Annotated in this window: 49 protein-coding genes, 1 tRNA gene and 1 riboswitch (2 of these 51 cut by a window edge); of the genes, 32 read left to right on the plus strand and 18 right to left on the minus strand. The window is 67.1% G+C overall.

The features are described 5' to 3' along the window. Positions 1-368: the 5' portion of a Cd(II)/Pb(II)-responsive transcriptional regulator gene (cadR, locus tag FBY20_RS00495; RefSeq protein ID WP_056316368.1), read on the minus strand. It extends 67 nt beyond the left edge of the window; only the first 368 of its 435 coding nucleotides appear in the window; its start codon is at positions 366-368; the stop codon falls past the left edge of the window. Between the two features lie 97 nt (positions 369-465). Between cadR and FBY20_RS00500 the strand changes: the two genes are divergently transcribed. The 5 genes from FBY20_RS00500 to FBY20_RS00520 all read left to right on the plus strand — a co-directional run bounded on the left by FBY20_RS00500 (position 466) and on the right by FBY20_RS00520 (position 7,062). Further along, positions 466-2,868 (plus strand): cation-translocating P-type ATPase, encoded by a 2,403-nt coding sequence (locus tag FBY20_RS00500; RefSeq protein WP_174245377.1) that lies wholly within the window; start codon positions 466-468, stop codon positions 2,866-2,868. A gap of 79 nt (positions 2,869-2,947) precedes the next feature. Beyond that, complete coding sequence (locus FBY20_RS00505) at positions 2,948-3,847, plus strand: helix-turn-helix domain-containing protein (protein WP_056316364.1); 900 nt, start codon at positions 2,948-2,950, stop codon at positions 3,845-3,847. 139 nt (positions 3,848-3,986) lie between these two features. Beyond that, complete coding sequence (locus FBY20_RS00510; protein WP_142049277.1) at positions 3,987-5,672, plus strand: thiamine pyrophosphate-binding protein; 1,686 nt, start codon at positions 3,987-3,989, stop codon at positions 5,670-5,672. Positions 5,673-5,722: 50 nt separating this feature from the next. Then, positions 5,723-6,712, plus strand: coding sequence for a tripartite tricarboxylate transporter substrate binding protein (locus FBY20_RS00515; protein ID WP_142049280.1), 990 nt, complete (start codon positions 5,723-5,725; stop codon positions 6,710-6,712). A 32-nt stretch (positions 6,713-6,744) separates the two neighbouring features. Further along, complete coding sequence (locus FBY20_RS00520) at positions 6,745-7,062, plus strand: NIPSNAP family protein (RefSeq protein ID WP_056316357.1); 318 nt, start codon at positions 6,745-6,747, stop codon at positions 7,060-7,062. Between the two features lie 21 nt (positions 7,063-7,083). On the opposite strand, the gene speG is transcribed toward FBY20_RS00520, so the two are convergent. Then, the gene (speG, locus tag FBY20_RS00525; RefSeq protein WP_142049283.1) at positions 7,084-7,668 is read right to left on the minus strand and encodes a spermidine N1-acetyltransferase; all 585 of its coding nucleotides are present in this window, start codon (positions 7,666-7,668) and stop codon (positions 7,084-7,086) included. 183 nt (positions 7,669-7,851) lie between these two features. Here speG and FBY20_RS00530 point away from each other — a divergent pair, with 183 nt between their 5' ends. Next, positions 7,852-9,348 (plus strand): M81 family metallopeptidase, encoded by a 1,497-nt coding sequence (locus tag FBY20_RS00530; RefSeq protein ID WP_142049286.1) that lies wholly within the window; start codon positions 7,852-7,854, stop codon positions 9,346-9,348. A gap of 72 nt (positions 9,349-9,420) precedes the next feature. Here FBY20_RS00530 and FBY20_RS00535 read toward each other — a convergent pair whose 3' ends face one another. Both FBY20_RS00535 and FBY20_RS00540 read right to left on the minus strand, forming a co-directional pair. Next, positions 9,421-10,125 carry a riboflavin synthase gene (locus FBY20_RS00535; protein ID WP_062840838.1) on the minus strand — a complete coding sequence of 235 codons (705 nt, stop codon included), beginning with the start codon at positions 10,123-10,125 and terminating at the stop codon, positions 9,421-9,423. A 101-nt stretch (positions 10,126-10,226) separates the two neighbouring features. Next, the gene (locus FBY20_RS00540; protein WP_174245458.1) at positions 10,227-11,663 is read right to left on the minus strand and encodes an aldehyde dehydrogenase family protein; all 1,437 of its coding nucleotides are present in this window, start codon (positions 11,661-11,663) and stop codon (positions 10,227-10,229) included. A gap of 289 nt (positions 11,664-11,952) precedes the next feature. Between FBY20_RS00540 and FBY20_RS00545 the strand changes: the two genes are divergently transcribed. The 5 genes from FBY20_RS00545 to FBY20_RS00565 all read left to right on the plus strand — a co-directional run bounded on the left by FBY20_RS00545 (position 11,953) and on the right by FBY20_RS00565 (position 15,207). Further along, a complete protein-coding gene (locus FBY20_RS00545) occupies positions 11,953-12,756 on the plus strand; it encodes a FadR/GntR family transcriptional regulator (protein WP_062840836.1) in 804 nt (267 codons plus the stop codon). A gap of 17 nt (positions 12,757-12,773) precedes the next feature. Then, entirely contained in the window at positions 12,774-13,556 is a 783-nt protein-coding gene (locus FBY20_RS00550; protein WP_142049289.1) for a 3-oxoacyl-ACP reductase, read from the plus strand. A gap of 90 nt (positions 13,557-13,646) precedes the next feature. Continuing rightward, positions 13,647-13,868: a hypothetical protein gene (locus FBY20_RS00555; protein ID WP_056316340.1), complete on the plus strand. Its 222-nt coding sequence runs from the start codon at positions 13,647-13,649 to the stop codon at positions 13,866-13,868. 411 nt (positions 13,869-14,279) lie between these two features. Next, positions 14,280-15,062 (plus strand): exodeoxyribonuclease III, encoded by a 783-nt coding sequence (xth, locus tag FBY20_RS00560; protein ID WP_142049292.1) that lies wholly within the window; start codon positions 14,280-14,282, stop codon positions 15,060-15,062. Positions 15,063-15,131: 69 nt separating this feature from the next. Further along, positions 15,132-15,207, plus strand: a tRNA-Ala gene (locus FBY20_RS00565). A gap of 418 nt (positions 15,208-15,625) precedes the next feature. Here FBY20_RS00565 and FBY20_RS00575 read toward each other — a convergent pair. Continuing rightward, positions 15,626-17,077 (minus strand): sodium:solute symporter family protein, encoded by a 1,452-nt coding sequence (locus tag FBY20_RS00575; RefSeq protein WP_142049295.1) that lies wholly within the window; start codon positions 17,075-17,077, stop codon positions 15,626-15,628. 98 nt (positions 17,078-17,175) lie between these two features. After that, a riboswitch (TPP riboswitch) is annotated at positions 17,176-17,282 on the minus strand. 181 nt (positions 17,283-17,463) lie between these two features. Between FBY20_RS00575 and FBY20_RS00580 the strand changes: the two genes are divergently transcribed. Together FBY20_RS00580 and FBY20_RS00585 are read left to right on the plus strand one after the other, a co-directional pair. Further along, positions 17,464-18,762, plus strand: coding sequence for an LLM class flavin-dependent oxidoreductase (locus FBY20_RS00580; protein ID WP_174245459.1), 1,299 nt, complete (start codon positions 17,464-17,466; stop codon positions 18,760-18,762). A gap of 115 nt (positions 18,763-18,877) precedes the next feature. Beyond that, positions 18,878-21,403, plus strand: a complete 2,526-nt coding sequence (locus FBY20_RS00585; protein ID WP_142049298.1) for an arylsulfatase — start codon at positions 18,878-18,880, stop codon at positions 21,401-21,403. A 24-nt stretch (positions 21,404-21,427) separates the two neighbouring features. On the opposite strand, the gene FBY20_RS00590 is transcribed toward FBY20_RS00585, so the two are convergent. After that, a complete protein-coding gene (locus FBY20_RS00590) occupies positions 21,428-22,111 on the minus strand; it encodes a MarC family NAAT transporter (RefSeq protein ID WP_056316331.1) in 684 nt (227 codons plus the stop codon). Between the two features lie 251 nt (positions 22,112-22,362). Here FBY20_RS00590 and hutG point away from each other — a divergent pair, with 251 nt between their 5' ends. Next, complete coding sequence (gene hutG / locus FBY20_RS00595) at positions 22,363-23,166, plus strand: N-formylglutamate deformylase (protein WP_142049301.1); 804 nt, start codon at positions 22,363-22,365, stop codon at positions 23,164-23,166. A 32-nt stretch (positions 23,167-23,198) separates the two neighbouring features. Beyond that, positions 23,199-24,212, plus strand: coding sequence for a LysR family transcriptional regulator (locus FBY20_RS00600; RefSeq protein WP_056316326.1), 1,014 nt, complete (start codon positions 23,199-23,201; stop codon positions 24,210-24,212). A gap of 7 nt (positions 24,213-24,219) precedes the next feature. Here the strand turns inward: FBY20_RS00600 and FBY20_RS00605 are convergent, their stop codons facing one another. The 5 genes from FBY20_RS00605 to FBY20_RS00625 form a co-directional block, all read right to left on the minus strand. Further along, complete coding sequence (locus tag FBY20_RS00605) at positions 24,220-25,152, minus strand: electron transfer flavoprotein subunit alpha/FixB family protein (RefSeq protein ID WP_142049304.1); 933 nt, start codon at positions 25,150-25,152, stop codon at positions 24,220-24,222. Beyond that, positions 25,152-25,901 carry an electron transfer flavoprotein subunit beta/FixA family protein gene (locus FBY20_RS00610; protein ID WP_056316320.1) on the minus strand — a complete coding sequence of 250 codons (750 nt, stop codon included), beginning with the start codon at positions 25,899-25,901 and terminating at the stop codon, positions 25,152-25,154. Before FBY20_RS00610 ends, FBY20_RS00605 begins: the two co-directional genes overlap by 1 nt. A 68-nt stretch (positions 25,902-25,969) precedes the next feature. After that, positions 25,970-26,599 carry a HutD family protein gene (locus FBY20_RS00615; protein WP_142049307.1) on the minus strand — a complete coding sequence of 210 codons (630 nt, stop codon included), beginning with the start codon at positions 26,597-26,599 and terminating at the stop codon, positions 25,970-25,972. After that, complete coding sequence (locus FBY20_RS00620) at positions 26,583-27,770, minus strand: FAD-binding oxidoreductase (RefSeq protein WP_056316314.1); 1,188 nt, start codon at positions 27,768-27,770, stop codon at positions 26,583-26,585. The genes FBY20_RS00615 and FBY20_RS00620 overlap by 17 nt, the downstream gene beginning before the upstream one ends. A gap of 111 nt (positions 27,771-27,881) precedes the next feature. Beyond that, positions 27,882-28,775 carry an AraC family transcriptional regulator gene (locus tag FBY20_RS00625; RefSeq protein ID WP_142049310.1) on the minus strand — a complete coding sequence of 298 codons (894 nt, stop codon included), beginning with the start codon at positions 28,773-28,775 and terminating at the stop codon, positions 27,882-27,884. 164 nt (positions 28,776-28,939) lie between these two features. On the opposite strand from FBY20_RS00625, the gene FBY20_RS00630 reads away from it, so the two are divergent. The 4 genes from FBY20_RS00630 (at position 28,940) to FBY20_RS00645 (ending at position 32,472) form a co-directional block, all read left to right on the plus strand. After that, complete coding sequence (locus FBY20_RS00630; RefSeq protein WP_056316309.1) at positions 28,940-29,695, plus strand: SDR family NAD(P)-dependent oxidoreductase; 756 nt, start codon at positions 28,940-28,942, stop codon at positions 29,693-29,695. Between the two features lie 213 nt (positions 29,696-29,908). Beyond that, complete coding sequence (locus FBY20_RS00635) at positions 29,909-30,907, plus strand: aliphatic sulfonate ABC transporter substrate-binding protein (protein ID WP_174245378.1); 999 nt, start codon at positions 29,909-29,911, stop codon at positions 30,905-30,907. 18 nt (positions 30,908-30,925) lie between these two features. Further along, a complete protein-coding gene (locus FBY20_RS00640) occupies positions 30,926-31,696 on the plus strand; it encodes an ABC transporter permease (RefSeq protein WP_142049313.1) in 771 nt (256 codons plus the stop codon). Beyond that, complete coding sequence (locus tag FBY20_RS00645) at positions 31,684-32,472, plus strand: ABC transporter ATP-binding protein (RefSeq protein ID WP_174245379.1); 789 nt, start codon at positions 31,684-31,686, stop codon at positions 32,470-32,472. Before FBY20_RS00640 ends, FBY20_RS00645 begins: the two co-directional genes overlap by 13 nt. Before the next feature lie 43 nt (positions 32,473-32,515). On the opposite strand, the gene FBY20_RS00650 is transcribed toward FBY20_RS00645, so the two are convergent. Then, the gene (locus tag FBY20_RS00650) at positions 32,516-33,451 is read right to left on the minus strand and encodes a LysR substrate-binding domain-containing protein (RefSeq protein ID WP_142049316.1); all 936 of its coding nucleotides are present in this window, start codon (positions 33,449-33,451) and stop codon (positions 32,516-32,518) included. Positions 33,452-33,545: 94 nt separating this feature from the next. Here FBY20_RS00650 and FBY20_RS00655 point away from each other — a divergent pair, with 94 nt between their 5' ends. Continuing rightward, entirely contained in the window at positions 33,546-37,172 is a 3,627-nt protein-coding gene (locus FBY20_RS00655; RefSeq protein ID WP_142049319.1) for an ABC transporter ATP-binding protein, read from the plus strand. Between the two features lie 357 nt (positions 37,173-37,529). Next, positions 37,530-39,416, plus strand: a complete 1,887-nt coding sequence (locus FBY20_RS00660; protein WP_174245380.1) for an ABC transporter ATP-binding protein — start codon at positions 37,530-37,532, stop codon at positions 39,414-39,416. Positions 39,417-39,568: 152 nt separating this feature from the next. On the opposite strand, the gene FBY20_RS00665 is transcribed toward FBY20_RS00660, so the two are convergent. After that, positions 39,569-40,201 (minus strand): LysE family translocator, encoded by a 633-nt coding sequence (locus FBY20_RS00665; RefSeq protein ID WP_142049325.1) that lies wholly within the window; start codon positions 40,199-40,201, stop codon positions 39,569-39,571. A gap of 132 nt (positions 40,202-40,333) precedes the next feature. Here FBY20_RS00665 and FBY20_RS00670 point away from each other — a divergent pair, with 132 nt between their 5' ends. Next, positions 40,334-40,816: an Lrp/AsnC family transcriptional regulator gene (locus FBY20_RS00670; protein ID WP_056569934.1), complete on the plus strand. Its 483-nt coding sequence runs from the start codon at positions 40,334-40,336 to the stop codon at positions 40,814-40,816. An 11-nt stretch (positions 40,817-40,827) separates the two neighbouring features. Here FBY20_RS00670 and FBY20_RS00675 read toward each other — a convergent pair whose 3' ends face one another. Beyond that, the gene (locus FBY20_RS00675) at positions 40,828-41,502 is read right to left on the minus strand and encodes a DJ-1/PfpI family protein (RefSeq protein WP_108007520.1); all 675 of its coding nucleotides are present in this window, start codon (positions 41,500-41,502) and stop codon (positions 40,828-40,830) included. Between the two features lie 99 nt (positions 41,503-41,601). Here FBY20_RS00675 and FBY20_RS00680 point away from each other — a divergent pair, with 99 nt between their 5' ends. Continuing rightward, on the plus strand, positions 41,602-42,489 hold the full coding sequence (locus tag FBY20_RS00680) for a GlxA family transcriptional regulator (protein WP_142055750.1): 888 nt from the start codon (positions 41,602-41,604) through the stop codon (positions 42,487-42,489). Between the two features lie 570 nt (positions 42,490-43,059). On the opposite strand, the gene FBY20_RS00685 is transcribed toward FBY20_RS00680, so the two are convergent. Both FBY20_RS00685 and FBY20_RS00690 read right to left on the minus strand, forming a co-directional pair. Further along, positions 43,060-43,782 (minus strand): SDR family NAD(P)-dependent oxidoreductase, encoded by a 723-nt coding sequence (locus tag FBY20_RS00685; protein ID WP_142049327.1) that lies wholly within the window; start codon positions 43,780-43,782, stop codon positions 43,060-43,062. Further along, the gene (locus tag FBY20_RS00690) at positions 43,779-44,771 is read right to left on the minus strand and encodes a tripartite tricarboxylate transporter substrate binding protein (RefSeq protein WP_142049330.1); all 993 of its coding nucleotides are present in this window, start codon (positions 44,769-44,771) and stop codon (positions 43,779-43,781) included. Before FBY20_RS00690 ends, FBY20_RS00685 begins: the two co-directional genes overlap by 4 nt. Before the next feature lie 103 nt (positions 44,772-44,874). On the opposite strand from FBY20_RS00690, the gene FBY20_RS00695 reads away from it, so the two are divergent. The 7 genes from FBY20_RS00695 to FBY20_RS00725 all read left to right on the plus strand — a co-directional run bounded on the left by FBY20_RS00695 (position 44,875) and on the right by FBY20_RS00725 (position 52,977). Continuing rightward, the gene (locus FBY20_RS00695; protein ID WP_142049333.1) at positions 44,875-45,915 is read left to right on the plus strand and encodes a cyclase family protein; all 1,041 of its coding nucleotides are present in this window, start codon (positions 44,875-44,877) and stop codon (positions 45,913-45,915) included. Between the two features lie 3 nt (positions 45,916-45,918). Beyond that, the gene (locus FBY20_RS00700; protein ID WP_142049335.1) at positions 45,919-47,523 is read left to right on the plus strand and encodes an AMP-binding protein; all 1,605 of its coding nucleotides are present in this window, start codon (positions 45,919-45,921) and stop codon (positions 47,521-47,523) included. Positions 47,524-47,536: 13 nt separating this feature from the next. Continuing rightward, the gene (locus FBY20_RS00705; protein ID WP_056316273.1) at positions 47,537-48,280 is read left to right on the plus strand and encodes a GntR family transcriptional regulator; all 744 of its coding nucleotides are present in this window, start codon (positions 47,537-47,539) and stop codon (positions 48,278-48,280) included. 173 nt (positions 48,281-48,453) lie between these two features. Further along, positions 48,454-49,683 (plus strand): ABC transporter substrate-binding protein, encoded by a 1,230-nt coding sequence (locus tag FBY20_RS00710; protein WP_370458359.1) that lies wholly within the window; start codon positions 48,454-48,456, stop codon positions 49,681-49,683. Between the two features lie 131 nt (positions 49,684-49,814). Beyond that, positions 49,815-51,035 carry a hypothetical protein gene (locus FBY20_RS00715; protein WP_056318629.1) on the plus strand — a complete coding sequence of 407 codons (1,221 nt, stop codon included), beginning with the start codon at positions 49,815-49,817 and terminating at the stop codon, positions 51,033-51,035. Positions 51,036-51,084: 49 nt separating this feature from the next. Next, complete coding sequence (locus FBY20_RS00720; protein WP_056316267.1) at positions 51,085-51,522, plus strand: NUDIX hydrolase; 438 nt, start codon at positions 51,085-51,087, stop codon at positions 51,520-51,522. Positions 51,523-51,582: 60 nt separating this feature from the next. Further along, the gene (locus tag FBY20_RS00725) at positions 51,583-52,977 is read left to right on the plus strand and encodes a GntP family permease (protein WP_142049341.1); all 1,395 of its coding nucleotides are present in this window, start codon (positions 51,583-51,585) and stop codon (positions 52,975-52,977) included. On the opposite strand, the gene FBY20_RS00730 is transcribed toward FBY20_RS00725, so the two are convergent. Then, positions 52,956-53,867 (minus strand): LysR family transcriptional regulator, encoded by a 912-nt coding sequence (locus FBY20_RS00730; protein ID WP_142049344.1) that lies wholly within the window; start codon positions 53,865-53,867, stop codon positions 52,956-52,958. The two genes, FBY20_RS00725 and FBY20_RS00730, sit on opposite strands and share 22 nt — an antisense overlap. A gap of 125 nt (positions 53,868-53,992) precedes the next feature. Here FBY20_RS00730 and FBY20_RS00735 point away from each other — a divergent pair, with 125 nt between their 5' ends. Further along, positions 53,993-54,736, plus strand: a complete 744-nt coding sequence (locus tag FBY20_RS00735) for an SDR family oxidoreductase (protein ID WP_062840814.1) — start codon at positions 53,993-53,995, stop codon at positions 54,734-54,736. A gap of 322 nt (positions 54,737-55,058) precedes the next feature. Then, positions 55,059-55,943, plus strand: a complete 885-nt coding sequence (locus tag FBY20_RS00740) for a crotonase/enoyl-CoA hydratase family protein (RefSeq protein ID WP_056316258.1) — start codon at positions 55,059-55,061, stop codon at positions 55,941-55,943. Positions 55,944-55,967: 24 nt separating this feature from the next. Here the strand turns inward: FBY20_RS00740 and pdeR are convergent, their stop codons facing one another. Further along, a protein-coding gene (gene pdeR / locus FBY20_RS00745; protein WP_142049347.1) for a cyclic di-GMP phosphodiesterase crosses the window boundary here: on the minus strand, positions 55,968-57,099 show its 3' portion. Its footprint extends 866 nt past the window's final position; the window shows 1,132 of its 1,998 coding nt (coding positions 867-1,998); the start codon falls outside the window, past its right edge — the gene reads right to left on this strand; it ends in the stop codon at positions 55,968-55,970.

Raw genomic sequence — 57,099 nt, forward strand, 5'->3', positions numbered from 1 at the left:
CCGCAATCGTCCGTGTCCGGGCGCGCCGACACGCAGCGCTGGCGCAATTCGCTCAGTTGGGATTTCAGCTGCATCAGTTCGGCAATGCGCTCGTCCACGTGGGAGATGTGCTCGTCGAACAGCTGGTTGATCGGGCCGCAACCGGTGCGGTGGTTGTCGGCCACGGACAGGATGGCGCGGATCTCGTCCTGCGTCATGTCCAGCGCCCGGCAGTTGCGGATGAGGCGCAGGCGCTCCAGGTGCATCTGCCCATAGCTCCGGTAGTTGTTCAGACCCCGCTCCGGCGCGGGCAGCAGTCCTTCCTTTTCGTAATACCTGACGGTTTCGACCGTGGTGCCGGCCGCCGTGGCCAATTCGCCGATACGCATCGCTGCCTCCCGGATCCGATCCGATGATTAGGGGTTGACCCTATAGTAACTCCAAGGTGTGGAATTGCGTCACCAGCTTATTTGAAGGGTCAAGCGGATGTCTTTACCTCCGGTCAAACAACGCGAACATCAGTCGGGCGGGGCCTGCGGCTCCTGCTGCGGTCACGATGAGGGGAAGTCGCCGCATGCGAACGCCGGCCACGCGGATCAGGGCCACGAAGGCCACCATCACGATGGCCACGATCATGGCGCATCCGCCCACCAGCACGCCGACGCGGCCCCTGGCCACGCCCATGGCGCGGATGCCTGCTGCGGCCACGCGCACGGCGATGCGGTCCTGCAGCCGGCCGCCGCTGCCGCGACGCTCACTGCCGGCCCCGGCCAGTTGCTGGCGCGCCTGCGCATCGGGCAGATGGACTGCCCCACCGAGGAAACGCTAATCCGCAAAAAGCTGGACGGCGTGGATGGCGTGCATGCGCTGGACTTCAACCTGATGCAGCGCATCCTGACCGTCGTCCACGCGGAGGGCGCGCTGGATCGCATCGTCGCGGCCATCAAATCGCTGGACATGACGCCCGAGCCACTGGCCGACGGCGCGGCCGCCGCGCCCGCCCCCGCCGCCAAGGCGGTGAACTGGTGGCTGATCGGCGGCGCGGGCGTGCTGGCCGCCCTGTCGGAAGTCTCGCACTACCTGGACGCCCCGCTCTTGGTGACCGCCGCGCTGGCCGTGGCCGCCATCCTGGCTTGCGGCGTCAGCACCTATCGCAAGGGCTGGATCGCCGTGCGCAACGGCAACCTGAACATCAACGCCTTGATGAGCATCGCCGTCACCGGCGCGGTGCTGATCGGCCAGTGGCCCGAGGCGGCCATGGTGATGTTCCTGTTCAACGTGGCCGAACTGATCGAGGCCCGCTCGCTGGACCGCGCCCGCAACGCCGTGCGCGGCCTGCTGGACCTGGCGCCCGAGACGGCGACCCTGCGCCAGGCGGACGGCAGCTGGGTCGAAGTGCCCGCCGCGTCGCTGCAACCGGGCGGGATCGTGCGCGTGCGGCCGGGCGAGCGCATCGCGGCCGACGGCATCGTCGTGAACGGCACGTCGGCGGTGGACCAGTCGCCGATCACGGGTGAAAGCCTGCCCGTCGAAAAGACCCAGGACGATCCCGTCTTCGCGGCCACCATCAACACCTCCGGCTCCTTTGAATACCGCGTGACCGCCGCGGCAGGCAACACCACACTGGCGCGCATCATCCACGCGGTGGAACAGGCGCAGGGCGCGCGCGCCCCCACGCAGCGCTTCATCGACCGCTTCTCGCGCATCTACACGCCCGCGGTCGTGGCCATTGCGCTGGCCGTGGCGGTGCTGCCGCCGCTGCTGTGGGGCCAGCCGTGGTTCGATGCCCTGTACCGCGCGCTTGCGCTGCTGATCATCGCCTGCCCGTGCGCGCTGGTGATTTCCACGCCGGTCAGCATCGTCAGCGGCCTGACCGCCGCCTCGCGCCGCGGCATCCTCGTCAAGGGCGGGGTCTATCTGGAAGAAGGCCGCAACCTGAAATGGCTGGCGCTGGACAAGACCGGCACGCTGACGCACGGCAAGCCCGTTCAAACCGACCTGCAGGACTGGGACGCGGCGGCGCCGGGCCCTCACCCCGCCGCCCTGATCGCGGCAAGCCTGGCGGCCCGATCGGATCACCCGGTGTCATTGGCCGTGGCCAACGCCGCGCGCCAGGCCGGCAGCACGCTGCTGGAAGTCGAGGCCTTTACCGCCCTGCCCGGCCGCGGCGTCAGCGGCCAGGTGGGCGGGCAGACGTACCACCTGGGCAACCGCCGCCTGATGCGGGAATCGGGCGTCTCCAGCGCCGCGCTCGACACGCGCTTTGACGAGCTGGAAAGCCAGGGCAAGAGCGTCATCGCGCTGTCGGACGGCAGCCGCGTGCTGGCGGTGGCCGCCGTGGCCGACACAGTCAAGCCCACCAGCGCGCAGGCCATCGCCGACCTGCACGGCCTGGGCGTGCGCACGCTCATGCTGACGGGCGACAACACGCCGACCGCGCAGGCCATCGCGCGCCAGGTCGGCATCGACGAGGCGCGCGGCGACCAATTGCCCGAGGACAAGCTGGCCGCCATTGAAAGCAAGCTGGCGCCGGACGTCCGGGTCGGCATGGTGGGCGACGGCATCAACGACGCGCCCGCGCTGGCCCGGGCCGACATCGGGTTTGCCATGGGCGCGGCCGGCACCGGCACGGCGATCGAGACCGCCGACGTGGCCCTCATGGACGACGACCTGCGCAAGATCGGCACCTTCCTGCGCCTGTCGCGCGCCACGCATCGCATCCTCGTGCAGAACATCGCGCTGGCGCTGGGCATCAAGGTGGTGTTCCTGGCGCTGGCCGTGACGGGCCACGCGACGCTGTGGATGGCGGTGTTTGCCGACGTGGGCGCCAGCCTGCTGGTGGTGGCGAACGGTCTGCGCCTGCTGCGCGCCGCCCCGGCCAGCCGGTAAGCGCCGCGGTCCGCGCGGCGAATCCCCGTATGATGGCGAAAAACAGAGCCGCCCCGCGCGCCATCAAGGAGACTCCCGCTTGTCCGCAGGTACGATTTCGCCCGTCCCGGAGACCTTTCCCACCTTCGAATCCTCGGATTTCTCGGGAGAGGGATCCTTTTACTTCGACCTCGTGCGCCTGCAGGACCACGACGACATCCCGCGCGGTTTCCTGCACCGGCACCGCTATTACCACCTGTTGTGGATGACCGAGGCGCAAGGCACCCACCTGCTGGACTTCGAGCAGCACGCGGTGCGCGACCACTCGGTCTTTTTCCTGTCGCCCGGCCAGATCCACGCCTGGACGTCGTCGGTCAAGCCCAGCGGCTACGTCATGAACATCAGCACCGAGTTCTTCGCGCAGATGTTTCCGCGCGCCGACGACATTGCCAAGTTCCCGTTCTTTCACCTGGCCGGCGGATCGCCGGTCATCTACCTGACGCGCGAGCAGCACGACGCCATGCTGCCGCTGCTGGCGGAAATCGAACGCGAAACGCGCGACCGCCAGACGGGCCGGTTCGACGTGGTGCGCTCTTACCTGCTGATCCTCCTGACGCAGCTGCGCAGGCTGTATCCGGCCGACGAGCGTGAAACTGCGGCGGGTCCCAGCTATTCGCTGGCCAAGCGCTTCACCATGCTGATCGAAGAGCACTACCTGGATTTCTCGGCCATCCGCCAGTACGCCGACGCGCTATGCATCAGCGAACGCCAGTTGAACGAGGCGGTCAAGCGCAGCGTGGGACGCACGGCCAGCCAGCTCGTGCAGGAACGCATTGCGCTGGAGGCCAAGCGGCTCCTGTGCAACACGGATCTGGGCATCGCAGAGATCGGCTTTCAGTTGAACATCGAGGATCCGGCCTATTTCGCGCGCTTTTTCAAGAAGCACACCGGCTGCACCCCGGGCGACTTCCGCAAGAAGTACTACCGCCCCATCGAGTGACGGCTGGACGGCGGGCTGCGAGGGCCGGCCCGCAAAAAAGTGCAAAACAAGCTCTGATCTGTCCTAACGCGCCCTGACCAGGGCTGCGTAAAGTTCATCCGGACTCAACCCGCCGCGCTGCGGCCAGATTGAAACTGCGATGAACGACACTTCGACATTGATGACGGGCGGCCAGCACGTGGTGCAAGCCCTGCTGGACCACGGCGTGGATACCGTATTCGGCGTGCCCGGCGAGAGCTACCTGGACGTATTGGACGCGCTGTACGCGCACCGCGACCGCATCCGGCTGGTGTCCTGCCGCCACGAAGGCGCGGCGGCATTCATGGCCGAAGCGCACGGCAAGCTGACCGGCCGCCCCGGCATCTGCATGGTCACGCGCGGCCCCGGCGCCACCAACGCCAGCATCGGCGTGCAGACGGCCTTTCAGGACTCCACCCCGCTTATCGTGCTGGTGGGCCAGGTCGGCAACGACATGGTCGAGCGCGAGGCGTTCCAGGAGATCGACTACCGCCGCATGTTCGGCCAGTTCACGAAGTGGGTGGCGCAGATCGACAGCGCCGCGCGCGTCACCGAATACCTGAACCGTGCGTTCTCCGTCGCCACGTCCGGCCGCCCCGGCCCGGTCGTCCTGGCGCTGCCCGAGGACATGCTGACCGACGTGGCCCCGGCCCTGCCCTGCGGCACGATCCAGGTGCCCCAGGCCTATCCGGCGCCCGACGCCCTGGCCAGCATGCGCACGCTGCTGGCGGGCGCCCAGCGCCCCCTGATGATCGTCGGCGGTTCAGGCTGGACCGACGCGGGACTGGCAAGCCTGACCCGCTTTGCCGAACTGAACGGCCTGCCCGTGGCGTGTTCGTTCCGCCGCCAGGATCTGTTCGACAACCACCACGCGCAATACGTGGGTGAGGTCGGCATCGGCGTGAACCCCGAGCTGGCCGAGGCGGTACGCCAGGCCGACGTCATCCTGGCGGTGGGCGCGCGCCTGGGCGAGATGGTGACGGGCGGCTATTCGCTGCTGCAATCGCCGGTGCCCAGCCAGACCCTGATCCACGTGCTGGCCAGCCCCGAAGAGCTGGGCCGCGTGTACCAGCCGGCCGTGAAGATCCAGGCCGGCATGGACGCCTTCGCCAAGACGGCGGTGGAGCTGGAGCCCGTGGACGCATCGCCGTGGCGCGCGTGGGCGCAGCGCCTGCACGACAACTACCTGCGCTACACCGAGCTGCCTGCCCCGCGCACGGGCCTGGACCCGGCGCGCGTCATTGCCGCGCTGCGCGACCAGCTGGACCCCAGCGCCATCCTGACCAATGGCGCGGGCAACTACAGCGCCTGGGCGCATCGTTACTACCGTTTCACCCACCCGCGCACACAGCTGGCGCCGACCAGCGGCGCGATGGGTTACGGCGTGCCGGCGGCCATCGCGGCCAAGCTGCGCCACCCCGACCGCCAGGTGATCTGCCTGGCGGGCGACGGCTGCTTCCTGATGACGTCGCAGGAGCTGGCAACCGTGAAGCAGCACCAGCTTGGCATCGTCTTCATCGTGTTCAACAACGGCATGTACGGGACGATCCGCATGCACCAGGAGGTGCACTACCCCGGCCGCACCATCGGCACGGACCTGTGCAACCCGGATTTCGTGGCGTATGCGCAATCGTTCGGCGTGACGGCCGAACGCGTACAGACGCATGAAGCCTTCACGCCCGCGCTGGCACGCGCGCTGGACAGCGGAACCCCATATCTGATCGAACTCAGCCTGGACCCGGAGGTGATCACGCCCCGGGCCACCCTGACGAGCCTGCGCGAAAAGGCGCGCACCGCCGGCGCCTGAGAGACCAGGCCCGGCAACCCATAAAAAAACCCAAAACACTGGAGAGAGACATGACGAAAACCCTGACCCCCGTGCGGCGCCTGGCCGCCACCGTTCTGATGGCCGCCGCGTCGCTGGGCACGGCCGCGACGGCCGCCGCGGCCGATTTCCCCGAACGCCCCTTGCGCATCATCGTGCCCTTCGCCGCGGGCGGGGCCACCGACGTGATCGCGCGCACCGTGGCGCAGGCCATGTCGACGCGGCTTGGCCAGCCCGTGGTGGTGGAAAACAAGGCGGGCGCCAACGGCAACATCGGTGCCGTGATGGCCGCCCGCGCCGAGCCCGACGGCTACACGCTGCTGATGGCCACGTCCAGCCACGCCATCAACGCCACGCTCTATCACAAGCTCGACTACAGCCTGACGCGCGACTTTGCCGGCCTGTCCAACCTGGCGTCGGTGCCGCTGCTGCTGGTGGTGAACCCCTCGGTGCCGGCCAAGACCCCGCAGGAACTGGCGGCCTATGCCAAGGCCAACGGCAACCGCGTGAACTACGCCTCGGGCGGCACCGGCACGGCTTCGCACCTGGCCGGCGCGCAGTTCAATTCGCTGGCCGGCGCGCAGATGACGCACGTGCCGTACAAGGGCGGCGCGCAGGCGCTCAACGACCTCATGGGCGGACAGGTCCAGATCATGTTCGCCAACCTGCCCGAAGTGCTGTCGCAGGTGCAGGCCGGGCGCCTCACGCCCATCGCGGTCACCGGCACGCAGCGCCATGCGGCGCTGCCCAACGTGCCCGCGTTCTCCGAGGCGGCCTACCCGGCCATGAACGCGCGGTCGTGGTTCGGCCTGTTCGTGCCGGCCGCCACGCCCGCGCCCGTGGTCGAGAAGCTGTCCAAGGCCGTCACCGACAGCGTCGCCGACCCGGCCGTGCAGGACAAGTTGAAGGGCCTGGGCGCCGACCCCGTGGGCGACGGCCACACCGCCTTCCAGAAATATGTGAACACCGAAGTGGAACGCTGGAGCGAGCTGGTCAAGCAGTCCGGCGCCACGGCCGAATAACACGCTTTCCGCTACCCCTATCAAGGATCAACATGCTTTACGACGTCCGTACCTACACGTGCCGCGCCGGCACCATCAAGAAACACCTGGCGCTCTATGCCGAGCACGGCTACGAGGTGCAGAGCCGCCATCTGGGCAAGCCGCTCGCCTACATGCAGACCGAAACCGGCAACGTCAACACCTACATGCACATCTGGGTGTATGACAGCGCCGCCGACCGCGAGGCCAAGCGCCAGGCGCTGCAGAAGGACCCGGCCTGGGCGACCTACCTGACCAAGAGCGCCGAAGCCGGCTACCTGATCAGCCAGGAAAACCGCCTGATGACGCCCACGGCGTTCTTCAAGCCGTGATGTAGCACGCAGCAGGCGGCGCTAGCCCGCCTGCTCTTCCTGCGGCCAGTCCCGCAGCACGGGCGCGTCCGGCGCGCCCGGTCCCACGTCGCGCAGATGGTCGTGCTGCAACAGCGCCATGCGGTAGGCATCGCGGTACGCGCCGTTGGAAAAGAACTCTTCCTTGAGCAGGCCTTCGATCTGGAAGCCGCACCGTTCGTAGATGTGCACGGCGGCGGTATTGTCCTTGTCCACCACCAGGTACACCTTGTGCAGGTTCAGCACCCGAAACGCATAGCCCACAGCAATGCGCGTCGCGGCCTTGGCGTAGCCCCTGCCCTGGTAGCTGGGCGCGATGATGATCTGGAATTCTGCTTGGCGATGGATGTAGTCGATCTCCACAAGCTCGACCAGCCCGGCCGGCTGCCCCGTGTCGTGCTCGATGATGAAGCGCCGCTCGTTCTGGTCGTGAAGGTGGCGGTCGTACAGCGCGACGAGTTCGTCATAGGCTTCGTACGGCTCTTCGAACCAGTAGCGCATGATGACGTCGTTATTGTTGATCTTGTGCACGAAGTGCAGGTCGCCGCGTTCGAGCGGGCGTAGTTTGATATCGGATGTGGCCGACATGGGTACCTCCGTGAGTCAGGGCATTGTATGCCGCGGCCGCGCGCGCAATCCGCATTGTCCCTGATGCCCGTGGCGCGCGCGTGCCGTTCAAATGCGCCGCATACACGGTATCCTGGACAGCTTCATGCGCCGGCTGTCGCGCGTCCGTCGCGCGCCGGGCGGCCCCCTCCACAGGAACCGAACATGCACATCCTGGTTGCTGGCTTCCAGCACGAGACCAACACCTTTGCGCCCTCCAAGGCGGGTTACGACAATTTCGTGCGCGGCGAAGGCTTTCCCGCGATGGTGCGCGGCGCGGACATGCTGGCGCTGCGCGAGGTCAACATCCCGGCCGGCGGCTTCATCAACGCGGTGGCGGCCGAGGGCCACACCGTGCAGACGGTGATCTGGGCGGGCGCCAGCCCGTCGGCCCACGTGACGCGCGATGCCTACGAGCGCATTGCCGGCGAGATCCTGGACGCGGTGCGGGCTGGCGGCTTTGACGCCATCTACCTGGACCTGCACGGCGCCATGGTCACCGAGCACCTGGACGACGGCGAAGGTGAACTCCTGGCCCGCGTGCGCGAGATCGTGGGGTCTGGCGTGCCCGTGGTCGCCAGCCTGGACCTGCACGCCAACGTCACCGCGCGCATGCTGCAAAGCGCGGACGGCCTGGTCGCGTTTCGCACCTATCCGCACGTGGACATGGCCGATACCGGCGTGCTGGCCGCGCGGCTGCTGATGGCGCGCATTCAGGCCGGAGAACAATGGACCCGCAGCGAGCGCCGCCTGCCCTTCCTGATTCCCATCAACGGCATGTGCACGATGCTGCAACCCTCGCAGGGCGTGTACGCGCTGCTGAGCGAACTGGAACAGACGCCGGGGGTTGCCTCCATCTCTTTCGCGCCGGGCTTTCCGGCGGCGGATTTCCCGGAGTGCGGGCCGGTGGTGTGGGCCTACGGCACGGACGCCGCCGCGGTCGAAGCCGTCACCGAATCGCTGTATGCGCGCGTGCTGGAACTGGAACCCGAGTGGTCGCCTGATTTCCTGGAACCGGCCGAAGCCGTGCGCCGCGCGCAGGCCCTCGCAGCCGGCGCCACGCGGCCCGTCGTGATCGCCGACACGCAGGACAACCCCGGCGCTGGCGGCGACGCCAACACCACCGGCATGCTGCGCGCGCTGGTGCAAGCCGACGCGCAGAATGCGGCGCTGGGCTTGCTGTACGACCCTGAGGCGGTGCGTCAGGCAACCGAGGCTGGCGTCGGCGCCACGGTGGCGCTCAGCCTGGGCGGGCAATCCGGCGTCGCGGGCGACGCCGCCTTCGAAGGCGAATTTGTGGTCGAGGCGTTATCGGACGGCAAGCTGCGATTTGACGGGCCGATGATGAACGGCATGGACGTGGACCTGGGCGCGACGGCCACGCTGCGGATCGGCGGCGTGCGGGTGGTGGCCAGCGCCGGCAAGGCGCAGATGCTGGACCGCAACCTCTTCCGCGTCGGCGGCGTGCAGCCCGAACAGATGGCGATCCTGGTGGTGAAAAGCTCGGTGCATTTCCGGGCCGACTTCCAGCCGATTGCGCACGAGGTGCTGGTGGCCAAGGCGCCCGGCCCGATGCAGGCGGATCCCGCGGATCTGCCGTGGACGCGGCTTGAGCCCGGGATGCGGGTGCGGCCGCAGGGGCAGCCGTTCAGGGCGGCGTGAAAACGACATGGCCGGCGCGAAGGCGCCGGCCATTGCAGACAAGGCCGCCACGGCGGCCGCGCTTGGGCGGTATTACTTCAGCTTGCCCTGCGGGCTGACGAAGTCTTCCAGCGTCAGTCCCTTTTCCTTCAGGATCGCTTCCAGCAGCGGTTGCAGCTTGCCCAGGCTTTCCTGGACGGTTTCGCGCACGGTGTCGACGATGACCTGCGTGCTGCGTTCGATCTCGATGTTGACCGCATCGCCCACCTGCTTGTCCTCGAAGACCGTCGTGCGGCGCGTCTCGGGAATCAGCCAGACCTCGAACCAGCCCTCGGCGCGGTTCACTTCCGACACGGTGAGGCTGGCGCCGTTGATGGCGATGTAGCCCTTGGCGAACACGTATTTGCGAAAGGCCTCGGGGATGCTGAAGCGCATCAGGCGATTGGTGTCCGACGATTTCACCATCAGCACCTGCGAGGTGAAGTCCACGTGGCCGGACAGCGGATGGCCGCCGATCTCGGCGCCGTCCTTGGCCGCGCGCTCCACGTTCGCGCTGTCGCCCTCGGCATAGCTGCCCAGCGTGGTGATCGCCAGGCTTTGCAGCATGACATCGAACGTGGCCTGGTTCTCGGACAGGATTTCCGTGACGGTCAGGCAGACGCCGTCCGTCGAGACGCTGGCGCCGATGGCCAGGTCAGTGCAGAAACCAGGGGGAAAATCCAGCGTGAAGGTGCGCAGGCCTTCGCGATCCGCGATCTTTGCGATCTTCGCGGTGCCTTGAACAATACCGGTGAACATACGGATCCTGAATGCGGGGCGGCAGGCCCCGGAAGCAAAACATCAACGTTAACCGATATTTTGCCCGGGTCCTGGGTCAGAGCCGCCGCCCCGCCCCGCGATCAGTGGCGGATCGCGATGGTCTTCAAGGACGTGAAGCCGTACAGCGCCTCAAAGCCCTTCTCGCGGCCGTAGCCCGACTGGCGCGAACCGCCGAACGGCAGCTCCACGCCGCCGCCCGCGCCGTAGTTGTTGACGAACACCTGGCCCGCGCGCAGCTTGCGCGCCAGGCGCATCTGGCGGCCGCCATCGCGCGTCCACACGCCGGCCACCAGGCCGTACAGCGTGCCGTTGGCGATTTCCAGCGCTTCTTCCTCGGTGTCGAAGACCATGGCGGCCAGCACCGGGCCGAAGACTTCTTCCTGCGCCAGGCGGCTGTCCGGCGGCACGTCGCGGAACAGGACGGGCGGCTGGTAGAAGCCGGCCTCGGGCGTGCCGTCCTTCAGCTTGCCGCGCGCCGCGACCTTCATGCCTTGCGCTTCGGCTTCGGCCAGGAAGCCGCGCACGCGGTCCTGCTGGCGCGCGTTGATCAGCGGACCCACATCCAGGTCGGCCGCCGCCGGGCCGGTCACCGTGGCCGAGAACGCGTCGGACAGGCGCTTGAGCACGGTCTCGTACACGCCGCGCTGGATCAGCACGCGGCTGCCGGCCGAGCACGTCTGGCCGGCGTTCTGGATGATGGCGCCCAGCAGCACCGGCATCGCGGCGTCCAGGTCGGCGTCGTCAAACACGATCTGCGGCGACTTGCCGCCCAGCTCCAGCGTGACGGGCACGTGGTTTTCGGCGGCGGCATGCGCGACCATCTTGCCCGTCTGCGGCGAGCCCGTGAACGAAATGTGATCGATGCCGGGATGCGCGGACAGCGCGGCGCCCGCCTCATGGCCGTACCCGGTGACGATGTTCAGCGCGCCGGCGGGCAGGCCCACTTCAGCGGCAATCTCGGCCAGCTTCAGGAGGGACAGGCAAGCGTCCTCGGCGGGCTTGACCACGCAGGCATTGCCCGCGGCCAGTGCCGCGCCGACGCTGCGGCCGAAGATCTGCAGGGGGTAGTTCCACGGCACGATGTGGCCGGTCACGCCGTGGGGCTCGCGCACGGTCAGCACCGTGAAGCCGGGCGTGTAGGGAATGGTCTCGCCGTGCAGCTTGTCGACCGCGCCGGCATAGAACTCGAAGTAGCGCGCCACCGCGGCGGCGTCGGCGCGCGCCTGCTTGATGGGCTTGCCCGTGTCGGCCGACTCCAGCTGCGCCAGTTCCTCCTGGCGGTCCAGCAGCGCGAAAGCGATCTTCATCAACAGGCGGCTGCGCACGGCGGGCGCCATCTGGCCCCACTCGCCCTCGAAGGCCTGGCGGGCGGCCTTGACGGCACGGTCCACGTCCGCCTCGTTCGAGCGGGCCAGTTCCTCGAAAGGCTTGCCATCGGACGGGTTCAGGACGGGAATGGTTTCACCGGTGGCCGCGGCCACCCATTGGTTGGCGATAAAGTTCTTCTGAGTCACGATGTGCGGAGTAAAGTAGCGGCCGAACGGCCGGTTGGGGGAATCTGCGTGTCTCCAGGCGCTTGCCGGCAGAGAGCCAGCCGCGCCGCCAGCGCGTCATGCGCGCAGGCGTTGTGGTGTGATGGCAAGGTACGGGAGCCCTCTGTAACTTGTCAATTGGAATGACAGCTTTTATCCCAAGGTTCAGGATATTTTTCTGGATGATCGGGTTATCCCTAATCTTTCAGGGGCTTAGGGCCCTGCGGGGAAGTCATGCCGCATGACAACCCGTCCCCACTTCAAGGAGCGTCCGATGAGCAACGTGCGTGACCCGCAGCTGGAATCGCTGCTGGCCGCGGCCACCCGCCCCCGTCCCGAACTGGACGTTCTGGCCGAGGTGGCGTCCGGCCTGGGCTACGTGCGCGCCGAGCGTTTTGCCGAGCGCGTCTACGAAAGCCTGTTCTACGCGATCGCCACCGGCAAGATCGCGCCCGGCAACAAGCTGCCGACCGAACTGGAACTGGCCGCCCTCTTCGAGGTGTCGCGGCCGGTCGTGCGCCAGGCGCTGGACCGCCTGCGCGAAGACCAGCTCGTGGACTCGATCCGCGGGTCCGGCACCTACGTGAAGTCCAAACCGGACCTGATGGGCGGCATGCCTGCCGTGGACCCCGCGCGCCGCGTGGGCCATATCCTGGAAGGCCTGGAACTGCGCATGGTGATCGAGCCCGAATGCGCCCACCTTGCCGCGCTGCGCCGCACGCCCGAAGACCTGCAGGAAATGGACCGCATGCTGACCGGCTACGAAGAGGCCGACGCGTCCGGCGCCATCGCCCACCATCACGACTACGGGTTTCACCGCGCCATTGCGTCCGCCACCGGCAACCAGCGCTTCGTGCAGGTCCTCAAGTCGCTGGAGTACGACGTCAGCCACGCCGTGAACGTCATGCGCCACCTGGTCCACAGCGAACCCTGGAAGCGCACGCGCGCCGCCATCGACGAACATCGCCACATCTATAAACTGATCCGCGATCAGGATGCCGAGGGCGCCCGCAACGTCATGCGCGCCCATATCGAAAAAGCCCGCAGCCGCATGCTCAACAGCGGCTCGGAACACTAAGCAGGAAGCTTCAATTCATGTCATTGCAACGCCCGCAACCCACCCTGGCCCAGCAACTCGTGATCGTCACCGGCGCCAGCCGCGGCCTGGGCGCCGCCATCGCGCAGGCCTTTCTGCGTGAAGGCGCCAAGGTCGTCATCAACTTCCTGAACAGCGCCGACCGCGCGCAGGCCCTTGCTGCCACCGCCCCGGACCGCGCCCTGGCCGTGCAGGCCGACGTGCGCGACCCCGCCGCCGTCGCCGCCATGGTCGCCCGTGCCAGCCAACATTTCGGCCAGCCGGTACACACCATCGTCAACAACGCGCTGCCCGCCTTCCAATTCAATGGCGATGCCCGCCCCCACGCCGACACGCTGGACTGGGCACAGATGAACGCCCAACTCGAAGGCAGCGTGCGCGCCGCGCTGAACACCACCCAAGCCGCCCTGCCCGGCATGCGCGCTGCCGGCGGCGGACGCATCATCAACGTCGGCACCAACCTCGTCCAGAACCCGGTCGTGCCCTACCACGACTACACCGCCGCCAAGGCCGCTCTGCTGGCCTTCACCCGCACGCTGTCGCACGAGCTGGGCGCTGACGGCATCACCGTCAACATGGTGTCCGGCGGCCTGCTGCGCACCACCGACGCCTCCGCCGCCACCCCCGACGCCGTCTTCGACATGATCGCCGCCGGCACTCCGCTGCGCGAGGTCACCACGCCGGAACAATTCGCCGACGCGGTCCTGTTCTTCGCCAGCCCGTGGTCGCGCGCGGTGACCGGGCAAAACCTGATTGTGGATGGCGGATTGGTCAAGGGTTGACCGTCACCTCCGGGTTGCCCCCCCCCCGGATGGCGCCAACGCGTCGTGTGTTACGGTGGACCGGCAATCCACCGCAACCCAGGAGGCAAGATGAAGACACAGATCAGTTATCGAAAGCTCGACGGCAGCGACGGCGTGGCGCTGGTCAATGGCGGGATCTCCGATAGCCAGCAGGCGAAGCAGGAACTGGCAAATTGGCTGGACTTGCCGGCGGCGGACGCGGCGGGCGGAAATCCGGACGATGTCGACGGCCGACTGCGGCGCGGCGGCATCGACCCGGGCTCGGTCGAGTTCAATCACATCAGTGAGTAGCAAAAGAAAAACCCCGATTCGCAGGAATCGGGGTTTTTGCTTGAAGGGGTCAGACACCTTGCGGCGGCGGTGGGGCTTCGCTGGCCGGTGTCTGACACCCGTTGAGACGCCGCCACGAACTGAAGATCGTCTCCCCAGGGTGTCAGACACCTTGCGGCAATGGCGGAGCTTCGCTGGCCGGTGTCTGACACCCGTTGAGACGCCGCCACGAACTGAGGATCGTCTCCCCAGGGTGTCAGACACCTTGCGGAGTTCAGCAAGCAGAAGAAGACAGCATGAGCGGGTATCATCTGGCCTTATCCCCGGCGAATGCCAACCACGCCCCGGATGCGTAGCCAGATGAGTAGCTAGACCGGGGTTTTGGAAGGCGCCACCGCCAAGAACCGCCTGAATAAACGGTCTGAAGAAAACATGAAACTCGCCACCTGGAACGTCAACTCCCTGAACGTGCGCCTGCAACAGGTCCTGGACTGGCTCGCCGCCAATCCCGTCGACGTGCTGTGCATCCAGGAGCTCAAGCTCACCGACGACAAGTTCCCCGAGGCGGCGTTCAAGGAAGCCGGCTATCACGCCGTCTGGGCCGGCCAGAAAACCTACAACGGCGTCGCGATCATCTCGCGCATGCCCGGCACGACGATGGTGCGCAACATTCCCGGCTTCGAGGATTCGCAGCAGCGCGTGCTGGCCCTGACCTTCCCCAGCCCCGAAGGCGACGTGCGCGTCGTCTGCGCCTACTGCCCGAACGGCCAGTCGGTCGGTTCCGACAAGTATGCCTACAAGCTGGAATGGTTCGAAGCCATGCGCAAGTGGCTGGCCGGCGAGATCAAGCAATTCCCCCGCCTTGCCGTGCTGGGCGACTACAACGTCGCCCCGGCGGACGAAGACGTGCACAACCCCGAAAAGTGGGAAGGGCAGGTCCTGGTGTCCGAACCCGAACGCCAGGCGCTGCGCTCGCTGCTGGACCTGGGCCTGACCGATTCGTTCCGGCTGTTCGAACAGCCGGAAAAGTCGTTCAGCTGGTGGGACTACCGCCAATTCGCCTTCCGCCGCAACGCCGGCCTGCGCATCGACCACGTGCTGCTGTCCGCCCCGCTGGTCAAGCGCTGCGTCGCCTGCGTCATCGACAAGGAACCCCGCCGCAACGAGCAGCCCTCGGACCACGCCCCGGTCATCGCCACCCTGCAATTCGTTTGAAAAAATTCGGTCCGGCGCATGTTGCGCACCCAGGCCGAATTCCTGTATATTTCTGCTCTTGCTTGATTTGGGGCGGTAGCTCAGCTGGGAGAGCGTCGCGTTCGCAATGCGAAGGTCGGGAGTTCGATCCTCCTCCGCTCCACCAAATTCCAGACGGAAAAGCCTTGGACACTTTTGTGTGCCAAGGCTTTTTTGTTTCTGTGCGTCTGATTTGCTTCGTGTAGGCGTTGGCCGCCGTCGCTGGCGGGCCCAGAATGTTCGCCATCGGGCCGCAATGGCCGAGCGGACTCTCTTTATGCCTTTCATCAAACTTCAGCACACGTCCGAACCGCGGTATACCGCAGCGGGAGATCGCGTAGCCGAGCAAAGTCGCAGTAGCGATTTGAGCCTCTTCGACAATCCCGCCCCAGCCGTCCGGCCAAGCCGCCAGACATGCCTAGGCTCGCTACTGGCAGCCATCGCTCATGAAGCCGGCCCACTAAGTGACGAGGAGGTCGAAATCTTCAATCTTGTTCGGGACAAGACGCCTGCCAAGCCCATGCCTATCCGCTAGGCCCCTCCCCTCAAACCCGCTCCTGATCCAGCCTGCGCACCGCCCCGCTCAGCGTCGCAAAATCAAACTCCTTGCGCCCACGCATCACAAGCCGGATCAACACCGTCGTCACCACCGGCACAAACGCCGCCAGCAGGAACGATTCCAGCAGGAAAACAGGCTTGTCGCCCGGTGCGGGAAAGAAGAACAGGCCGGCGATAAGGCCGGTGATGGTCGAGAGCGTGGCGGTGAAGCCGTCATGCTTGCGGCTGAAAAGGCCGTAGAACACCGGGAACGCGGCGGCCGAGCACAGCAGGTCGGCCAGCAGGAACAGGTACAGCACGCTGTAGCCCTGCGAGGCCACGATCATGACGGGAATGGCCATCAGCAGCACCAGCGAGCGCGCCAGGCGCTTCATGGTGCCGGCGGTGGCGTTGGGCATCAGGCGGCGCAGATCGACCGCGATGATGCTGGTCACCGCGCTGATGGCGGTGTCGGCGGTGCTCATGACCAGCGCCAGGCCCAGCGGGATCAGGGCGATGACGAACCACACCGGAGCGTGCGGCATGATGACGCTGAATAGCGCAATGGAACTGTCGCCCGCCGGGGCCAGGCCGACAAACGCCAGGCCGAACAGGCCCATCAGGAAGATGAACGGCGCCACCAGCACGCCGCCCAGCAGAAAGCCGTTGCGCATCGTGCGCGCGTCGCGCGCGGCGTAGATGCGTTGCCAGTTGCCCTGGTGGAAGATGCCGGTCAAGAGGATGGCGACAAAGAAGGTCAGGCCGGCTTTCACGCCCACCGGGTCGGTTACATCCAGCAGTTGCGGCGCCTTGGCCTGCAGCGCTTCGATGGTGGGCAATGCGCCGCCGGCCGCCTGCCAGCCCACGACGCACAACACCACCAGCAGCGGCACGATGATCATCATCTGCACCTGATCGGTGAAGATCGAAGAGCGCAGCCCGCCGTAGGTGGTGTAGAGCAAGGTCGTCCCCATCACGATGGCGGCCGTGGTCCACAGCGGCACGGGCGCCAGCATCGCGACCAGCTTGGCGATGGCCGTGACCTCGGCGGACAGCGCGATGAAGAGATAAAACAGCATGATGAACAGCGCCAGGCCATACATGGGCCGGCCGTAGCGCGCCATCAGGAATTCCGTCAGCGTGTGACCGTGCGGGATCAGTTCGCGCATGCGGCGTCCCAGCGGAATCATGACCAGCCGCGGCGACATCGAGCCCAGCGCGTAGCCGATCACGGCCGCCAGGCCGCCCCAGGTGGCCGCCTGCGCGGGCGAGAAAAGAATCCAGGCGCCCAGCGTGGACGCCATCAGCGTGAGGATCGTGCCAAACGACCCCTGGCTGTTGCGCGCGACGATGTAGTCTTCGAGCGTGCTGCGCTTGCGCCGGGTGTACAGCACGCTGGCCACGGCGAAGCCGCCCGAGAACAGCAACAGCCATATCAGGGCGGTGGTTTGGGTCAACATGAAGGTCGGTCCTCCCGCGGGCGGCCTGCGGCCACACGCGTAACGCGGCGGCCCGCCGTCGGAAGGCCGCAAGATGAGTGGAATCAGGGAGGGCGCGCGAGACTTGCGGAGTCCTTCCCTTCGCCGGCATTACCCGGATCAGGTTCAAAGGGTTACCGCGTTGCCGCGGAATCTCAGCCCATGCAGGGCTCCCCCAGGAATTGCCGCAAGGTTAGGAGAGCGGCGCGGCGATGTCAACGCGCGGCGCAGGCCGGTGTGGCGGGCGGGGGTGGCTGGCAAGGGTGGCGGGCGCCCGCGCGGGCGATTTATGCTAATTTCGCCCGCTTGCGGCACCGGCGGGCGTGCCGGACGCGGCAACCGATGACGCCAACGAAGACCTGATCGCCATGATGCACCTGAACCTGTTCATTTTCGGCTGCGGCCACCACCGCGCGGCCTGGCGCCACCCGGACTCGGCGGCAGAGCGGCTGGGCGACATTGCCTATTACGAAAGCCTGGCGCGCACGGCCGAACGCGGCAAGCTGGACGCCATCTTCTTTGCCGACGGCCAGTCGATGGACAACATCGGCGACGGTCCGCGGTGGTACCTGGAACCGCTGACCACGATGGCAGCCATCGCCCGCGCCACCACGCGCATCGGCCTGATTAGCACGGTATCCAGCACGTTCTTCACGCCCTTTCATGCGGCGCGCATGGTGGCCTCGCTGGATCACATCTCCGGCGGCCGCATGGGGTGGAACGTGGTGACGTCGATGTTCGATGCCGAAGCGCGCAACCACGGCTACGAAGCCATGCCCGGCCACGACTGGCGCTACGCGCGCGCCGAGGAGTTTGTCGACGTCGCACTGCGGCTGTTCGACTCGTGGGACGACGACGCCCTGGCCATCGACCGCAACGGTTACTTTGGCGTGCCCGACCGCCTGCACAAGATCGATCACCACGGCGAACATTTCCTGGTGGACGGCCCGTTGACCGTGCCGCGACCGCCGCAAGGCCATCCGGTGCTGTTCCAGGCGGGCGCCTCGGACCAGGGCCGCGATCTGGCGGCGCGGCGCGCGGAAGCCATCTACGCGGTGGCCTACGACCTGCCGGCCGCGCAAGCCTATTACCGCGACATCAAGCAGCGGGTGCAGGCCGCGGGCCGCGACGCCTTCGTGCCGATCATGCCCGGGCTGGTGACCTATGTCGGCTCGTCCGAAGCCGAAGCCCGCGCCAAGCAGCGCGAACTGGACGAGCTGCTGCCCGCGGACGCCTCGCTGCGACAGCTGGGGATGTTCGTCCTGCAGGATTGCTCGGGTTGGGAACTGGACGCCCCCGTGCCGCCCCTGCCCCCCTTGTCCGAGTTCAAGGGGCCCAAGGGCCGTTACGCGACGATCCTGCGCATCATCGAAACCGAACAGCCCACGGTGCGCCAGTTACTGGGCAGGCTGGCCGCGGGCGGCGGGCACTGCACGATGGTGGGAACACCAGAGCAGATCGCCGACCGGATGGAACACTGGTTCAGGAACGAAGGCGCCGACGGCTTCAATCTCATGCCCCCGTCACTGCCGGGCGGCATCGACGATTTCGTGGAACAGGTGGTGCCGGTGCTGCAAAAGCGCGGGCTGTTCCGCAAAGACTACGAACACGCCACGCTGCGCGGGCATCTGGGATTGGAACGGCCGGGAAGCGGCGTTCCACGTTGAGCTGTTTTGCCATTTCGCGCCTCCGCCCCCAATCTTGACTTTTATCAATTAGCGCCACGACTCAACTGTTAGCGTAAATCCTCGCTGGTCAGGGTATGTGAGATCGGGGGCCGCCATGATTGATAACCTGAGTAAGCTTGTGGGGTATTTACTGCGTCACGCCGCTGTGGTGGTGGGGCTGATCCTTGCCACCGCGGGAATGGCGGCCGCGCAGCAGTCCAATGCGCCACCGGGCTCTCCCGCGGCCACGCGAACGATCGACGGACGGCAGTTGCCTGCTCCCAGCATGCCGTTTGGCGGCAAGATCGAACGCAACGCGATGCAGTCGACTCCGTACTGGCAGGCCCGCATTGCCCCGCCCGAGGGCGCGCCGAACGTACTCTTGATCATCACCGATGACGTGGGTTTCGGCGCACCGTCCACCTTTGGTGGCGTCATCCCGACGCCGGCGCTGGACAAGGTCGCCGCGATGGGCTTGCGCTACACCAACATGCATTCCACTGCGCTTTGCTCGCCAACACGGGCCGCTCTCATCACCGGGCGCAACCACCATTCTTCCGGCTTCGGCGTCATCTCGGAACAGGCAACCGGCTACCCGGGCTACGACAGCGTCATCACCCGGGACAAGGCGACAGTCGGCAGGATCCTGAAGGACAACGGCTACAACACATCGTGGTACGGCAAGAATCACAACACGCCGGGCTATCAGGTCAGCATGGCGGGGCCATTCGACCAGTGGCCCATCGGCATGGGTTTCGACTATTTCTACGGCTTCATGGGCGGCGACACAAGCCAGTGGACGCCCGGAAACCTATTCCGTAACACAACGCAGATATACCCGTTTGAAAACCAGAAAGGCTTCAATCTGATTACCGCGATGGCGGACGAAGCCATCGATTACATGTCCCAACTGAATATGCTGTCGCCCGATCAGCCCTGGCTGATTTACTTTGCGCCAGGGGCCACCCACGCGCCGCATCATCCCACGCCGGAGTGGATCAAAAAAATCGAGGACATGCACCTCTTCGATGAAGGCTGGAACAAGCTGCGGGACACGATCTTCGCCAATCAGAAAAAGCTCGGTGTGATTCCACAGACGGCGCAGCTGACCCCATGGCCATCGGACCTCCTGAAAAACTGGGACCAGCTGACGGAAGACGAAAAGAAACTGTTTATCCGGCAGGCCAATGTCTACGCCGCTTACCTCGCCTATTCCGACGCCGAAATCGGCCGGGTGATCCAGGCGGTAGAGGACTCGGGTGAATTGGACAATACGCTCATCATCTACATTTCGGGCGACAACGGTTCGTCGGCGGAGGGCACGATGCAAGGCACGCCGAACGAGGTGGCGATGTTCAACGGCGTCGAGGTGCCGGTCAGCGTGCAGTTGAACGACTATTACGACCTCTGGGGCTCCGAACATACCTACAACCACATGGCCGTCCCCTGGTCCTGGGCTTTCGACACCCCCTTCAAGTGGACCAAACAGATTTCCTCTTACTTTGGCGGCACCCGGCAAGGCATGGCAATCGCGTGGCCAAAGGTAATCACCGACAAAGGCGGCATACGCAACCAGTTCGCGCATGTCATCGACATCGCCCCGACGATACTGGAGGCCGCGGCCATTCGAGAACCCTCGGTGGTGGATGGCATTGCACAAAGTTCGATGGAAGGCTCAAGCCTGGTTTATACGTTCGATGCGGCGAACGCCAACGCGCCCGCTCGCCATCTCACTCAATACTTCGAGATGTTTGGCAACTTCGCCATTTACCACGACGGCTGGATGCTGGTGGACAAGGTCAGCCGTCCGTCATGGGTGACGACAGGGCCGCAGGACGTCAATCCAGCCAAGGCCGAGTGGGCGCTTTACGACATCAATACGGACTGGACCCAAAACCACGACGTGGCTGCCCGCCATCCCGATAAGGTCAAGGAGCTGGAAGCGATTTGGTGGCGGGAAGCCAAGAAGTACAACGTGATGCCGCTCGACGCCTCGGTGGTAAGCCGCCTGGTCACCCCACGTCCGTCGACCACCGCGGGGCGCTCGACGTTCACGTTTCCCGGCAGGATGACCGGCATCTCGAATGGCGTCGCCCCTTCCATCCTGAACGCCTCTTACACCTTCACCGCAGAAGTGACTGTGCCGCAGGGCGGCGGCGAAGGGATGATCATCACGCAGGGCGGCCGCTTCACCGGCTACGGCTTGTTCGTCAACAAGGGCAAGCCTACTTTTGTCTGGAATCTGTTTGGCCTGCAAAAGGTGGTTTGGGAAGCGGCCGAACCCTTGGCGCCAGGCAAACACACGCTGGCGTTCGATTTCAAATATGACGGGCTCGGCGCGGAGACGCTCGCCTTCAATGACTTCAGCGGGATTGGACAAGGCGGTACAGGGGAATTGAAGGTCGACGGCGCCGTCGTGGCGACGCAAAAGATGAAGAACACGGTCCCGCTCATCCTCGCCTGGGACGAGAACATGGATATCGGCTCGGACACCGGCACGCCGGTTGACGACGCGGCGTACGCAGTGCCTTTCGCTTTCACGGGAACCATCGACAGCTTGAAACTAACCGTCGACCGGCCGCAACTGAGTGACGCCGACCGGGCCCGGCTTGAGCAGGCGTTAAAGAAGGCTTCGGAGTGATGCCATTGGCGCAGGCGAGCCTACCTACAGATTGGGGTACGTGCCCACGATCTCCAGCACGCCATTGATGACGAACTGCACCCCCATGCAGACCAGCAGAAAGCCCATGACCCGCGAGATGGCCTCGACGCCGCTCTTGCCGATCACGGCCACGATGCGGCCCGCCCAATGCAGGCAGATCCAGAACAGCAGCCCCAGCAGCGAGAACACGATGACGGGCGCCACGGCGACCACCCAGCGCACATAGTCGGGCGCAATGGCGGAATCGACCGAGGATGCGCCGCTGATGATCATCGCGATCGTGCCCGGGCCGGCGGTGCCCGGCAGCGCCAACGGCACGAAGGCGATGTTCGGGCTTTCGCGTTCCAGCGCATCGGCCGTGGCTTCGGCCTCCAGGGCGCGTGGATGGTCCGACGGAAACAGCATGCTGAAGCCGATGGTGACCACGATGAGCCCGCCCGCGATGCGCAATCCGGGGATGGAAATGCCGAACGTGTGCATCAAGAGCGCGCCGGCGTAGTACGTCACCAGCATGATCCCGACGACATAGAACGCCGCCTGGGTCACCTGCTTCTGCCGTTCCTTGAACGGAATCTGGTTTCCGAGCGACAGCAGCAGCGTCATGGAAGTCAGCGGATTGGCCAGCGGCAGCATCAGCGCCAGACCCAGGCTGACCAGCTTGCCCAGTTGAATCAGTTCATCGATCATGAAGGCTCGCTAGAGTGTGCGAGCCATCTACTCTACCTCACCCTGCCCGGCGGTTTGCTGCCGCACGGTCAGGTAGCCGGTGCGTCCCCCCGCGTCCGCGCCTTGGTCAAGGCGTTCAGCATCGTCCCGGCTAATCATCAGCATCCATTAAACTGATGCAATTCCCGCGGCGGGCCGCGCTGCCTAGCATACAAGCGCCCGCCGCCCGCGGTTCTGCCGCGGCGCATTGCCATTGCCACCCGGAGTTTCTCTTGAGCGACATCTATCACTTCAGCCGCGGCACCGCCCCGCTGCTGATCTCCATTCCCCACCTCGGCAGCCAGATTCCCGAGGCGCAACAGCCGCAAATGACGTCCGTCGCCCTGCAGTCGGGCGACACGGACTGGCACCTGGACACCCTGTACCAATTTGCCCAGGCGCTGGGCGCCTCCGTGCTGGGCGCGCGCTATTCGCGCTACGTGGTCGACCTGAACCGTCCGCCCAACGACGAAAGCCTGTATCCCGGGCAGACCAAGACCGGCCTGTGCCCCACCCAGGCGTTTCGCGGCGATGCCCTGTACCAGAACGAGACCGTGTTGACCGACGCCGAACGCGCCCAGCGGCTGGAGGCATACTGGAAGCCGTATCACGCCAAGCTGCGCGAAGAGCTCGACCGCATCAAGGCCGAGCACGGCACGGTGCTGCTGTGGGAAGCCCACTCGATCGCCAGCGTCCTGCCGCGCCTGTTCGACGGCAAGCTGCCGGACCTGAACATCGGCACGTCCGACGGCGCGTCCTGCGCGCCCGATATCCTGGCCGCCGTGCAAGGCCGGCTGGACGCGTGCACCGACTACACCTGGGCCGTCAACGGCCGCTTCAAGGGCGGCTACATCACGCGCCACTACGGCGCCCCGGCGGACAACGTCCACGCCATCCAGCTCGAGATGTGCCAGTCCACCTACATGGACGAAACGTACCCGTACGGCTATCGCCCCGACCTGGCCGGCAAGGTCATTCCGGTGGTCGAAGGCATGGTGACTGCCGCGCTGCGCCAGACCACCGCGCGCCAGCGCTAACCCCCCTCCCCTCGCAGCCGGACGCCAACGCCATGACCCGCTTTTCGTTCAGCACCACGGAAAACTATCCGGAATGGAACCTGCTGCTGACCTGGGTGGCGGTCGTGGAGGCCGCGTCGGTGTCCGGCGCGGCGCGGCTGCTGGGGTTCTCGCAGGCGGCGGTGTCGCAGCGGATCAAGCAGCTTGAGGCCGCGATGTCGACCGAACTGCTGGACCGCAGCACCCGCCCGGCCCGGCCCACGCCGGCCGGCGAGCTGCTGTTCGAACACGCCGCGCGGCTGCTGGCGCAGGCCGGCGACATGACCGAGAGCGTGCGCAACCTTAGCCGGGCCAAGCGCAACATCGTGCGTTTCGGTTGCGTGGATTCCTTTGCAGGCACGTTGGGGCCCACGCTGATCCATGGCCTGTCCGGCGCGTCGCGCCAGATCCGGCTGTGGTCGGGCATCACGCCCGTGCTGGACAAGCAGCTGGAGGACCGGCAGCTGGACCTCGTCGTCACCACCAGCGCGTCCGCGGGCAAACCCAACATCCGCAAGTACAGCCTGTTCAGCGAGCCCTACGTGCTGATCGTTCCGCGCTCGATGAACATGGACCGGATCGATACGCTCAAGGAATTGGGCAAGCGCGCGCAGTTCATCCGCTACAGCGCGCGTTCGTTCATCGGCGCCGAGATCGACCGGCTGGTCGAGTCGCACGGCGTGACGATTGAACGCACCTACGAATTCGATAACACCGACCCGCTGCTCAGCCTGGTCACGGCAGGCCTGGGTTTTGGCATCAGCACGCCGCTGTGCATCTGGCAGTCGCGCCACTTTCTGGACCAGTTGCGCGTGCTGCCGCTGGCGCCCTATCTGGGCGCGGCGCGGGCCGACGATCCCAGCCTGTCGCGCACGCTGTTCCTGGCCGCGCGCCAGCAGGAAGTGGGCAAGCTGCCCTTTGAGGCCCGCGACGTGATCCTGATGGCCATGGAGCGCCTGATCCAGAAGGAACTCGCGCCGGCCCTGGGGCTGCCGCCAGCCACGCTGTGGCGTAGCCTGCGGCGTTGACGCCCGATTACGGCAGCGATGCCGTCAGCGCTGGCACGGCCTCGAACAGGTCGCCGACCAGCCCGTAGTCGGCCACGCCGAAGATCGGCGCATCGCCGTCCTTGTTGATGGCCACGATGACCTTGGAATCCTTCATGCCGGCCAGATGCTGGATGGCGCCCGAGATGCCGACTGCCACGTACAGCTCCGGCGCGACGATCTTGCCGGTCTGGCCGACCTGCCAGTCGTTCGGCGCGTAGCCCGCGTCCACCGCGGCGCGCGAGGCGCCCAGAGCGGCGCCCAGCTTTTCGGCCAGCGGATCCAGCAACTTGAAGTTCTCGGCGCTGCCCAGGCCGCGTCCGCCCGAGACCACGGCGCGGGCGCCGCCCAGGTCGGGGCGTTCGGACACCGCGATCTCGCGGCTGACAAATCGCGCCAACCCGCTTGCAGCGACGGCTTCGACCGTTTCCACCGTGGCGCTGCCGCCCTCGGCGGGCGCGGCGTCGAAGGCCGTGGGCCGGATGGTGGCGACGATAACCGGGTAACCGCTCTTGACCGTTGCGATGGCATTGCCGGCGTAGATGGGACGCTTGAACGTATCGGGCGCCAGCACTTCAATGACATCCGATATCTGCGCCACGTCCAGCAAGGCGGCGATGCGCGGCGCCACGCCCTTGCCCTGCGCCGTCGCGGGCAGGAACAGGTGCGAGTAGCCGGGGGCAAGCGCGACCGCCTGCGCGGCCAGGGCTTCGGGCAAGCCATCGGCAAGCTGCGGCGCTTGCGCCAGCAGCACCTTGTCCACCCCGGCAACGCGCGCGGCGCCGTCGGCCACGGGCTGCGCGTCGCCGCCCGCCACCAGCACGTGGACGGGCATGCCCAGCCGGGTGGCCGCGGCGATGGTGTTGAGCGTGGCGCCAGTGAGCGCCCGATTGTCGTGTTCGGCAATAACAAGGACCGTCATCAGATCACCTTGGCTTCGTTCTTCAGTTTGTCGACCAGCGCGGCCACGTCCGCCACCTTGATGCCGGGCGCGCGCGCCGCGGGTTCCTCGACGCGCAGCGTCTGCAGGCGGGATACGGGATCCACGCCCAGCGCGTCGGGCGTCTGGACATCCAGCGGCTTCTTCTTGGCCTTCATGATGTTGGGCAGCGTGACGTAGCGCGGCTCGTTCAGGCGCAGGTCCGCCGTGACGATCGCGGGCAGGGTCAGTTCCACCACTTCCAGCCCGCCGTCGACCTCGCGCGTGACGCGCGCCGTGCCGTCTCCGATGGCGATGGCGCTGGCGTTGGTGGCCTGCGGCCAGCCCAGCAGGGCCGCCAGCATCTGGCCGGTCTGGCAGGCGTCGTCATCGATCGCCTGCTTGCCCAGGATCACCAGCGCGGGCGCTTCCTGCTCCACGACGGCGCGCAGCAGCTTGGCCACTTCCAGCGGCTGCAGCGCGGCATCCGTCTGCACGAGCACGCCCCGGTCGGCGCCGATGGCCATCGCGGTGCGCAGCGTCTCTTGCGACTGGGCCGTGCCGCAGGACACGGCCACGACCTCGGCGGCAGCGCCCTGCTCTTTCAGGCGCACGGCGGCCTCGACGGCGATTTCATCGAACGGGTTCATCGACATCTTGACGTTGCCGATGTCCACGCCGCTCTGGTCGGCCTTGACGCGTACGTTGACGTTGTAGTCAACCACGCGCTTGACCGCGGCAAGTACCTTCATGGAAACACTCCTGAGTGAAAGGAATCAACGGCCGTTACCGCGTCGCGGCGGAAACGGATGCAGCTTGTTCAGCCGGGGCTGGCAGCGGAGACGGCGATGGTGAGGATCACGGCGAATCCGGCGGCGGGGGTGGCAGGCAGCGGGTGGGCGTCTGGTGCGGGGACGTCCCGCCACAACAGGTATTCGCCTGACTCCAGCTCCCCCGGAAAACCACCCTGACCGCCCTCCCTACCTGCTTGCGCGGCCACGATCAACTGCGTGACCGTGCGCCCGGCCAACGTGCCGGGCAAGCCGCCCACGTCGCATCGGCCCGCCGCCACGCCCGCGCAAGTCACCGACGCCACCGCCTCGCCACGCCGGACAAAAAGGTTCAGCACGCGCACGGGCCCGCCGATCAGCGTGGACTGCAGCACGTCATCGCCCCGGAACGGCGCGGGTTCGCGCGGCCGCAGCGGCACGGCAACCCCTTCCCCTTGCAGCGTCACGCCTTCCCCGGACAGCACCACCGACACCCGGTCGTAGCCGGGAAAGCGCGAATACGGACCGTCGCGCTCGATATCGGCGATGCTGACGCGCCAGCGCCCGTCCGGGTCGGCTGCCAGCGTGCGCGTGACGCCGCCGCCGTTCTTCCAGGGCTCGGGCGGCAGCGCCAGCCAGCTGGCGCGCTGCGGCGCGGCCAGATCAGGACACCGCGCCAAGGCCGTACTTCCCGGTCAACAACGCGCCGCGCTGAAAGCGGCCAAGTTCATAAGGCGTGAGGGACACGTCGGTCGCCAGGCCCAGCGCCTCCTGCGCCAGCACGCGACCCACCGTGGGCGACAGCTTGAAGCCGTGGCCCGAGAAGCCAAAGCCCACGATCAGGCCTTGCACGCCGGGCACGCGGCCCAGCACGGGATTCCAGTCGGGCGTCACGTCATAGACGCCGGTCCAGGACGACGCCAATCCGGCCGTCTCGTAGGCCGGAAAGCGGTCTGCGACCTGCGCGCCGACTTCGGCCACGTAGTCCAGCGGAATGTCGCCCTGTTCGGCGTCGCTCTTTTGCAGCGCCTCGCCCACGACGCCCTCGCTCACCAGCATCTGGTTGCCGCCGTAGCTGCGGCAGTACAGCATGCCGGGCGACGCCAGGTCCTTGAAGACGGGCATCGAATACGTATAGGGCGCGGCGTCGCATTCCAGCGCCAGCACGGCGTGGCGCTCAGGCACGACGGGCATGGCAACGCCCGTCCAGCCGGCAAGCTCGGGCGTCCAGATGTTCTGCGTGCTGATGACCAATGGGGCGTGGTAGTCGCCTTCCGACGTGGAGACGCCCGTCACGCGGCCGTTGTCGATGAGCAGGCGCTGGACGTTCACGTTCTCGCGGATGGTGACGCCACGGCGGCGCGCGCCGCGCGCAAAGCTGGTGGCCACCAGGTACGCGTCGGCAAAGCCCGCTTCCGGCTCGTAGCCGATCAGCGCGGCGTTGTCGAAAGACGCGATGGGCAGCAGTTCGCGGGCCTGCGCGGCATCCAGCAATTCCAGCGCGATGCCCTGCGCCTTTTGCTGCGCCAGCGCGCCGCGCAGCGGTTCCAGCTTGTCGTCGTCGGCAGCGGTGATCAGGTAGCCGCATTTGACCAGTCCGCAGGAGGCCTCGTCGTCGCCCAGATAGCTGGCGAAATTATTGAACACGCTCCAGGAACGCTGGGCCAGCTCCACGTTCTCGCGCACGGAATAGTGCGTGCGCAGGATGCCGGACGACTGCGACGTGGTGCCCGCCCCGATGGTCTCGCGGTCCAGCACCAGCACGTTCTTCGCGCCGAGCTCGGCCAGGTGAAAGGCCACCGAACTGCCGATCACGCCGGCACCAATCACGATCACGTCATAACTTTTCACGACAAGGCTCCAAGGACAAGTGCCGCGAGTGTGGGCCCGGCCTTTCGGAGCCGCGGCAATATAAGCGCCGCGAATACTTAATAAAAGCGTTCTGGAAAAGCGCGCCGGGTGTCAGGCGGCGGCGCTGGCGGCGGCGCGTATCGCCTCGGCATCCCTGCCCGGCGGCAGGCCGAACATCCGCCGGTATTCACGGGTGAACTGCTGCACGCTTTCATAGCCCACCCCGAATGCCGCGCTGCTGGCGGACGCGCCCTCGGCCGTCATGCGCCGGCGCGCCTCGATCAGGCGCAGTTGCTTCTGGAACTGGCGCGGCGACAGCGACGTGGCCGCGCGAAAGTGCTGATGGAACGATGAGGCGCTCATGCCGGCCGCGGCCGCCAGCCGCTCGACCGGCAGCGGTTGCGCAAACTCGGCCCGCAGCAGCGCGACGGCGCGCGCGATGCGCGGGGCGGCGCTGGCCGGCCCGGCCAGTTGGCGGATTGCCTGCCCGTGGCGGCCGGCCAGCAGCCAATAGTGCATTTCGCGCACCAGCTGGGCTTGCAGAATGGGCAGCGCCGTCGGCCGTTCGACCAGGCACAGCAGACGCAGCGCGGCGTCGGCGACTTCGGCATCCGTCTGCTCCACCCGCACCGGCGCGCCGGGCTCTCCCGGCCCCAGCCTCATTTCCAGGGCCAGTTCGGCGATGACGGCCAGATCCAGATCCAGGACCAGCGACAGATACGGCTGCGCCGCGCTGGCGAGCGTGATCTGGCTGACGGTGGGCACATCGGCCGTGATCAGCAGCGAATCGCCCGCGCCGAAATCGAAGGTGTCCGCACCCAGCGACACGCGCTTGGCGCCCTGCAGCACCAGGCACGCAAGCGGCCGCGAGATCGCGTGGTCCAGCCCGCTGGGCTGCACCGCGCGGATGACGGCGAGGCCCGGGATGGGGGTTTGTGCCAAACCGGCCGGCCCGGCGTGGCACGCCGCGTAGCGGCTGGCGGCCGCGCGCAAGGCGTCGTTCATGGAGGAGTCGCAAGAGGTTGCCACGGGGCCATCGTAATGGGTTCTCGTCGGGCCGGGCGCACATTTGGAGGATCAGGCCAACAACGTCAACGTTCAGGCAAAGGCCATGGGCGGCATCCGCCACAGAATGGAAGCCTCACCGCAAGCCACCAAGGAGCCATTCCATGAGCAAGATTTCTCTCGTCACCGGATCGAGCCGCGGCCTGGGCCGCAGCGCCGCCCTGGCCCTCGCCCGCCACGGCAACGACGTCGTCATCACCTACCAAAGCCGCGAGGCGCAGGCCAACGAGGTCGTCGCCGAGGTGGAACAACTGGGCGGCAAGGCCGTGGCGCTGCAGCTCGATGCAGGCAACGTCGCCGCGTTTCCGGATTTTGCCGCCCGCCTGCAGGCGGCGCTCGCCCGGACATGGCAGCGCGACCGCTTCGATCATCTCGTCAACAACGCCGGCCATGGCGAGATGGCGCCGATTGCCGACATGAGCGTCGAGGCCTTCGACAAGCTGGTCGACGTGCACTTCAAGGGCGTGTTCTTTCTGACGCAGCACCTGCTGCCGCTGCTGGCCGACGGCGGCCGCATCGTGAACCTGTCGAGCGGCCTGACGCGCGTGTCGGCGCCCGGCTGGGCGGCGTATGCCGCGGTCAAGGGCGCCGTCGAGGTGCTGACGGTCTACCTGGCCAAGGAGCTTGGCCACCGCGGGATCGCCGTGAACACCGTGGCGCCGGGCGCCATCGAAACGGACTTCCTGGGCGGCGCGGTGCGCGACACGCCCGAGTTCAACAAGGCGTTCGCGGACATGACCGCGATGGGACGCGTGGGCGTGCCCGACGACATCGGGCCGATGATTGCCAGCCTGCTGTCCGAAGACAACCGCTGGGTCAACGCCCAGCGCATCGAAGTCTCGGGCGGCCAGGGCATCTGACACGGGCGCCTCGGGCACGGCCGCGCGTTGCGGCCGCGCCCGCCTTTCCCTTGCTGCCTGCGGCGCGCCGATTAAGCGCCGCTGATGTTGACCATCGCCGCTCCTTATATTCATGCCGCGGCCGGATGCTCGGGCGAAAGTCTCGTCTGCCGCACCCCAGAGTGCCGGCGACATGGAATCCATCGGTCAATCTACAGACAGTAGGGGAAAAATATGAACATGAATCGCCGCGCCATGCTGGTGCGTACGGCCGCGCTTGCGGGCGCCAGCGCCCTGGGCTTTCCGATGATCGGCCGCGCCGCGGGCGCGTCCTACACCTATGGCGGCTCCGCGTGGCTGGGCCATTACTCCGCCTACATCGCCATGAAGACGGGGCTGTTCGCCAAGCAGGGCCTGGACATCAAGTGGCAGAGCTTTGCCACGTCGTCCGACCGCATGAGCGCGGTGATGGCCGGCAACATCGATCTGGCGGGCACCGGCGTGGTGTCGTCGCTGGCGCTGATGGCCGCGGGCGCGCGCCAGTTCCAGGTCATCGCGACCCCGAACAACTTTGGCCGCGCCGAGGGCGTGCTGGTGCGCGAGAACGTCAAGTCGGTGGCCGACCTGAAGGGCAAGAAGATCGGCGTCACCTACGCCTCCAGCGCCCACGTGCTGCTGCTGGACGTGCTGCGCCAGGCCGGTCTGAACCCCGACCGCGACGTGGCCATCATCAACCTGCCGGCCACCAACCTGCTGTCGGCCTACCAGGGCGGGCAGATCGACGCCGCCGTGGCGTGGACGCCGGCCTTTGACCGCATCAAGGCCGTGCCGGGCACGCATGTGCTCCTAGACGATACGGCGTTCTCGCTCTACAAGCAGTACGCCATCACCCCGGGTCCCGATGTGCTGCTGACGCATGCCAAGCTGGGCAAGGAAAACCCCGAGGCCGTGCGCAAGTTCCTCACGGCGGTGTTCCAGGCCAATGCGATGCTGACGAACCAGCCCGAGGAGGCCGCGGGCGTGCTGCTGGAGCTGACGGGCCTGTCCAAGGACGAGCAGCTTGCGGTCATCAAGCAGACGCAGTGGTATTCGGCCGAGGACCAGAAAGCGCTGATGGTCGAACCGGGCAACTTCGTGAACGGCATGCAGAAACTGGCCGAGATGCTGGTGTCGCTCAAGCAGATCGACCGCGCGCCCGCCGTCAAGGACTGGGTCCAGTCCGCGTATCTCTGAACCCGGGACATTCTGCCTATGTCCGCACGTTCTTCTTCACGCGAAACACGCCTGATCTGGGTCAGCGTGTTTTCGCTGCTCGGTTTTCTGTTGCTGTGGGAGGGGCTGTGCCGCGCCGGCGCGGTCGATCCCATTTTCCTGCCCGCCCCGTCCCAGGTCCTGGCGCGGGCGCTGTCCATGTCCGACCAGGGCACGCTGCTCTACAACGTGCTGGCTTCGACGCGGCGGGTCATGGTGGGCTTCCTGGCCGCGGTGATCGTCGCGATTCCGCTGGGCATTTTGCTGGGCACCTCGAAGGTGGCGCGCGCCGTCTTCGATCCCATCATCTCGTTCCTGCGTCCGCTGCCATCGATGAGCTGGATTCCGCTGTCGCTGCTGTGGTTCGGCATTACCGAAACGCAGAAGTACAGCATCGTCTTCATGGGTTCCTTCGTGCCCGCCCTTCTTTACGTGATGGAAGCCTCGCGCAGCATCGATCCGGTGCTGGTGCGCGCCGCGCGCAACCTGGGCGCCAACCGCTGGCAGGTCATGCGCGAGGTGCTGTTTCCCGGCTGTCTGCCGCAGATCCTGTCGGGCATGAAGATCATCCTGGGCCTGTCCTGGACCTGCGTGATCTCGGCGGAACTGGTGGCGTCCAAGGAGGGCCTGGGGTTCATGATCATGAACGGCAAGGAATTCTTCCAGACCGACACGGTGGTGCTGGGCATGGTGCTGATCAGTTTCACCGTGCTGGTGACCGATCTGTGTTTGCGGCTTCTTGAACGGTGGGTGCTGGCATGGCAGCGATGAACGACACGATGATCCGGCTGACGGACGTCTCCAAGGCCTACGGCGACGTGCCCGTGCTGGACAAGGTGAATCTGGAGGTCAAGCGCGGGGAATTCCTGGTGCTGCTGGGCGCCTCGGGCTGCGGCAAGTCGACGCTGCTGAACCTGATGGCCGGCTTCATCACGCCCAACACCGGATCGGTGCAGATCAACGGCAGAGCGGTCACCGACGTGACCGCCGCGTGCGGCATGGTGTTCCAGCAGTACGCGCTGTTTCCGTGGCGCACGGTCCAGGAAAACGTGGAGTTCGGCCTGAAGATGCGGGGCATGTCCCGCCAGGAACGTGCACCGATCGCCCGCCGCTTCATCGAGATGGTGGGACTGAAGCACGCGGCGGACAAGTATCCGCACGCGTTGTCGGGCGGGATGAAGCAGCGCGTGTCGATCGCGCGCGTGCTGGCCAACGATCCGGACGTGATGCTGTTCGACGAGCCCTTCGCCGCACTGGACGCGATGACGCGGCAGGTGCTGCAGGACCAGCTGTTGTCGATCTACGAGCAGAGCGGCAAGACCATCGTCTTCATCACGCACTCCATCGACGAGGCGCTGACCCTGTCGACGCGCATGGCCGTCATGGGATCCAAGCCCGGCCGCATCGTGCAGGACATCCAGAACGACCTGCCGCATCCGCGCAGCGCGGACGTGCAGTTGTCGCCCCGCTTCGTGGAACTGAAGCGCGCCATCTGGGAGCGCGTGCAGGAGGAAGTCACGCGCAGCATGGAGCTGGCGGCCGACTAATGGCGGGGGGGCCGATGGGCGCCCCGCCCTTCCCCACGCCCTGCTACGCGCGGCGGCCTTCCTCGGCCAGGAACTCCACCAGCGCCGGCAACGAAGGATCCATCGGCCGGTTGGCGTGGATGCGCATCACATAGCTCCACGAACCCGCCATGCGCAGGTGGGGCGCCAACGGCACCAGCCGGCCGCTCGCCAGGTCTTCGTCGATGAGCGGCGCGCGGCCCAGCGCGATGCCGACGCCCGCCGCCGCGGCGGCCACCACGGTGCTCAGGCCGCTCAGCACCATCGGGTCCTGCCAGTCGTCCGGGGCCAGACCCAGCCTGGGACGCCACGTTCGCCAGTCGGTCTCGGGGCTGTCGATGTGCTTTTCCTCCAGCCAGCGATGACGCAGGAACACGCCCGGATCGTTGCGCTCGGCCTCGGGCACCAGCGCCGGGCTGCACACCGGCACCACGGTTTCGGTCATGAGCGGGATGTCGCCCGGCGCGGCAATGTGCGGTCCCATCGCCCGCACGTGCAGGAAGGCCAGATCGATGTCCTGGGTTTTCCAGGCCGGATCCTGGCTGGCGTGCAGATACACCTGGATGTCGATATCCGGATGCAGCTCGATGAACCGCCCGATGCGCGGCGCCAGCCACAGCGCGGCCAGCGAGGGGTTGGCGGACACGTTCAACGTATAGCGCCGCTTGCCGCGGGCGCTGGCCCGGACATTGCGGCAGGCCGTCTCCAATAGGGTCAAGGCCTGTTGTACGGATGCCAGCAGGGCGGCGCCCGCTTCCGTGGTCTCTGCGCGCCGCACGGTGCCGCCCCGGCGCAGCAGCGGCGCCCCCAGATCGGCCTCAAGCGCCCGCAACTGATGGCTGACGGCGCTTTTCGTGACGTTCAGCTCTGCGGCGGCGCGGCTCAGGCTGCCCAGACGGGCCACGGCTTCGAAGGCGCGCAAGGCGGCCAGCGGGGGGGTGCGGGTGGAGGCGTCGGACATCGGTTGAGTTTATCTCAACCCTTGATTGAAAATTCATCGCTTTCGCATGCTGGCCGGATCGGGGACCATGCAGGCTCTGGATGGAGTAATGGCTATGTATTTCGATTCGAGGCTGTGGCGCCTGACCGAGGGTCTGCGCGCCGGCATGGCGGGCGGCATCTTTCTGGGCCTGCTGGCCCTGGCAGCCGGGATTGCACGCTACGTGTTCCTGGGCCAGTTGCTGGCCCGCGTGTTCGACGGTGCGCCGTGGCAGGACTGGGCGGCGCCCGCGCTATGCGTGGCGGCCATGGTGCTGCTGCGCGCGTTCCTGGACGACTGGCGCACGGTGCAGGCCAACCGCACGTCGGCCGCCATCCAGCACACGCTGCGCGCGCGCCTGTACGATCGCATCGTCGCGCTGGGGCCAGCGTGGTTTGCCAACCAGCGCACCGGCGGCGTCATGCTCACCGTGGTGGACGGCGTCGAACAGTTGCAGACGTTCTTCGGACAGTACCTGCCGCAGGTCGCCATCGCCGTGGCCGCGCCGTTCGCGATCTTTGCCGTCATTGCATTCTGGGACGTGCCGACCGCCCTGGTGTTCCTGGCCGCGGCGCTGTTCGCGCTGTTCGGGCCGATGGCGGTGCACATGCTGGACCGGCGCGCCAGCCTGGCGCGCAGCCGGTCGCTGAACGAGTTTGGCGAAGAATTCCTGGACGCCGTGCAGGGCCTGCCCACGCTCAAGTCGTATGGCCAGGGCAAGGCCTGGGGCGAACGGCTGGCCGCCCGCGCGCGCAGCCTGTCGGACAACACCTTCTGGGTGCTGTCCGTCAGCCTGCTGACGCGCGGCATCAACGACCTGGGCGTGGCGCTGGGCGCCGCGCTGGCGCTGACGCTGGGCGCATGGCGCGTCGCCGCTGGCGACATGAGCGTCGAGGCGCTGTTGATCGTGCTGATGGCGGGCACCGAGATCTTCCGGCCGCTGCGCGACCTGCGCGCGGTGCTGCACCGGGGCATGCTGGGCCAGTCGGCCGCCGCCAGCATCCACGCGCTGATGGACGCGCAGCCGCTGACGCCCGCCCCGGACACCGCCGGGCAAGCGGGCACCGTGCGAGCGGGTGCCGTGCAAACGGACGCCGCCCGCCTGGCGCCCACCATCGAATTCGACGACGTGGCGTTTTCGTATACGCCCGAACGCGCTGCCCACCAGGGCCTGGCATTTCGCATCGCGGCGGGCGAACGCGTTGGCGTGGTCGGCCCCAGCGGCGCGGGCAAGTCCACCATCGTGCGGCTGCTGCTGCGCGAATGCGTGCCGCAAGGTGGCGTGGTGCGGATCGGCGGACACGACATCAACACGCTGGACACGCAGTTCCTGCTGTCGCACTTTGCGCTGGTCAGCCAGGACATCACGCTGTTTCACGGCACCATCGACGACAACCTGCGGCTGGGCCGCCCAGACGCCACCCAGGACGAAGTGCGCGCGGCTGCGCGCGCCGCCAACATCGACGACTTCATCATGGCGCTGCCCGACGGCTACGCCACGCGCATCGGCGAACGCGGCCTGCAGTTGTCGGGCGGCCAGCGCCAGCGCGTGGCGATCGCCCGGGCCTTGCTGCGCGATGCGCCCATCCTGATCCTGGACGAGGCGCTGTCGTCGGTGGACACCGAGAACGAGGCGCTGATCCAGCAGGCGCTTGACCGTCTGATGGCCGGCCGCACGACGCTCATCCTGGCCCACCGCCTGGCCAGCGTGATCGGCGCCGACCGCATCCTGGTCCTGGACCAGGGCCGCGTGGCGGAATCGGGCCCCCATGCCGCACTGATGCGCCAAGGCGGGCTGTACCACCGGCTGATGCACGAACAGGCCGCCGCGCATCGGAATCCCGCCGCGGGCTCACCGGTTGCCGCGCGGCCCGACACGGCGCGGGCGGCTGTGCCAGACAACGACAACGGCCAGGGCCCCGCCCTGCGCCCGCTGGACGCCGACGCCGAACAGGTCGGCTGGCGCGCCACGCTGGGCACGCTGCTGTCGGTGGTGCGGCCGTGGCGCGGCACGCTGATTGCGACCATCCTGCTGGGCGTGGCGCGCGTGGCCGCCTTCATCGGCGTGGGCGTGTTCAGCGCCCTCATCGTGGCCGCCATCCGCGATGGCCGCGAGACCGGCGCGCTGGTCGCTGGCCTCTTGATCGCCGCGCCGCTGGCCGCCCTTTTCCACTGGCTTGAATCGTGGCTGGCGCACGCGATGGCCTATCAGCTGCTTGCCGACATGCGCGTCAAGCTCTACGACAAACTCGAACGGCTGGCGCCCGCCTATCTGCTGCAGCGCCGCTCCGGCGACCTGGTGGCGCTGGCCACCCAAGACGTGGAGATGGTGGAATATTTCTACGCGCACACCATCGCGCCGGCCATCGTGTCGGTGCTGGTGCCACTGTCCGTGCTGGGCTTTCTGGGCTTCTACAGCTGGCCGGTCGCGCTGGCGCTGCTGCCCTTCCTGGCGTACGCGCTGCTGTCGCCGGTGCGCGGCCGCCAGCGCGTGGACGCCCTGGGCGACAAGGCGCGCCAGGCATTGGGCGAAATGAGCGCCCACACCACCGACACCATCCAGGGCCTGGCGGACCTGACCGCCTTTCAGGCCACCGGCCGGCGCCGCGACCAGTTCCTGAAGGTAGCCGACCATTACCGCGCGCGTCGTCTTGCCATTCTGCGCGACCTGTCGCGCCAGACCGCCTGGTTCGAAACCGCGATGGGCCTGGGCGGCCTTGCCGTGGCGGTCGTGGGCGCGTTGCAGGTGCAGGCGGGCACGCTGTCCGCCGGCATGCTGCCCCTGCTGGTGCTGATTGCGCTGGCCACGTTCCTGCCGGTGTCGGAGATCTCGCAGGTCAGCCGGCAACTGGCCGACACCATCGCAGCCACGCGCCGCCTGCACGTGGTCGCCAACGAACCCGAACCGGTCGTGGACGGCCCCCTGCCCGCGCCGGTGGCGGCCCACGGCCTGTCGCTCGCCTTCGATCGCGTCAGTTTTGCCTATCCCGGCAAGCGCCAGGACACCCTGCACGACCTCAGCTTCACCGTGCCGGCCGGCGCCACCGTGGCGATCGTGGGCGCCTCGGGCGCCGGCAAGAGCACGGTGGCCAGTCTGCTGTTGCGCTTCTGGGACCCGCGCGAAGGCGCGGTCAAGCTGGACGGCGTGGACGTGCGCCAGCTCAGGCTCGACGGCCTGCGCGAGCGCGTGGCGCTGGTGACGCAGGACACCTACCTGTTCAACGACACGCTGGAAGGAAACATCCGGCTGGCCCGCCCCGAGGCCAGCCGCGAAGACCTGATGCGCGCGCTGGAACAGGCGGCGCTGGGCGACTTCGTCAAGCGCCTGCCCGAGGGCCTGGCCACGCGCGTGGGCGAACGCGGCATGCAGTTGTCGGGCGGCCAGCGCCAACGCATCTCGATCGCCCGCGCCTTCCTGAAAAACGCGCCGGTGCTGATTCTGGACGAGGCCACCTCGCACCTGGACACGCTATCGGAAATGCAGGTGCGCGGCGCACTGGACGTGCTGATGCGCCACCGCACCACGCTTGTGATTGCGCATCGCCTGTCCACCATCCGCGACGCCGATCTGATCCTGGTGCTGGACCGCGGCACGCTGGCCGAGTCCGGCACGCATGACCAGTTGCTGCGCAAGCAAGGCGTGTATGCGCGGCTGGCAAGCCATCAGGGCGGCTATGCCGCCGCGGCATCGCAGGCCGGCTAGCGCCGCGTTGATAAAAACCGACAGCCCATTCCGTCCCCCGGCACGGCCCGTTGATTCGCCTACATCACTTCGATAGAATCGGCAATTCGGGCCGTTGCCCATTCTTTTTTTCCCCCTCACCCACCGACAGGGAGGCTGCATGATGTACCCCATGCCGAACGCCGTCCCGCGCGTGTCCCCGCGACGCCATTAAGTCGTCGCCCGCGCGGCCCCGTCGCCAGTTTCGTATCTGGCGACCGGTCCGCCGTGCCCATCTGAACCCTTGAACGCAGTGGCCAGCGCCCAATAGGCGCCCGGCGTGTTTTTCCCTCTTTCCTTACAAGGAACCTGGCGCGTTCGTCCCGCCAGACCATGGCAATGGCTAGAAAAAAAATCGACTTTCGAGGACAGGCCTTCAAGGATGTCCTGGGCTTTACCTTCCGTTATTGGGGCCGGCAACCCTTGCGCATCGTGGTCATCGTGGCGCTGGCCCTGCTGTCCGCCGTGGCCGACGTGCTGACGCCAATGTACGCCGGCCGTCTGGTCGACGCAGTGGCGTCGGGCGCGGCCGGCGACCAGCTTGCCTGGAATGCCGCCATCATGGCCTTCTGGCTGCTGGTCGCGCTGGGCGTGGGCGGCACGCTGCTGCGCCAGGCCGTCTTCCAGAACATCATCACCTTCACGCTGAAGATGATGAACGGCATCGCCTCCAACGCGTTCTACCGCGTGCAGCGGTTTTCCACCGACTGGCATGCCAACAGCTTCGCCGGCTCGACGGTGCGCAAGATCACGCGCGGCATGTGGGCGGTGGACCTCTTGAACGACACGCTGCTGGTGGCGCTGCTGCCGTCGGTCGTCATGCTGGTGGGCGCCACCGCCCTCTTGGGCGCGCACTGGCCGCTGATGGGGCTGGTGGTGGGCCTGGGCTCGGTGTTGTACATCGCCGTCACCGCCACGCTGTCGCTGGCCTATGTGGCGCCCGCCGCGCGCCTGGGCAACGCCTGGGACACGCGCATGGGCGGCGCGCTGGCCGACGCCGTCAGCTGCAACGCCGTGGTCAAGGCCTTTGGCGCGGAGACGCGTGAGGAAGCGCGCCTTGACCGGGTCATCGACAAGTGGCGCCGGCGCACGCGCCGCACCTGGATCCGCGCCACGTTCAACGGCGGCATCCAGGGCGCGATGCTGGTGGCCATGCAGGCGTCCATCCTGGGCGCGTCGCTGCTGCTGTGGTCGCGCAACCAGGCCAGCGTGGGCGACATCACGTTCACGCTGACCATGTTCTTCGTCCTGCAGGGCTACCTGCGCGACGTCGGCATGCACATCCGCAACCTGCAGCGGTCCGTCAACGACATGGAGGAACTGGTGTCGCTGGAAAAGCAGCCCCTTGGCGTGGAAGACCGGCCGGGCGCGGGCGCCATCGCCGTGACGGCGGGCGAGATCCGCTTCGAGGACGTGACGTTCCGCTACGGGTCGCACCACACCGCGCTGTACGACCGGTTCTCGGTGCGGATCGCGCCGGGCGAACGTGTGGGCCTGGTCGGCCACTCGGGTTCCGGCAAGACAACGTTCATCAAGCTGATCCAGCGCCTGTATGACGTGAATGGCGGGCGCATCACCATCGACGGGCAGGACATCGCCCAGGTAAAGCAGGCGTCGCTGCGCAGCCAGATCGCCATCGTGCAGCAGGAGCCCGTCCTGTTTCACCGGACGCTGGCGGAGAACATCGCCTACGCGCGGCCCGGTGCGTCGCAGGCCGACATCGAACAGGCGGCCCGGCTGGCCAGCGCGCATGACTTCATCATGGCGCTGCCCAAGGGCTACGACACGCTGGTGGGCGAACGCGGCGTCAAGCTATCCGGCGGCGAACGCCAGCGCGTGGCCATTGCGCGCGCATTCCTGGCCGACGCGCCCATCCTGATCCTGGACGAAGCCACGTCCAGCCTGGACAGCGAAAGCGAGGTGCTGATCCAGCGCGCGATGGACCGCCTGATGGAAGGCCGCACGACGCTGGTCGTGGCGCACCGCCTGTCGACGGTCCGCGCGCTGGACCGCCTCTTGGTCATGGACCATGGCCGCGTGATCGAGGAAGGCAGCCATGACGCGCTGATCCGTCTGAAGGGCGGCCTGTACCGGCGGCTTTTCGAGCGCCAGGCGCTGGAGCTGACCAATGGGCTGGACCCAGCCGAACTCCTGGAAGACGGCGCCGTCCCGCCGCCCGCGCAGGCGGACGACGTGGACGCTGCCTCGTTCGCCTTCGGGAAGTGATGCAGGCGCGGCGCGAAGCAACCGGGCCCGGCGCAATTGCGCGCCGGGCCTTTCTTGTTGGCGGTTCACCGCATTGGGCTGGTGTCTGACACCTGGCAACTGCGGATCCCCTCCCCCCCAGGTGTCATACCCCTGGCAAGTTGCCGCGCCCGTCAGCCCGGGCGGTTGACGAATGTCAGGCGCAGGCCGAAGCCGATCAGCGCGGTGCCGAAGACCAGGCCCTGAATCTTCTGCGCACGCGGACTTGCCGACATCCAGCGGCCTACCGCGCCGCCAGCCAGCGCGCACAGCACGTCGAACGTCAGGCCCAAACCGACGAGGATGACGCCCAGCACGGCGAACTGCTGGCCGATCGGGCCGCGCTCGGGGGACACAAACTGCGGCAGGAGCACCGAGCAGAACAGCAGCGCCTTGGGGTTGAGCACGTTGGTGAGCACCCCGCTCATCAGCGCGGGTCCCCAGCCCGCATGCCGCGGCGCGACCTCGCCGTTCAAGGACGGAATCGCCAGCGGCGCGCGCAGCAGACGGATCCCCAGCCACACCAGATAGCAACCGCCTACCGTGCGCGCCGCGTCGAACGCCCACGGGTGGGTCTTGAACAAGGCCGCCAAACCCAGAGCAGCCAGCGTCACGTGCGCCGCACGTGCGATCGCCAAGCCCGCCGCCACCGCCAGTGCCTGCCCGCGGCCGCGCAGCAGACCGGTTTCCAACAGCAGGATCATGTCCGGCCCGGGCACCACGTACACGATCAGCAGGGCCCCAAGAAACAACGCCAAATCGGCCATGAGCGCGCTCCATCACAAGTTTTCAATGGCGAGATTCTAGAAAAAAGGGGCTGGCATGTGCATGCCATTCTTGCCAACCTTGATACCATTCCTGGCACAACACGCCAATCAAAGCTCCAATTCCATATATTCATGCCAAAACGCCAACTTGACGCCTACGACCGCCGCATTCTGGAGGCATTGCAGAAGAACGGCCGGCTCACCAACGTGGAGCTCGCGGACCAGATCGGTCTGTCTCCGTCGCCCTGCCTGCGCCGCGTGCGGATGATGGAGGAAGCCGGCGTCATCCAGGGCTACGAAGCGCGCCTGGATCCGCACGAGGTCGGGCTGGGATTAACGGTGTTCGTGGGTGTGAAGGTCGAGCGCCACCACGAACGGGACGCCGAGATGTTCCGCAACGAGGTCAGCGCGCTACCGGAGGTGATCGCCGCGCACCTCGTGTCCGGCGAATCCGACTTTCTGTTGCAGGTCGTGGTGCCCGATCTGCGCGGGTATGAGCATTTCCTGCTGCATACCCTGCTGAAACTGCCAGGCGTCAAAGATATTCGCAGCAACTTCGCGATCCAGACGGTTAAGCCGCAAAGTCCCCTGCCGCTGGATCATCTGGGCCGATAAGGCTCGTCACCTCACGGCATGGCCGCCGCCGCCCGGTCCACCGCCGCGCGCCGCCGCTCGAAACGCGCCTGCGACATCGCCAGATAGCGTTCCACGATCGCCGGGTCCGACGTCTTCGGCGTGCCGCCCGGGAACGGCGGCTTCGGGTCGTACTCGATCTGCAACTGGATCAGCTTGGCGACGTCCTCGCCGCAGAGCGCCGCCACCACCTTCAACCCCATGTCGATCCCCGACGTCACGCCGCCCGCGGTGAACACGTTGCCATCCACGCACAGGCGCTCGTCGCTCGGCGTGGCCCCGAAACGGGACAGCAGTTCCCGCGCGCGCCAGTGACTGGACGCCCGCTTGCCCCGCAGCAACCCGGCCGCGCCCAGCAGCAGGGAACCCGTGCAGATGCCGAACAGGTACTTGGCCCCCTGCCCTTGCCGGCGTGTGAAATCCACCCAATCCGGGTCGACGATGGCGTCATCCGTGCCCGGCCCGCCCGGCACCACCAGCAAATCGCAAGGCTGCGCCGACGCGATCGTCTGCGTGGGCACGAAGCACAATCCCCGGTCGCAACGCACCGGTTCCATCGTTTTTGCGACAAAATCCACCGTAAATCCCGGCGCGTTCGCCAGCACTTCGTAAGGCCCGGTCATATCGAGCTGGGTCAGCCCTTCAAACAAGACGATATTCACCTTCATGACGATGCTCCCATGGAAACGCCAGAACCCAGCATAGGCGAACGCGCCACGCACGGCGCGCCAGAATGCGCGCCAAATGCGCCAATCGCGCCACAACGCGTGATGTTCGTGCTGTACGACGGTTTCCAGCCGCTGGACCTGGCCGGACCGTGGCAGGCCTTCAGCTCGGCCAACGAAGAGGCCGGCCGCCCGCTGTACGCCCTGCACACCATCGCGGCGACGCCAATCGTCGCCACGTGGGAACAGGGGCTGCGCATGCAGGTCGACGGCACCTTCGAGGCCGACGGCGATGCGCCCATCGACATGCTGCTCGTGCCCGGCGGCCCCGGCGTCGACCGGGCCGCGGCGCACGGCGAAACACGCGCCTGGCTGCGGCGGCGCGACGCCGGCACGCGCCGCACCAGCAGCGTCTGCACCGGCGCGTTCGTACTAGCGGCGGCCGGATTGCTGGACGGCCGCGCGGTCACCACACACTGGCGCTCGGCCGACCGGCTACGCCAGCTTTACCCCGGCCTGCGCGTCGACGACGACCGCATCTTCATCGAAAGCGGCAAATACTGGACGTCAGCCGGCGTCACGGCCGGCATCGACCTCGCGCTGGCGCTCATCGAGCGCGACTTCGGCGCCGCGCTGTCCCAACAGGTCGCGCGCCGCCTCGTCGTCTTCATGCGCCGCAACGGCGACCAGCGCCAATACAGCCAGACGCTGCGGCTGCAAGACCGCGTGGCCGCGCCGTTTCGCGAACTAATCGAAAAAATGGAAGCGAGGCTATCGGCCCGCTGGTCGGTGGACGACATGGCAGACGCCTGCCAGATGTCGCGCCGCACCTTCCAGCGCAAGTTCGCGGCCCACTTCGGCGTCGCACCCACCGAAGTCCTGCGGCGCCTGCGCGAGGAACGCGCCGGCGCCCTTGAGAGCGCCGGCAAGATGACAAGGAAGGCCGTCGAGCAACACGTGGGCCCGGTGCACAAGCGCCCCCGGCAGTAACGGCTAGGTAGCGTGAGATCGTCGTAGGCCGCCCGACGTTGCGGTCCCCGTGGTCGGGGCAGCACATCTGCGCGGCCGCCGATCGTCCGCCGCTGCCGGTGTCTGACACCCTTGGTAGATGAACTTGGTATGAAGCGAATCTCACCAGGGTGTCAGACACCTAGGACAGAGTGTCAAACACCAGGAGCAGAAGCAGCCACACGCGCAGCGCCATCGCGACGACGCAAGACACCGCGTAAGCCCACGAAGGCCGCCCGCGCGGCCGCCCGGGGGCGGGCCCCCGCAAGATCATTCTCTCCCACCCAACTGGGTGCAAGAACCTCAAGAACCCAACTCCCCCCGCCGCCCGAAAAGATTCAACCATAGAGCCCGGTGTGGCGTGGGCCTGGGGTGGGCGGGGCGTTTAGATGCGCCCGGCGGAAACCGAAGGGAGCCGAAGGCGTACGAGGTTGAGCGCGGGGCAGTCCGGAGCGAAGGCTCCGGACCGCAATCGGAGCCCCGCCCGCCCCAGGCCCACGCCGCACCGGGCGTCTCAAGAACCCAATCCTTTACCAGCAACAGCACTCCAACCTATCCCACCAACCCCACCGACATCCCCCCACAAACATAAAGCACCTGCCCCGTCACAAACCCAGCACGCCGATCCAGGAACATCGACACGGTATGCGCCACCTCATCCGGCTGGCCGACCCGCCCCACGGGAATCGCCGCCTCCAGCGCCAGCGTCTTCGGCGCACCCGGCGGATTGGATTGATTGAACAGCTCGGTCGCCACGGGCCCCGGCGCCACGGTGTTCACCGTGATGCCATCGCCCGCCAGCTCCAGCGCCCAGGTCCGTGTCATGCCCGCCAGCCCGGCCTTCGACGCCCCGTACACCGACCGCCCGCCCTTGCCCAGCGCCGCCCGGCTGCCGATGTTCACCACGCGCCCATACTTCGCCTGCCGCATCCCTGGCAGCAGCGCCTGCATCAGCAGGATCGGCGCGGTCAGGTTCAGCGCCATCGTGCGCGCCAGTTCCTCTTGCGTGATGTCCTCGATGTTGGCGACCTGGATCATGCCCGCGTTGTTGACCAGGTTCAGCACCGGCTGCTGCGCCGCAAGCTCGCGGGCGGCGGCGATGATTGCGGCCGCGTCGCACAGGTCCACCGACCGGAACGTTTCCCCCTGCAACAGCGTCTCGGGCGAGGTGCGGCTGAAATTGACGACCTGAAAGCCGTCTTCGATCAGGCGCGCCACAATGGCGCGGCCGATTCCCCGGCTGGCGCCGGTGACGAGAGCGATGCGTGGATTCATTGCGCCTTGATTCCCTGGTCTTTGATGAGTCCGCCCCACTTCTTGCGTTCGGCGGCTTCGAACGCGGCAAGGTCCGTCCCGAACAGCGTCCCCGGCTTGGCGCCCATGGTGGCGAAGTTGGCCGCGATGGCCGGCGTCTGCAACCCGCTGCGCGCGGCGGCGATCAGTTGGTCGACGACCGGCTGGGGCGTATTGCGCGGGGCGTACAGCGCGAACCACGCCGTCACGTCAAAACCAGGCAGCCCGGATTCGGCAACAGTGGGCAAGTCCGGTACCGACGGATCCCGCGCGGCCGAGGTCACGGCCACCCCACGCACCAGATTGCCGTCCTTGATCTGCGCCAGCGCACCCGGCAGGTTGTCAAATAGCAGGTCCACCTGCCCGCCCGCCACCGCGGGCAGCGACGCCGACGTGCCCTTGAACGGCACGTGCAGCATCGTCACCCCGGCCATGGCCTCGAAGTACGCGCCCGTCAGGTGCACGGACGAGCCGATGCCCGGCGATGCGTACGTCAGCTTCTTGTCCGGCGACTGCTTGGCGGCCCGGATCACGTCCGCCACCGTCTTGTACGGCGACTTGGCGCTCACCGCGATGACGTTCGGCGTGGTCGACACCAGCGCGATCGGCACCAGGTCGCGTTCGGGGTCGAACGGCATGTTGCCGTAGAGAAACTGATTGATCGTCTGCGTGCCGATCGTGCCCAGCCCCAGCGTGTAGCCGTCCGGCTTGGCTCGGGCCACGTACGCCATGCCGATATTGCCGCCCGCCCCCGGCTTGTTTTCGACCAGCACCGTCTGCTTCAGGCCGGGCTGCAGCGCGTTGGCGATGGCGCGGCCAAAGATGTCTGCGCCGCCTCCAGGCGGATACGGCACGACGACGGTCACGGGATGCTCGGGATAGCCCGCTGCGTGGGCTGCGGGTAGCGCCAGAACGGCCAGCGCGGCAAGGGCAATGCGCCATCCGGCGCGCGGCTGCGGCAAATGCGTCATGGTCTCGTCTCCTTTCGAACCCGCTGATTGCGGATTTCTTTTTAAAGTACGTAAATACGTACTATATTCATAAGAACATAGAAAACCGACAGGAGACAAGCAGATGAAACGCTGGACGCAACGCCCCGAAGGTTCCACCTGGGGCGACTTCGGCCCCGACGACGAACTGGGCCGCCTGAACCTCCTGACCGAGGAAAAGGTGCTGCAGGCGGTGCGCGAAGTGCAAGCCGGCAAGGTCTTCTGCCTGTCGCTGCCGCTGGATCTGCCCGGCGGCAACGTGCTCAATCCCCGCCGCCACGCGCCCACGCTCAAGCCCACCTTCCGCGAGGGCACGCCTTATTTGAACTTCGCCATGTCGCAGGTGCAGCCCGAGGCGGTCGACGTGCTGTCGGACGATCAGGTCACCCTGTCCATGCAGTACTCCACGCAATGGGACGGCCTGTGCCACGTGGGCGCGATGTTCGACATCCAGGGAGACGGCCAGGCGCGCCGCGTCTACTACAACGGCTACGCAGCCGGCGTGGACGTGTTTGGCGGCGCGGATCCCGACAACGCGCAAGCCCCCTGCTGCCCGCCGGGCGGCTCCTTTGCGCGCAAACTCAGCGTCAGCCGCTACGCCGAAAAAGGCATGCAGGGGCGCGGCGTGCTGGTCGATCTGGCGCGCGCGTTCGGCCCCGGCCGCACCCTCGTCGGCCATGACCAGCTCCAGGCCGCCATGCGCGAGCAGGACGCCGTGCCCGAGGCCGGCGACATGCTGGTGCTTCGGACCGGATTCGCGGAAGCCATCGTGGCCATGAACGGCCAGCCCGATCCGCACAAGCTTGAGGAAACCGGCGCGGTGCTGGACGGGGCCGACCCCGCCCTGCTCGACTGGATCACGCAGTCCGGCATTGCGGCGATCTGCGCCGACAACTATGCCGTGGAGGCCTATCCCGCGCGCACCGCCGGCCCGGGCCATTCCATCCTGCCGCTGCACCATCATTGCCTTTTCAAGCTGGGCGTGCCGCTGGCCGAGCTGTGGTATCTGAAAGACTTGGCCGACTGGCTTCACGCCCACGGCCGCAGCCGGTTCCTGCTGACCGCCCCGCCCTTGCGCATGCCCGGCGCGGTGGGTTCGCCCGTGACGCCCATTGCCACGGTGTAAGCCATGCCGCTGTCCCACTCCACGTTCTCCCAACACCTGGATGCGCTGGCGGCCCGTCAGCCCGATGCCATCGCGCTGATCGACCGCGACCAGCCGCTGCGCCTTGCCGACCTGCGCGCGCGCAGCCGCGCGTTGGCGGCTGGCCTTGCCCGCATCGGTGTGCAGCCCGGCCACCGCGTCGCCGTCTGGCTGCCCAATTGCGCCGCCTGGGTCGAAACCTTTCTGGCGTGCGCGCATCTGGGCGCGCTGGTGCTGGCCGTCAACACGCGCTTCCGGTCGGTGGAGGTGGCCGACATCCTGGGCCGCGGCCGCGCCGACTGGCTGGTGTACTGGCCCGACTTCAAGGGCATCGACTTCCAGGGCATCCTGGATGGCGTGGCGCCCGTGGATGCGGAGCAGTTGCAGGGCGCGGTCGCCCTGGCCGGACCGGACGAACTGCCCCCGGCATCGCTGCACGGCAAACCGGTGCACCGGTACGACGCGCTGCTGGCCTGCGCCGATCCCGCGCCCGCCCCGCACGCCAATGCCGGGGTGCTGTGTTTCACCACATCCGGCACCACCTCCAAGCCAAAATTCGTGCTGCACGATCAGCACACCCTGCTGCGGCACGGCGCCATGGTCGCGCAGGCGTTCGGCTACGAAGACCGGGCATGCGTGCTGGCCAGCGCGCCGTTTTGCGGCGCCTTCGGATTTGCCACGCTGGTGGGCGGTCTGGCCCGCGGGGTGCCCGTCGTCTGCGCGCCCGTATTCGATGCGGCCCAATCGGCACGCGCCATCGCCCGCCACGCCGTCACGCACACCTATGCCAACAACGAGGCGCTGGTCGGCATGATGCAGGCCGCCGCGCCCGGCACGTTCTCGTCCGTCCAGTTGTTCGGTTTTGCCAGCTTCACGCCCGCGCTGGACAACATGCTGGACCTGGCCCGCGCGGCCGGCGTCCCGCTCACCGGCCTGTATGGCTCCAGCGAACTGATCGCGCTGGTGGCCGGCCAGCCCCGCGATCCCGCCGAAGGCGACGTGTCGGCGCGGCACCAGCCCGGCGGCACGCTGATCTACCCGGGTGCCCGCGTGCGGGCCCGCGATCCCGAAAGCGGCCAGGTGCTGCCGCACGGCCAGTCCGGCGAGATCGAGATCCTGTCGCCCAGCCTGATGCTGGGCTACCTGGACAACCCGGACGCCTCCCGCGCCGCCCTGACGGCCGACGGCTACTTCAAGACCGGCGATCTGGGCTATACGCTGACCGACCGCCAATTCGTGTTCCAGACCCGGATGGGAGATTCGCTGCGGCTCTCGGGCTTTCTGGTCAATCCGGTGGAGATCGAGCAGGTCGTCGAAACCCTGCCGGGCGTGCGCGCCTGCCAGGTGGTGGGCGCCACGCGCCACGGCAAGATCGTGCCCTACGCCTTCGTGCTGCTGCACGCGGGCGCCCAGGCCGACCCGGCCGGTTGGACCGCGGCGTGCAAGACGGCCATGGCGGGCTTCAAGGCGCCCGCCGGGTTTACCGTGCTGGACGCCTTTCCGTCGGTCGAGAGCGCCAACTCGGTCAAGATCCAGAAGCACCGGCTGCGCGAGATGGCGGACGCTATGCTCTCGGGTTCCGCGTCATAACCATCCGCCCGCCATGCCCGCCCGCAAGCTTTTTTCGCGCAGTCCCCAGCCGCTTTATCTGCAGGCCGCCGCGCTGTTTCGCAGCCACATCCAGAACCGGACGTGGCGGCCCGGACAGCAGATTCCGCCCCTGGAAGCGCTGATGGAAACCTACGGCATCTCGCGCGCGACGATCCGCCAGGCGTTCGGCCTGCTGGAAGAGGACGGCCTCATCCGGCGCTCGCGCGGGTCGGGCACCTTTGTGAACGCCGAGCTGCCGGAAACGCCCACCCTGCTCATTCCCAAGACCTGGGCCGAAACCGTCGAGCTGAGCAACCAGCTGGGCACCGTGTCGCTGGTCGAGTCCAACGCCGACTCCCCGCTGCCCGACACGCTGGGCATGCCGTGCGGCGCCGACCGCAGCGGCAGCTTCCAGTACTTGCGGCGCATCCACACGACCGATGCCGGCCCCTTCTGCTATAGCGAGGTTTTTCTGGACAGTGGCCTCTTTCGCAAGCATCGCGCCCGCATCCAGAAGAGCACCGTTGCGCCGGTGCTGGACCAGTTCTACGGGGCGCGCATCTCCGAGGCGCGCCAGGTCCTGAACGTGATCGAGGCGGGCCAGGAGTCGGCCGAATCGCTGCAGATTCCCGTGTCCTCGCCGGTGGCCGAACTGCGCCGCTATGCCTGCATCGACGGCCGCGTGGTGTATTTCGCGCGGCTGGAATTTCCGTTTCGCAAGGTGCGAATGGAATTCGACCTGCTCACCAACCGCTGACCGCCTTGCCGACCCGCTTCAAGGAGACCATCGCCCACCCATCGCCCGCCCGCTGTCCCAACCCCACACAAGGCGCCAGATCAATAAAACCAGGACACGCGCCCGCACTATCCGAAAAGAATCCGGCATACAGGGAGACAACCATGAAGCATGCCGACAAGACCCGGATTTCAATGCAGTGCCGCAGCAAGATCATCCAATTGTTCGCCGCCACGGCGATAGCTGCCGCCGCCGGCGCACACGCGCAGTCGCCTGCGCCCGCCGTTTCCGACGACGTCGTGCGGCTGGGCCTGATCCTGGACATGAGCGGCGTCTATGCCGACGTGACCGGCAAGGGCAGCGCCACCGCCGCCGAGATGGCGATCGCCGATTTCGGCGGGACCGTGCTGGGCAAGAAGGTGGACCTGCTGGTGGTGGACCACCAGAACAAGGCCGACATCGCCGCCGCCAAGGCGCGCGAGTGGTACGACATCCAGAAGGTCGACGCCATCATGGACGTCGCCGGCTCCGCGCCCGCGCTGGCCGTGCTGGAAGTGGCGCGCGAAAAGAAGAAGATCGTCGTCTTCAGCGGACCGGGCACCGAGCGCATCACCAACGACCTGTGCTCGCCCTATTCCGTGCACTACACCTACGACACCTGGTCGCTCGCCAACACCACCGCGCGCGCCACCGTCGAGCAAGGCGGCAAAAGCTGGTACTTCCTGACGGCCGACTACGCGTTCGGCCACACGCTGCAGGCCTCGGCCACCGACGTCGTGAAGGCCAACGGCGGCACGGTGCTGGGCGCCTCGCGCCATCCGCTGGGCTCCAGCGACTTTGCCTCGTACCTGTTGCAGGCGCAAGCCAGCAAGGCGCAGATCGTCGGGCTGGCCAACGCGGGCGGCGACACGGTCAACGCCATCAAGGCGGCCAGCGAATTCGGGCTGACCAAAGGCGGGCAGAAGATGGCGGGCCTGCTTCTGTACATCAACGACATCCACGCCATCGGCCTGGACGCCGCCGCGGGCCTGACGCTGACGGAAGCCTTCTACTGGGACATGAATGACCAGACCCGCGCCTGGTCGCAGCGCTATTACGACAAGCTCAAGAAGATGCCCAACATGAGTCAGGCGGGCACGTATTCGTCGGTGATGCACTACCTGAAAGCCGTGCAGGCGGCGGGCACCGACGAGCCCACGGCGGTCATGAAGCAGATGAAGGCCACCCCCATCAACGACTTCTTCGCCACCAACGGCCGCATCCGCGAGGACGGCCGCATGGTCCACGACATGTACCTGTTCGAGGTGAAAAAGCCGTCGGAGTCCAAGCGGCCGTGGGACTACTACAAGCTGGTGGCCACGCTGCCCGGCGACCAGGCGTTCATGCCGCTGTCCCGGTCGACGTGCCCGCTGGTGCAGAAGTAGCGCGGCAGGCGGTCCTGCGGCGGGCGTCCCCGCGGCGGGCGGACGCGGCCGATGGCATCCGCGGCGGGAAACGCCCGCCGCGGGCAACGCCCGCCGCGTTATCCTTGCGGCTTTGCATCCGCCGCGCCGACATGCCGCAACAAGCCGCCCGCATCATCGAAGGCACGATAGACCAGATCCGGGTCGCCACGCCGGTCCGGCGAAACGATGTGTTCCTGCGGATCGGCGCGCAGATGATCTGGGGTCCCGGGCTGGACCCATCGCACATCGCCCAGCTGCGCGCCTTCCACGACAAAGGCACGGCCGTGCGCATTGGGGTGCTGGAGGCCGAGCATGGCCTGAACCGCTTCTGTTGGGCCGTGCCGGCGCAGGGCGATCCCATTGCTCCGCTCACCTACCAGACCGCGCAACGGCGTAGCGGGCGCGAGGCCGCGATCTGCGGCGCCGTGGGCGTGACCGCGCTGGGTGCAGCGTGGCTGTCCGGGATCGCGACGCTGCCGCGCGTATTCCTGATGGTGTTCGCGCTGGTGATCGCGTTGATGGGGCTGGTACTTGCCGCGAATGCCTTGCATGTCCTCTGGCACAACCGCCGCGAGCGGCCACGCATTCTCGCCAGCGAGGCGCAGTTCGATCCCGCCCGGCGGCCAGCGGCCATGGCGGCCACTTCAGCTGCGCCAGCCGCCCCGCGTCCCCGGCAGGAACCCGCTGCGCTGACGCAGGATGGCGATCCGCCCCTGCTCCTGATCCGGGGGCAGCTTGACGGGATCACGCATGAAACGCGGCATGTGCACAAAGGCCCGACCTACGGCCACTATCGCTTTTCCATCCAGGGCCGCGCGTTCCTGATGACGGTCGATGAATCGCTGGGAAGCTGGCAGCCGTTCCTGGCGCAGGACGATGCCGTGGAAATGGCCGTCAACGCCCAGCCGGTTCCGGGCGAACCGCATGCGGTGTATGCGCTGCGCAATCTGGAGGACGGGCGCGCCTACATGTGCCATCTGCGATTCCGCGCCATTCCCGGCCGCGACACGCCGGTCGGCGTCGGCATGAACCAGCGCGCGCCCCTGCTCAAGGCCATCGGCGGCCTGATGCTTGCGGTCTGGCTGTTTCTGATTGGCCTGACCTGGTTCCTCGACGCCGACGCGCTACAGGGCGATTTTCCGGAACTCGCGCTCTTCATCCTGGGGATGTTCCTGCTGGTTTGGCTGTGCTTTGCGCTGCCGCTTCTGTGGCTCGACATGCGGTGGCGCATGGGCAGGCCGACACGGCGCCAGCGCATCACCGAACGCATCTACGCGCTACTCGGTCTGGGCACGCCGTTCGCCCCCAGCCAACGCATCGAAGAGGTGTGACCGGACCGGCGTATCCTTGCCGCATGCCTGACTGCCGCTGGAGACCCGCATGACCCCACCCGCCCCGCGCCCCATCGCCGCCACCATCGCCGCCGTCGTGCGCGACGGCCACGTGCTGCTGGTGCGCCGCGCCAATCCGCCCGATCAGGACCGCTGGGCGTTTCCGGGCGGCAAGATCGATGCGGGCGAACGCCTTCCCGATGCGGCCGCGCGAGAGTTGCTGGAAGAAACGGGCGTCACCGCCGAGCCGCTGCACGTCTTCGACGCCGTCGACGTGTTCGACCGCGACGACGCAGGCGCCCTGCGCCGCCACTTCATCCTGATCGCGGTGCTGTGCCGCTGGGTGTCCGGCGAACCGGTCGCCGGCGACGATGCCCGCGACGCGCGCTGGGTGTCCCTGGCCGATCTTGATGCCCACGCGCTGGCCACCAGCTTCGGGGTGGCGGAACTGGCGCACAAGGCGGCGGATTTGATGGCAGCGCGCTGACCGCCCGATACGTTAAGGTGTAGCCCCACACCCCTTGTCTCTTCATTCCTGGAGTACCGAATGACCGGATTGTTCATCGTGGTGGCGGCGTTGGCGTTCTTGATGCTGGCGGCGTATCGAGGCTATAGCGTGATCCTTTGCGCGCCCATTGCGGCGATGGGCGCGGTGCTGCTGACGGACCCGTCGGCGCTGGCGCCCGTGTTCTCGGGCATCTTCATGGAGCGCATGGCGGGCTTTGCCAAGCTCTACTTCCCCGTGTTCCTCCTGGGGGCCGTGTTCGGCAAGCTGATCGAGCTATCGGGCTTTTCGCGCGCCATCGTGCAAGCGGTGCTGCGGCTGATCGGGGCCGAGCGCGCCATCGTGGCCATCGTGCTGGTCTGCGCGGTGCTGACTTACGGCGGCGTGTCGCTGTTCGTGGTGGTGTTCGCGGTATACCCGTTTGCCGCCGAGATGTTCCGCCAGGGCGGCATCCCCAAGCGTCTGATGCCGGGCGCGATTGCGCTGGGCGCCTTCACGTTCACCATGACGGCGCTGCCGGGTACGCCGCAGATCCAGAACATCATTCCGACGACCTTCTTCGAGACCACGACCTGGGCCGCGCCCTGGCTGGGCCTCATCGGCGCCACGTTCACGCTGACCGCGGGCATCGCCTACCTGGAATGGCGCCGCAAGCGCGCCGCCGCGGCCGGCGAGACCTACGGCACGGACCTGCGAAACGAACCCGCCACGCCCCCCGCCGAACGCAATCACCATCCGCTGATCGCGCTGCTGCCGCTGGTGGTGGTGGGTGTGATGAACTTCCTGCTGACGCGCTGGATCCCGGGCTGGTACCCGGCCGGGTCCGAAGTGGACCTGCCCGGCCTGCCCAAGCCCCTGCCCGTCAACGCGGACGAGCAGGTGGCGCTATGGGCCGTAATGGGTGCGCTGATCGCGGGCATCGTCACCATCCTGCTGTTCTCGTTTAGCGCCATCAAGTCGCATTTTGCCGAAGGCAGCAAGAGCGCCGTGTCGGGCGCGTTGCTGGCCTCGATGAACACCGCGGCCGAGTACGGGTTCGGCGGCGTGATTGCCGCGCTGCCGGGCTTTCTGCTGGTGGCGCAGGCCCTGAAAGCCATTCCCGATCCGCTGGTCGGCGAAGCCGTGGCGGTGACGACGCTGGCCGGCATCACCGGATCGGCCTCCGGCGGCATGAGCATCGCGCTGGCCGCGATGTCGCAGACCTTTATCGACGGCGCCCTGGCGGCCGGCATTCCCATGGAAGTGCTGCACCGGGTCGCTGCGATGGCGAGCGGCGGCATGGACACGCTGCCGCACAACGGCGCGGTCATCACGCTGCTGGCGGTCACGGGGCTGACGCACCGCCAGTCCTATGGCGACATCTTCGCCATCACCCTGATATCGACGCTGTCGGTGTTCCTGGTGATCGGCGTGTTCTACCTGACCGGCATCGTCTGATCGAAGGCGGCGGCAAACACGCCCGCCAGCCACTGCGTGAACACGCGCACCCGCGCCGGCACCTGCCGGTTCTGCGGCGTCAACACCGACACCGGCATCGGCGCGGGCGGCGCGTGGGGCAGCACGATCTTCAAGTGCCCCGCCGCCAGTTCGCGTTCCACGCGATAGCGCGGCACCTGCACCATACCCAGGCCCGCCAACGCCGCGCTGGTGTAAAGCTCGGCGCCGCTCACGCTGACAACCGCGCGCGGGCGCACCTGCACGATGCGGCCATCGACCCAAAAATCCAGCGGCGCCGCGCGGCCCGTGGCGCTGGACACGTAGTCCACGGCCAGGTGCTTTTCCAGCGCCTGCACGCTGTCCGGCATGCCATGTCGAGCCAGGTAGGCGGGGCTGGCCACCGTTACCTGCGGCATCTGCGCGATCGTCCGCCCGACAAGCGTCGAATCCTGCAGCACGCCCGCCCGCAGCACGCAGTCCACGCCTTCACGCACCAGGTCCACCAGCCGGTCGTCTTCACCCAAGTGCAGGGCAATGTCGGGATAGCGCTTCAGAAAGTCCGGCAGGCCGGGCATTACGAAAAAGCGGGCAAGCGTGCCCTGCGCATTGACCCTGAGCAGCCCCTTGGGGGCCGTATCCAGGAACGCGCCATCGGCCTCCTCCAGGTCGGCCAGCAGCCGCACGCACCGCCGGTAGTGGGCCTCGCCGTCGTGCGTCAGCCGCACCTGACGCGTGGTGCGCTCGAGCAGGCGTGCGCCCAACCGGGCCTCCATGCGCTTGATCAGGTTGGTCACCGTGGCGCGCGGAATGCGCAGGTCATCGGAGGCCTTGGTAAAGCTGCCGCGCTCTGCAATGCGCACGAACACCTGCATTTCCTGGAATCGATCCATGCCTTTGGCTACCTGCCACGCAGGTCCATTGTTAAAGCAAATGAAATTATCTTAGCAAACGGAGGTTAATTATCTTTCGAACGGAATAGTCGATCATATGCCTCACCCCTTCACGGAGAGATCGCATGACCGACCAAGCTTCCCAACGCGTTGCCCTCGTCACGGGCGGATCGCGCGGCATCGGCGCCGCCATCGTGCGCCGCCTGGCCAATGACGGCTTTGCCGTCGCCATCAACCATGCGTCCGGCGCGGCAGACGCCGACGCCCTGGCCGCCGACATCCGCCAGGCCGGCGGACGCGCCCTCGCGGTGCGTGCAGACGTCTCCAAGCCGGATGCGGTGCGCGCGATGTTCGATGCCGTCACGGCCGAATTCGGCCGCCTGGACGTGCTGGTCAACAGCGCGGGCGTGCTGCAGGTGCAGCCGCTGGCGGACACCAGCGACGACCTGTACGACCGGACGTTCGACATCAACACCCGGGGCACCTTCAACACTTTGCGCGAGGCGGCCGCCCGCCTTGCCGATGGCGGCAGCATCGTCAATGTGTCCAGCACCACCGTCGCGCTCAACTTGCCCGGCTACTCGGTCTACATCGCCAGCAAGGCCGCCGTCGAAAGCCTGACGCAGGTTTTTGCCAAGGAACTGCGCGGCCGCCAGATCAGGGTGAATGCCGTCGCCCCCGGCCCCGTCGCCACCGAGCTGTTCTTCAAGGGCAAGAGCCCCGAGCTGATCGAGCACTACGCCAAGATGCCGCCGCTGGAACGCCTGGGCCAACCGGATGACATCGCGGGCATCGTCTCGTTCCTGGCGGGACCGGACAGCGGGTGGGTAAATGGGCAGATCGTGCGCGCCAATGGCGGCGTGGCCTGAAAATTTTTCGTCAGCGCCGGCGCCTTCCTGCGGCGCGCTCTCATCCCAACGCACGAGCCCGGCCAGTTGGCCGGGCTTTTCTTTCACGGCGCTGAACGCCGCATATTTGCTGCTGTCCTCATCCGTTCTACCCATGCGCGCCTCGGCCGATGGACCGAGGGACCGTTGCGGGTTTTGAAATTTTCCGATCGCGCGCTCGGGACTTTGCATTACAGAAAAGTCTGGCCAGTTGGACGAGGTTTGCATGAGACGGAGTGCCTAAGCCGTGGTTTAGCCTGACCCGGCAGTACTCCGACTCACCTTGATCGATTGGACGAAAGCAATGAATCAACTCATTCATCCGGACTGCCACCCCTTTACCGCCGCAGGCAATCTGAAGCAGATCTCCGCGTATTACGAGGAAGGTCGCCGTGTCATGTGGATGATGCTGCGCGCGCAACCGCGCCCGTGCTTTAACCATGAACTCATCGACGAGATCATGACCCTGGCGCGCGCCGCCAAGGATTCCGGCCTGCCCATCGACTTCTGGGTCACCGGTTCGCTGGTGCCCCAGATCTACAACGTTGGCGGCGACCTGAACTTTTTCGCCGAGGCCATCCGCACCGGCAAGCGCGAGGCGCTTCGTGCCTATGCCCGCGCCTGCGTCGACTGCGTGCATGCCGCCACGCGCGGTTTCGATACCGGCGCCATCTCGCTGGCCATGATCGAAGGCACCGCGCTGGGCGGCGGCTTCGAGGCCGCGCTGGCCCACCACTTCGTGCTGGCGCAGAACAATGCGCGCATGGGCTTTCCCGAAATGGCGTTCAACCTGTTTCCCGGCATGGGCGGCTATTCGCTGGTCGCGCGCCGCTCGGGCATGAAGCTGGCCGAAGAGCTGATCGGCACCGGCGAATCGCACACCGCCGAGTGGTATCACGGCCGCGGCCTGGTCGACGTGCTGTTCGAGCCGGGCGACGCCTACAAGGCCACGCGCACTTTCATCGACGTGATGCGCCCCAAGCTCAACGGCATGCGCGCGATGCTGCGCGCCCGCCAACGCGTGCTCAGCCTATCGCGTTCCGAGCTGATGGATATCACCGAGGATTGGGTCGAGGCGGCCTTCTCCATCGATCCGAAGGACCGCGCCTACATGGAACGCCTGGTGATGGCGCAGAACCGCCGCACGGCAGGCAGCTCGGAAGCCACCGAAGTGGCCACCATGCACTGATCCGGCGGCGCGCCGCCGGTTGCGTCACGCGATGAGATGCAACCGGCGGCGTTGCGCCAGCCAGGCGGTGAGCTCTTGCGCCGGCATGGGCTTGGCATACAGATAGCCCTGCTTGGCGTCCACGCCCAGGGTGTCCAGGAAGACCGTCTCTTCCTGGGTCTCTACGCCCTCGGCGATGACCTTGAGCTCCAGCGTGCGCGCCACCGCGACGATGGCGCGCGCCAGCGCCTGCGACACCGGATTCTCGTTCACGCCGCGCACGAAGCTGGCGTCGAGCTTGATCGCGTCCAGCGGAATGCGCGCCAGCTGGGACAGCGACGAATAGCCCGTTCCGAAGTCGTCCAGGTGCACGCGCGCGCCCAATTGCCGGAACTGCTTGATGAGTTCGATGGCGGCGTCTTCATCGTCGATCAGGCAGCTTTCCGTCAGTTCGATATCGAGAAGGCAGGGATTGAGGCTGGCGTCGTTGATGGCCCGCATGAATTCGCTGACCACGCCCTTGTCGTCCAGCTGGCGGGCCGACATATTGATGGCGATGCGCAGGTTCAGGCCGTCGCGCTTCCAGGCCGCCGCCTGCCGCGCGGCTTCGCGCATCACCCAGACACCTAGCGGCGAGATGAGGCCCGACTCCTCGGCATACGGAATGAAGGTGTCGGGTCCGACCATGCCGCGCTCCGGAGAGCGCCAGCGCACCAGCGCTTCCACGCCGTCCACCTCGCCGGTGCGTCCCACCAGCTTGGGCTGGTAGTACAGCATCAGGTGATTCTCGGCCAGCGCCTTGCGCAGATTGGTGTCCAGCCACACGTAGTCCGCGTTGCGGCGGTCCATGTCGGGCTGGAACACCCGGTACGTATGGCGGCCCGCTTCCTTGGCCACATACATGGCGATGTCGGCGCTGCGCACCACGCTGTCCAGGTCGGCCCCGTGATCGGGGTACATGGCGATGCCGATGGAGCAACTGGTGTAGACCTCGATGAGGCCCTGGCGGAAGGGCTCGCGCAGCCGGTCGATGATGCGCTGCGCGGTGGCCTCCAGCTGCCAGGCCTGCGCCTCTTCCTGCAGCACGATGAATTCGTCGCCGCCCAGGCGGGCCAGCGTCTGGCCATCGGAAAGGCAGTTCGAGATGGCGACGGCCACGGCTTTCAACAGCCGGTCG

Source organism: Achromobacter sp. SLBN-14, assembly GCF_006715415.1.
GTDB classification, from domain to species: Bacteria; Pseudomonadota; Gammaproteobacteria; order Burkholderiales; family Burkholderiaceae_B; genus Achromobacter; species Achromobacter mucicolens.

Excerpts from the sequence above, each read along its gene's own strand:
- FBY20_RS00500 (WP_174245377.1), top strand. The coding sequence starts at position 466 with ATGTCTTTACCTCCGGTCAAACAACGCGAACATCAGTCGGGCGGGGCC.
- FBY20_RS00510 (WP_142049277.1), top strand. The coding sequence starts at position 3,987 with ATGAACGACACTTCGACATTGATGACGGGCGGCCAGCACGTGGTGCAA.
- FBY20_RS00515 (WP_142049280.1), top strand. The coding sequence starts at position 5,723 with ATGACGAAAACCCTGACCCCCGTGCGGCGCCTGGCCGCCACCGTTCTG.
- FBY20_RS00520 (WP_056316357.1), top strand. The coding sequence starts at position 6,745 with ATGCTTTACGACGTCCGTACCTACACGTGCCGCGCCGGCACCATCAAG.
- speG (WP_142049283.1), bottom strand. The coding sequence starts at position 7,668 with ATGTCGGCCACATCCGATATCAAACTACGCCCGCTCGAACGCGGCGAC.
- FBY20_RS00530 (WP_142049286.1), top strand. The coding sequence starts at position 7,852 with ATGCACATCCTGGTTGCTGGCTTCCAGCACGAGACCAACACCTTTGCG.
- FBY20_RS00535 (WP_062840838.1), bottom strand. The coding sequence starts at position 10,125 with ATGTTCACCGGTATTGTTCAAGGCACCGCGAAGATCGCAAAGATCGCG.
- FBY20_RS00545 (WP_062840836.1), top strand. The coding sequence starts at position 11,953 with ATGAGCAACGTGCGTGACCCGCAGCTGGAATCGCTGCTGGCCGCGGCC.
- FBY20_RS00550 (WP_142049289.1), top strand. The coding sequence starts at position 12,774 with ATGTCATTGCAACGCCCGCAACCCACCCTGGCCCAGCAACTCGTGATC.
- FBY20_RS00555 (WP_056316340.1), top strand. The coding sequence starts at position 13,647 with ATGAAGACACAGATCAGTTATCGAAAGCTCGACGGCAGCGACGGCGTG.
- xth (WP_142049292.1), top strand. The coding sequence starts at position 14,280 with ATGAAACTCGCCACCTGGAACGTCAACTCCCTGAACGTGCGCCTGCAA.
- FBY20_RS00575 (WP_142049295.1), bottom strand. The coding sequence starts at position 17,077 with ATGTTGACCCAAACCACCGCCCTGATATGGCTGTTGCTGTTCTCGGGC.
- FBY20_RS00580 (WP_174245459.1), top strand. The coding sequence starts at position 17,464 with ATGATGCACCTGAACCTGTTCATTTTCGGCTGCGGCCACCACCGCGCG.
- FBY20_RS00585 (WP_142049298.1), top strand. The coding sequence starts at position 18,878 with ATGATTGATAACCTGAGTAAGCTTGTGGGGTATTTACTGCGTCACGCC.
- FBY20_RS00590 (WP_056316331.1), bottom strand. The coding sequence starts at position 22,111 with ATGATCGATGAACTGATTCAACTGGGCAAGCTGGTCAGCCTGGGTCTG.
- FBY20_RS00600 (WP_056316326.1), top strand. The coding sequence starts at position 23,199 with ATGACCCGCTTTTCGTTCAGCACCACGGAAAACTATCCGGAATGGAAC.
- FBY20_RS00605 (WP_142049304.1), bottom strand. The coding sequence starts at position 25,152 with ATGACGGTCCTTGTTATTGCCGAACACGACAATCGGGCGCTCACTGGC.
- FBY20_RS00610 (WP_056316320.1), bottom strand. The coding sequence starts at position 25,901 with ATGAAGGTACTTGCCGCGGTCAAGCGCGTGGTTGACTACAACGTCAAC.
- FBY20_RS00625 (WP_142049310.1), bottom strand. The coding sequence starts at position 28,775 with ATGAACGACGCCTTGCGCGCGGCCGCCAGCCGCTACGCGGCGTGCCAC.
- FBY20_RS00630 (WP_056316309.1), top strand. The coding sequence starts at position 28,940 with ATGAGCAAGATTTCTCTCGTCACCGGATCGAGCCGCGGCCTGGGCCGC.
- FBY20_RS00635 (WP_174245378.1), top strand. The coding sequence starts at position 29,909 with ATGAACATGAATCGCCGCGCCATGCTGGTGCGTACGGCCGCGCTTGCG.
- FBY20_RS00640 (WP_142049313.1), top strand. The coding sequence starts at position 30,926 with ATGTCCGCACGTTCTTCTTCACGCGAAACACGCCTGATCTGGGTCAGC.
- FBY20_RS00645 (WP_174245379.1), top strand. The coding sequence starts at position 31,684 with ATGGCAGCGATGAACGACACGATGATCCGGCTGACGGACGTCTCCAAG.
- FBY20_RS00650 (WP_142049316.1), bottom strand. The coding sequence starts at position 33,451 with ATGTCCGACGCCTCCACCCGCACCCCCCCGCTGGCCGCCTTGCGCGCC.
- FBY20_RS00655 (WP_142049319.1), top strand. The coding sequence starts at position 33,546 with ATGTATTTCGATTCGAGGCTGTGGCGCCTGACCGAGGGTCTGCGCGCC.
- FBY20_RS00660 (WP_174245380.1), top strand. The coding sequence starts at position 37,530 with ATGGCTAGAAAAAAAATCGACTTTCGAGGACAGGCCTTCAAGGATGTC.
- FBY20_RS00665 (WP_142049325.1), bottom strand. The coding sequence starts at position 40,201 with ATGGCCGATTTGGCGTTGTTTCTTGGGGCCCTGCTGATCGTGTACGTG.
- FBY20_RS00670 (WP_056569934.1), top strand. The coding sequence starts at position 40,334 with ATGCCAAAACGCCAACTTGACGCCTACGACCGCCGCATTCTGGAGGCA.
- FBY20_RS00675 (WP_108007520.1), bottom strand. The coding sequence starts at position 41,502 with ATGAAGGTGAATATCGTCTTGTTTGAAGGGCTGACCCAGCTCGATATG.
- FBY20_RS00685 (WP_142049327.1), bottom strand. The coding sequence starts at position 43,782 with ATGAATCCACGCATCGCTCTCGTCACCGGCGCCAGCCGGGGAATCGGC.
- FBY20_RS00690 (WP_142049330.1), bottom strand. The coding sequence starts at position 44,771 with ATGACGCATTTGCCGCAGCCGCGCGCCGGATGGCGCATTGCCCTTGCC.
- FBY20_RS00695 (WP_142049333.1), top strand. The coding sequence starts at position 44,875 with ATGAAACGCTGGACGCAACGCCCCGAAGGTTCCACCTGGGGCGACTTC.
- FBY20_RS00700 (WP_142049335.1), top strand. The coding sequence starts at position 45,919 with ATGCCGCTGTCCCACTCCACGTTCTCCCAACACCTGGATGCGCTGGCG.
- FBY20_RS00705 (WP_056316273.1), top strand. The coding sequence starts at position 47,537 with ATGCCCGCCCGCAAGCTTTTTTCGCGCAGTCCCCAGCCGCTTTATCTG.
- FBY20_RS00710 (WP_370458359.1), top strand. The coding sequence starts at position 48,454 with ATGCAGTGCCGCAGCAAGATCATCCAATTGTTCGCCGCCACGGCGATA.
- FBY20_RS00715 (WP_056318629.1), top strand. The coding sequence starts at position 49,815 with ATGCCGCAACAAGCCGCCCGCATCATCGAAGGCACGATAGACCAGATC.
- FBY20_RS00720 (WP_056316267.1), top strand. The coding sequence starts at position 51,085 with ATGACCCCACCCGCCCCGCGCCCCATCGCCGCCACCATCGCCGCCGTC.
- FBY20_RS00725 (WP_142049341.1), top strand. The coding sequence starts at position 51,583 with ATGACCGGATTGTTCATCGTGGTGGCGGCGTTGGCGTTCTTGATGCTG.
- FBY20_RS00730 (WP_142049344.1), bottom strand. The coding sequence starts at position 53,867 with ATGGATCGATTCCAGGAAATGCAGGTGTTCGTGCGCATTGCAGAGCGC.
- FBY20_RS00735 (WP_062840814.1), top strand. The coding sequence starts at position 53,993 with ATGACCGACCAAGCTTCCCAACGCGTTGCCCTCGTCACGGGCGGATCG.
- FBY20_RS00740 (WP_056316258.1), top strand. The coding sequence starts at position 55,059 with ATGAATCAACTCATTCATCCGGACTGCCACCCCTTTACCGCCGCAGGC.